51 protein-coding genes and 1 pseudogene (2 of these 52 running past the window's edge) are annotated in these 56,035 nt (G+C 75.1%); 26 read left to right on the top strand and 26 right to left on the bottom strand.

The genetic code is table 11. The features are described 5' to 3' along the window. On the top strand, positions 1-587 hold the 3' portion of the coding sequence (locus ABZ793_RS03920) for a phosphotransferase (protein WP_357451421.1). The gene continues 232 nt to the left of window position 1, outside the view; 587 of the gene's 819 nt are visible here — the last part of the coding sequence; its start codon lies beyond the left edge, outside the window; its stop codon occupies positions 585-587. A gap of 133 nt (positions 588-720) precedes the next feature. Here ABZ793_RS03920 and leuS read toward each other — a convergent pair whose 3' ends face one another. Further along, positions 721-3,558, bottom strand: coding sequence for a leucine--tRNA ligase (gene leuS / locus ABZ793_RS03915; RefSeq protein ID WP_357451418.1), 2,838 nt, complete (start codon positions 3,556-3,558; stop codon positions 721-723). A gap of 573 nt (positions 3,559-4,131) precedes the next feature. Here leuS and ABZ793_RS03910 point away from each other — a divergent pair. The 3 genes from ABZ793_RS03910 to ABZ793_RS03900 are packed head-to-tail and all read left to right on the top strand — an operon-like array spanning position 4,132 to position 8,972. Then, positions 4,132-5,187 (top strand): MoxR family ATPase, encoded by a 1,056-nt coding sequence (locus ABZ793_RS03910; RefSeq protein WP_357451415.1) that lies wholly within the window; start codon positions 4,132-4,134, stop codon positions 5,185-5,187. Between the two features lies 1 nt (position 5,188). After that, on the top strand, positions 5,189-6,487 hold the full coding sequence (locus tag ABZ793_RS03905; protein ID WP_357451412.1) for a DUF58 domain-containing protein: 1,299 nt from the start codon (positions 5,189-5,191) through the stop codon (positions 6,485-6,487). Between the two features lie 16 nt (positions 6,488-6,503). Then, positions 6,504-8,972: a transglutaminaseTgpA domain-containing protein gene (locus tag ABZ793_RS03900; RefSeq protein ID WP_357451409.1), complete on the top strand. Its 2,469-nt coding sequence runs from the start codon at positions 6,504-6,506 to the stop codon at positions 8,970-8,972. 181 nt (positions 8,973-9,153) lie between these two features. On the opposite strand, the gene ABZ793_RS03895 is transcribed toward ABZ793_RS03900, so the two are convergent. From ABZ793_RS03895 to ABZ793_RS03885, 3 genes are all read right to left on the bottom strand, one after another. After that, positions 9,154-9,549 (bottom strand): DUF3040 domain-containing protein, encoded by a 396-nt coding sequence (locus tag ABZ793_RS03895; RefSeq protein ID WP_350685819.1) that lies wholly within the window; start codon positions 9,547-9,549, stop codon positions 9,154-9,156. Positions 9,550-9,664: 115 nt separating this feature from the next. Further along, entirely contained in the window at positions 9,665-10,924 is a 1,260-nt protein-coding gene (locus ABZ793_RS03890) for a DNA polymerase IV (protein ID WP_357451406.1), read from the bottom strand. 86 nt (positions 10,925-11,010) lie between these two features. After that, positions 11,011-12,549, bottom strand: coding sequence for an MFS transporter (locus tag ABZ793_RS03885; RefSeq protein ID WP_357451403.1), 1,539 nt, complete (start codon positions 12,547-12,549; stop codon positions 11,011-11,013). Positions 12,550-12,632: 83 nt separating this feature from the next. Here ABZ793_RS03885 and ABZ793_RS03880 point away from each other — a divergent pair, with 83 nt between their 5' ends. Further along, positions 12,633-13,205 (top strand): TetR/AcrR family transcriptional regulator, encoded by a 573-nt coding sequence (locus ABZ793_RS03880; protein ID WP_357451400.1) that lies wholly within the window; start codon positions 12,633-12,635, stop codon positions 13,203-13,205. Positions 13,206-13,302: 97 nt separating this feature from the next. Here ABZ793_RS03880 and ABZ793_RS03875 read toward each other — a convergent pair whose 3' ends face one another. The 7 genes and pseudogenes from ABZ793_RS03875 to ABZ793_RS03845 all read right to left on the bottom strand — a co-directional run bounded on the left by ABZ793_RS03875 (position 13,303) and on the right by ABZ793_RS03845 (position 22,126). Continuing rightward, positions 13,303-14,454: a nucleotide pyrophosphatase/phosphodiesterase family protein gene (locus tag ABZ793_RS03875; RefSeq protein ID WP_357451397.1), complete on the bottom strand. Its 1,152-nt coding sequence runs from the start codon at positions 14,452-14,454 to the stop codon at positions 13,303-13,305. Beyond that, positions 14,451-15,215, bottom strand: a complete 765-nt coding sequence (locus ABZ793_RS03870; RefSeq protein ID WP_357451394.1) for a methyltransferase domain-containing protein — start codon at positions 15,213-15,215, stop codon at positions 14,451-14,453. The genes ABZ793_RS03875 and ABZ793_RS03870 overlap by 4 nt, the downstream gene beginning before the upstream one ends. Positions 15,216-15,252: 37 nt before the next feature. Further along, positions 15,253-15,429 (bottom strand): hypothetical protein, encoded by a 177-nt coding sequence (locus ABZ793_RS03865; RefSeq protein ID WP_357451391.1) that lies wholly within the window; start codon positions 15,427-15,429, stop codon positions 15,253-15,255. 97 nt (positions 15,430-15,526) lie between these two features. Next, a complete protein-coding gene (locus ABZ793_RS03860) occupies positions 15,527-18,907 on the bottom strand; it encodes an error-prone DNA polymerase (RefSeq protein WP_357451388.1) in 3,381 nt (1,126 codons plus the stop codon). An 87-nt stretch (positions 18,908-18,994) separates the two neighbouring features. Next, positions 18,995-20,674 (bottom strand): DNA polymerase Y family protein, encoded by a 1,680-nt coding sequence (locus ABZ793_RS03855; protein ID WP_357451385.1) that lies wholly within the window; start codon positions 20,672-20,674, stop codon positions 18,995-18,997. Positions 20,675-20,853: 179 nt separating this feature from the next. Continuing rightward, positions 20,854-21,585, bottom strand: a pseudogene (locus ABZ793_RS03850) (hypothetical protein); the annotation flags it as partial. A 91-nt stretch (positions 21,586-21,676) separates the two neighbouring features. Next, positions 21,677-22,126 (bottom strand): SAV_6107 family HEPN domain-containing protein, encoded by a 450-nt coding sequence (locus ABZ793_RS03845; protein WP_350712116.1) that lies wholly within the window; start codon positions 22,124-22,126, stop codon positions 21,677-21,679. 500 nt (positions 22,127-22,626) lie between these two features. On the opposite strand from ABZ793_RS03845, the gene ABZ793_RS03840 reads away from it, so the two are divergent. The 7 genes from ABZ793_RS03840 (at position 22,627) to crtI (ending at position 29,063) form a co-directional block, all read left to right on the top strand. Beyond that, the gene (locus ABZ793_RS03840; RefSeq protein WP_357451381.1) at positions 22,627-23,604 is read left to right on the top strand and encodes an EamA family transporter; all 978 of its coding nucleotides are present in this window, start codon (positions 22,627-22,629) and stop codon (positions 23,602-23,604) included. A 106-nt stretch (positions 23,605-23,710) separates the two neighbouring features. Then, positions 23,711-24,199, top strand: a complete 489-nt coding sequence (locus ABZ793_RS03835) for a YbaK/EbsC family protein (RefSeq protein WP_357451378.1) — start codon at positions 23,711-23,713, stop codon at positions 24,197-24,199. Between the two features lie 20 nt (positions 24,200-24,219). Next, entirely contained in the window at positions 24,220-24,984 is a 765-nt protein-coding gene (locus ABZ793_RS03830) for a monooxygenase (RefSeq protein WP_357451509.1), read from the top strand. Beyond that, complete coding sequence (locus ABZ793_RS03825) at positions 24,981-25,565, top strand: GNAT family N-acetyltransferase (RefSeq protein WP_357451375.1); 585 nt, start codon at positions 24,981-24,983, stop codon at positions 25,563-25,565. Before ABZ793_RS03830 ends, ABZ793_RS03825 begins: the two co-directional genes overlap by 4 nt. Then, positions 25,562-26,440 carry a carotenoid biosynthesis protein gene (locus tag ABZ793_RS03820; RefSeq protein WP_357451372.1) on the top strand — a complete coding sequence of 293 codons (879 nt, stop codon included), beginning with the start codon at positions 25,562-25,564 and terminating at the stop codon, positions 26,438-26,440. The genes ABZ793_RS03825 and ABZ793_RS03820 overlap by 4 nt, the downstream gene beginning before the upstream one ends. Beyond that, positions 26,437-27,564: a glycosyltransferase family 2 protein gene (locus ABZ793_RS03815; protein WP_357451369.1), complete on the top strand. Its 1,128-nt coding sequence runs from the start codon at positions 26,437-26,439 to the stop codon at positions 27,562-27,564. The genes ABZ793_RS03820 and ABZ793_RS03815 overlap by 4 nt, the downstream gene beginning before the upstream one ends. Before the next feature lie 11 nt (positions 27,565-27,575). Continuing rightward, complete coding sequence (crtI, locus tag ABZ793_RS03810; protein ID WP_357451366.1) at positions 27,576-29,063, top strand: phytoene desaturase family protein; 1,488 nt, start codon at positions 27,576-27,578, stop codon at positions 29,061-29,063. A gap of 70 nt (positions 29,064-29,133) precedes the next feature. Here the strand turns inward: crtI and ABZ793_RS03805 are convergent, their stop codons facing one another. Both ABZ793_RS03805 and metF read right to left on the bottom strand, forming a co-directional pair. Further along, positions 29,134-29,823, bottom strand: coding sequence for a CDP-alcohol phosphatidyltransferase family protein (locus tag ABZ793_RS03805; protein WP_357451363.1), 690 nt, complete (start codon positions 29,821-29,823; stop codon positions 29,134-29,136). A gap of 44 nt (positions 29,824-29,867) precedes the next feature. Further along, complete coding sequence (gene metF, locus ABZ793_RS03800; RefSeq protein WP_357451360.1) at positions 29,868-30,785, bottom strand: methylenetetrahydrofolate reductase [NAD(P)H]; 918 nt, start codon at positions 30,783-30,785, stop codon at positions 29,868-29,870. A gap of 285 nt (positions 30,786-31,070) precedes the next feature. On the opposite strand from metF, the gene ABZ793_RS03795 reads away from it, so the two are divergent. Together ABZ793_RS03795 and ABZ793_RS03790 are read left to right on the top strand one after the other, a co-directional pair. Next, the gene (locus ABZ793_RS03795) at positions 31,071-32,573 is read left to right on the top strand and encodes a helix-turn-helix transcriptional regulator (RefSeq protein ID WP_357451357.1); all 1,503 of its coding nucleotides are present in this window, start codon (positions 31,071-31,073) and stop codon (positions 32,571-32,573) included. A gap of 9 nt (positions 32,574-32,582) precedes the next feature. Continuing rightward, positions 32,583-33,665 (top strand): polyprenyl synthetase family protein, encoded by a 1,083-nt coding sequence (locus ABZ793_RS03790; protein ID WP_357451354.1) that lies wholly within the window; start codon positions 32,583-32,585, stop codon positions 33,663-33,665. 139 nt (positions 33,666-33,804) lie between these two features. Here ABZ793_RS03790 and ABZ793_RS03785 read toward each other — a convergent pair whose 3' ends face one another. Next, positions 33,805-34,167 carry an Rv2175c family DNA-binding protein gene (locus ABZ793_RS03785; protein ID WP_350712139.1) on the bottom strand — a complete coding sequence of 121 codons (363 nt, stop codon included), beginning with the start codon at positions 34,165-34,167 and terminating at the stop codon, positions 33,805-33,807. Between the two features lie 193 nt (positions 34,168-34,360). Between ABZ793_RS03785 and pknB the strand changes: the two genes are divergently transcribed. Next, on the top strand, positions 34,361-36,352 hold the full coding sequence (gene pknB / locus ABZ793_RS03780; protein ID WP_357451351.1) for a Stk1 family PASTA domain-containing Ser/Thr kinase: 1,992 nt from the start codon (positions 34,361-34,363) through the stop codon (positions 36,350-36,352). Positions 36,353-36,390: 38 nt separating this feature from the next. After that, positions 36,391-37,269 (top strand): deoxyribonuclease IV, encoded by an 879-nt coding sequence (locus ABZ793_RS03775; protein WP_357451506.1) that lies wholly within the window; start codon positions 36,391-36,393, stop codon positions 37,267-37,269. A 160-nt stretch (positions 37,270-37,429) separates the two neighbouring features. Here the strand turns inward: ABZ793_RS03775 and ABZ793_RS03770 are convergent, their stop codons facing one another. The 4 genes from ABZ793_RS03770 to ABZ793_RS03755 form a co-directional block, all read right to left on the bottom strand. Then, positions 37,430-38,461 (bottom strand): GntG family PLP-dependent aldolase, encoded by a 1,032-nt coding sequence (locus ABZ793_RS03770; protein ID WP_357451348.1) that lies wholly within the window; start codon positions 38,459-38,461, stop codon positions 37,430-37,432. Then, the gene (locus ABZ793_RS03765; RefSeq protein WP_350712129.1) at positions 38,454-39,860 is read right to left on the bottom strand and encodes a class II 3-deoxy-7-phosphoheptulonate synthase; all 1,407 of its coding nucleotides are present in this window, start codon (positions 39,858-39,860) and stop codon (positions 38,454-38,456) included. The genes ABZ793_RS03770 and ABZ793_RS03765 overlap by 8 nt, the downstream gene beginning before the upstream one ends. Positions 39,861-39,946: 86 nt before the next feature. Then, the gene (locus ABZ793_RS03760) at positions 39,947-40,429 is read right to left on the bottom strand and encodes a hypothetical protein (protein ID WP_357451345.1); all 483 of its coding nucleotides are present in this window, start codon (positions 40,427-40,429) and stop codon (positions 39,947-39,949) included. 236 nt (positions 40,430-40,665) lie between these two features. After that, positions 40,666-42,267 (bottom strand): glycosyl hydrolase family 18 protein, encoded by a 1,602-nt coding sequence (locus tag ABZ793_RS03755; RefSeq protein ID WP_357451342.1) that lies wholly within the window; start codon positions 42,265-42,267, stop codon positions 40,666-40,668. A 165-nt stretch (positions 42,268-42,432) separates the two neighbouring features. On the opposite strand from ABZ793_RS03755, the gene ABZ793_RS03750 reads away from it, so the two are divergent. Together ABZ793_RS03750 and ABZ793_RS03745 are read left to right on the top strand one after the other, a co-directional pair. Next, positions 42,433-42,927, top strand: coding sequence for a glutathione peroxidase (locus ABZ793_RS03750; RefSeq protein ID WP_357451339.1), 495 nt, complete (start codon positions 42,433-42,435; stop codon positions 42,925-42,927). Between the two features lie 205 nt (positions 42,928-43,132). Next, complete coding sequence (locus tag ABZ793_RS03745) at positions 43,133-43,807, top strand: NAD(P)-binding domain-containing protein (RefSeq protein ID WP_357451336.1); 675 nt, start codon at positions 43,133-43,135, stop codon at positions 43,805-43,807. Between the two features lie 46 nt (positions 43,808-43,853). Here ABZ793_RS03745 and ABZ793_RS03740 read toward each other — a convergent pair whose 3' ends face one another. After that, the gene (locus tag ABZ793_RS03740) at positions 43,854-44,444 is read right to left on the bottom strand and encodes a TetR/AcrR family transcriptional regulator (protein ID WP_357451333.1); all 591 of its coding nucleotides are present in this window, start codon (positions 44,442-44,444) and stop codon (positions 43,854-43,856) included. An 85-nt stretch (positions 44,445-44,529) separates the two neighbouring features. Between ABZ793_RS03740 and ABZ793_RS03735 the strand changes: the two genes are divergently transcribed. Both ABZ793_RS03735 and ABZ793_RS03730 read left to right on the top strand, forming a co-directional pair. Further along, the gene (locus tag ABZ793_RS03735) at positions 44,530-44,958 is read left to right on the top strand and encodes a nuclear transport factor 2 family protein (protein WP_357451330.1); all 429 of its coding nucleotides are present in this window, start codon (positions 44,530-44,532) and stop codon (positions 44,956-44,958) included. Continuing rightward, positions 44,955-45,173, top strand: coding sequence for a heavy-metal-associated domain-containing protein (locus ABZ793_RS03730; RefSeq protein WP_357451327.1), 219 nt, complete (start codon positions 44,955-44,957; stop codon positions 45,171-45,173). Before ABZ793_RS03735 ends, ABZ793_RS03730 begins: the two co-directional genes overlap by 4 nt. Before the next feature lie 93 nt (positions 45,174-45,266). Here ABZ793_RS03730 and ABZ793_RS03725 read toward each other — a convergent pair whose 3' ends face one another. Continuing rightward, a complete protein-coding gene (locus ABZ793_RS03725) occupies positions 45,267-45,617 on the bottom strand; it encodes a DUF2203 domain-containing protein (RefSeq protein ID WP_357451324.1) in 351 nt (116 codons plus the stop codon). A gap of 166 nt (positions 45,618-45,783) precedes the next feature. Between ABZ793_RS03725 and ABZ793_RS03720 the strand changes: the two genes are divergently transcribed. Then, the gene (locus ABZ793_RS03720) at positions 45,784-47,076 is read left to right on the top strand and encodes a DUF1343 domain-containing protein (protein ID WP_357451321.1); all 1,293 of its coding nucleotides are present in this window, start codon (positions 45,784-45,786) and stop codon (positions 47,074-47,076) included. A 244-nt stretch (positions 47,077-47,320) separates the two neighbouring features. Next, positions 47,321-47,917 (top strand): flavoprotein, encoded by a 597-nt coding sequence (locus ABZ793_RS03715; RefSeq protein ID WP_357451318.1) that lies wholly within the window; start codon positions 47,321-47,323, stop codon positions 47,915-47,917. 123 nt (positions 47,918-48,040) lie between these two features. On the opposite strand, the gene ABZ793_RS03710 is transcribed toward ABZ793_RS03715, so the two are convergent. Beyond that, positions 48,041-49,000: a YafY family protein gene (locus ABZ793_RS03710; protein ID WP_357451315.1), complete on the bottom strand. Its 960-nt coding sequence runs from the start codon at positions 48,998-49,000 to the stop codon at positions 48,041-48,043. 61 nt (positions 49,001-49,061) lie between these two features. Between ABZ793_RS03710 and ABZ793_RS03705 the strand changes: the two genes are divergently transcribed. Further along, positions 49,062-49,646 (top strand): DinB family protein, encoded by a 585-nt coding sequence (locus ABZ793_RS03705; protein WP_357451312.1) that lies wholly within the window; start codon positions 49,062-49,064, stop codon positions 49,644-49,646. A 1-nt stretch (position 49,647) separates the two neighbouring features. Continuing rightward, entirely contained in the window at positions 49,648-50,085 is a 438-nt protein-coding gene (locus ABZ793_RS03700; protein WP_357451309.1) for a VOC family protein, read from the top strand. Positions 50,086-50,212: 127 nt separating this feature from the next. Here the strand turns inward: ABZ793_RS03700 and proC are convergent, their stop codons facing one another. The 4 genes from proC to ABZ793_RS03680 all read right to left on the bottom strand — a co-directional run bounded on the left by proC (position 50,213) and on the right by ABZ793_RS03680 (position 53,114). Continuing rightward, complete coding sequence (gene proC / locus ABZ793_RS03695; protein ID WP_357451305.1) at positions 50,213-51,031, bottom strand: pyrroline-5-carboxylate reductase; 819 nt, start codon at positions 51,029-51,031, stop codon at positions 50,213-50,215. Between the two features lie 73 nt (positions 51,032-51,104). Continuing rightward, the gene (locus ABZ793_RS03690; RefSeq protein ID WP_350708044.1) at positions 51,105-52,133 is read right to left on the bottom strand and encodes a 6-phosphofructokinase; all 1,029 of its coding nucleotides are present in this window, start codon (positions 52,131-52,133) and stop codon (positions 51,105-51,107) included. A 177-nt stretch (positions 52,134-52,310) separates the two neighbouring features. Next, complete coding sequence (locus ABZ793_RS03685) at positions 52,311-52,556, bottom strand: pyridoxamine 5'-phosphate oxidase family protein (protein WP_357451302.1); 246 nt, start codon at positions 52,554-52,556, stop codon at positions 52,311-52,313. Between the two features lie 63 nt (positions 52,557-52,619). Continuing rightward, positions 52,620-53,114 carry a polyadenylate-specific 3'-exoribonuclease AS gene (locus ABZ793_RS03680; protein WP_357451502.1) on the bottom strand — a complete coding sequence of 165 codons (495 nt, stop codon included), beginning with the start codon at positions 53,112-53,114 and terminating at the stop codon, positions 52,620-52,622. Positions 53,115-53,479: 365 nt separating this feature from the next. On the opposite strand from ABZ793_RS03680, the gene ABZ793_RS03675 reads away from it, so the two are divergent. Next, a complete protein-coding gene (locus tag ABZ793_RS03675) occupies positions 53,480-54,172 on the top strand; it encodes a Crp/Fnr family transcriptional regulator (RefSeq protein WP_350707996.1) in 693 nt (230 codons plus the stop codon). 90 nt (positions 54,173-54,262) lie between these two features. Here ABZ793_RS03675 and ABZ793_RS03670 read toward each other — a convergent pair whose 3' ends face one another. Next, a complete protein-coding gene (locus tag ABZ793_RS03670) occupies positions 54,263-54,466 on the bottom strand; it encodes a hypothetical protein (RefSeq protein ID WP_357451298.1) in 204 nt (67 codons plus the stop codon). Positions 54,467-54,643: 177 nt separating this feature from the next. Between ABZ793_RS03670 and ABZ793_RS03665 the strand changes: the two genes are divergently transcribed. After that, positions 54,644-56,035: the start of an adenylate/guanylate cyclase domain-containing protein gene (locus ABZ793_RS03665; protein ID WP_357451295.1), read on the top strand. It continues 2,154 nt past the right edge of the window; 1,392 of the gene's 3,546 nt are visible here — the first part of the coding sequence; its start codon is at positions 54,644-54,646; its stop codon lies beyond the right edge, outside the window.

The raw sequence follows: 56,035 nt of genomic DNA, 5'->3' as shown, positions 1-56,035 counted from the left end.
GCCGGCAGGTGCTCAGCCACGTCGACGGCCGGGTGCCGTGGCGGGACCGGGAGGACCCGGCGTACTTCGCCGACCCGGCGTTGACCGGGCTGGCGGCGCTGGTCCGGCGGCTGCACGACGCGTGCGCCGGCAGCGCGCTCGCCGGGGACGCCGAGACGGTCTGCCACCGCGACCTGTCCCCGAAGAACACGGTGTACCGCGACTCTTCCGCCGGCCCGCTGCCGGTGACACTGCTCGACTGGGACCTGGCCGGTCCCGGCCGGCGGATCGAGGACGTGGCCTTCGCCGCCTGGCACTGGGCGGAGCTGGGGCCGGGCGGCGACCCGGCGGAGCTGGGCCGGCGGGCCCGGGTGCTCTGCGACGCCTACGAGGCGGCCGGCCCGCGGCCGGTCGCGCTGCCCCGCGCCGACCTCGTGGACGTGATGCTCGACCAGCTCGACGGGACCTGGCGCGGCATCGCGGCCGGCGCGGACCGGGGCGAGGAGGCCATGCGGCGGCTCCGTGCGGCGGGCGCCGCCGACGCGGTACGCGGCTGGCACGACTGGCTGGCCGACCACCGCGAAACGGTGACGGCCGCACTGCGCTGACCGTCGCACGGCCCGGCGCGGACGATCATGGAGTTGTGGTGACCGGTTCGTCCCGGCCCCGGGACTTCGTCCCCCACCACAACTCCATGATCGACGCGCCCCGACCCGGGCGGACCCGGGAGCCGGGCGCCGGTCAGACGACGACGGAGACCGTGCGGCCCTTGACCACGATGACCTTGCGGGGCTCCCTGCCGGCCAGGGACGACGCGACCGCCTCCAGGGCCGCCGCGCGGACGGTCTCCTCGGACGCGTCGGCGGGGACCTCGACCCGGCCCCGCACCTTGCCGTTGATCTGCACCGGGTAGGTCACCGTCTCGGCCACCAGCAGCGCCGGGTCGGCGGTCGGGAAGTCCGCGTACGTCAGGGAGGTGTCGTGCCCCAGCCGACGCCACAGCTCCTCGGCGATGTGCGGGGCGAACGGCGCCACCATCAGCACCAGCGGTTCGGCCACCTCGCGCGGGGTCTCCGCCAGTCGGGTCAGCCCGTTGGTCAGCTCGATCAGCTTGGCGATGGCGGTGTTGAACCGGATCGCCTCCATGTCGCCGCGGACCCCGTCGATCACCTTGTGCAGCAGCCGCCGGGTCGCGGAGTCGGCGGGCGCGTCGGTGACCCGCAGCGCACCGGTCTGCTCGTCGACGACCGCCCGCCAGACCCGCTGCAGGAAGCGGTACGAGCCGACCACCGCCCGGGTCTCCCACGGGCGGGACACCTCCAGCGGGCCCATCGACATCTCGTAGACCCGGAAGGTGTCCGCGCCGTACGCGGCACACATCTCGTCCGGGGTGACCACGTTCTTCAGGGACTTGCCCATCTTGCCGTACTCGCGCTTGACGGCCGTGTCGCCCAGGTAGAAGCCGCCGTCGCGCTCGGTCACGTCCTCGGCCGGCACGTAGGCGCCCCGGGCGTCGGTGTACGCGTACGCCTGGATGTAGCCCTGGTTGAACAGCTTGCGGAACGGCTCGAACGACGAGACGTGGCCCAGGTCGTACAGCACCTTGTGCCAGAACCGGGCGTACAGCAGGTGCAGCACGGCGTGCTCGGCGCCGCCGACGTACAGGTCGGTGCCCCCGCAGTCGCCCTCGCCGCGCGGCCCCATCCAGTACCGCTCGTTCTCCGCGTCGACGAACCGCTCCGAGTTGGTCGGGTCCAGGTAACGCAGCTCGTACCAGCAGGAGCCGGCCCACTGCGGCATCACGTTGGTCTCGCGGGTGTAGCGCTTCGGACCGTCGCCCAGGTCCAGCTCCACCTCGACCCAGTCGCGCCGGCGCGACAGCGGGGTCTCCGGGTTGCTGTCGGCGTCCTCCGGGTCGAACGTGCGCGGCGAGAAGTCGTCCACCTCGGGCAGCTCGACCGGCAGCATCTCCTCCGGCAGCGCGATGGCGGCCCCGGTCTCGTCGTACACGATCGGGAACGGCTCGCCCCAGTAGCGCTGCCGGGAGAACAGCCAGTCGCGCAGCCGGTAGGTCACCGCGCCGGCGCCGTGCCCGTTGGCCTCCAGCCACTCGATGATCCGGGCCTTGGCGTCGGCGACCCCCAGGCCGTCCAGGTCCAGGCCGCGGTCGGGCGCGGCGCTGTTGACCGCCGGGCCGTCCCCGGTGTACGCCTTGCCGTCGAAGCCCTCCGCCGGCTGCACGGTGCGCACGATCGGCAGCTCGAAGACCTCGGCGAACGCCCAGTCCCGCTCGTCCTGGGCGGGCACCGCCATGATCGCGCCGGTGCCGTAGCCGGCCAGCACGTAGTCCGCGATGAAGATCGGGATCTGCGCGCCGTTCGCCGGGTTGGTGGCGTACGCCCCGACGAAGACGCCGGTCTTCTCCTTCGTGTCGGCCTGCCGCTCGACGTCGGTCTTGGCGGCCGCCGCCTTCCGGTACGCCTCCACGGCCGCCCGCGGGTTGGCGTGCCCGCCGGTCCAGGCGTCCTTCGTCCCCTCCGGCCAGGCGGCCGGCACCAGCGCGTCGACCAGCCCGTGCTCGGGCGCCAGCACCATGTAGGTCGCGCCGAAGATCGTGTCCGGCCGGGTGGTGAACACCCGGATCGGCTCCAGCGTGGTGGGGAAGTCGATGTGCGCGCCGGTGGAGCGGCCGATCCAGTTGCGCTGCATCAGCTTGATCGGCTCGGGCCAGTCCAGCGTGTCCAGGTCGTCCAGCAGCCGGTCGCCGTACGCGGTGATCCGCATCATCCACTGCTTCAGGTTGCGCTTGAAGACCGGGAAGTTGCCCCGCTCGGAGCGGCCGTCGGCGGTGACCTCCTCGTTGGCCAGCACGGTGCCCAGCCCGGGGCACCAGTTGACCGGCGCCTGCGACACGTACGCCAGCCGGTGGTCGTCGACGACGGCGCGCCGCTCGGCGACGGACAGCTCCGCCCACGCCCGGCCGTCGGGCGTGGGCCGGTTGCCGCCCTCGAACTCGGCGATCAGCTCGGCGATCGGGCGCGCCCGCTTCGCCTCCGTGTCGTACCAGGAGTTGAAGACCTGCAGGAAGATCCACTGGGTCCAGCGGTAGAAGTCCACGTCGATGGTGGCCACCGAGCGGCGCTCGTCGTGGGCCAGGCCCAGCCGGCGCAGCTGCGCCTTGTAGCGCTCGATGTTGGCCACGGTGGTGGTCCGGGGGTGGGTGCCGGTCTGCACCGCGTACTGCTCGGCGGGCAGGCCGAACGCGTCGAAGCCCATCGCGTGCAGCACGTTGCGCCCCGCCATCCGCTGGTAGCGGGCGAAGCAGTCGGTGCCGATGTAGCCCAGCGGGTGCCCGACGTGCAGGCCGGCGCCCGACGGGTACGGGAACATGTCCAGCACGTACAGCTTCTCCGCCCCGGACCGGGGGTGGCCGGGGTCGGCCAGCGGGCCGGTCGGGTTCGGGGCGTGGAAGGTGCCCTCCCGCGCCCAGACGTCCTGCCAGCGGTGCTCGATCTCCTCGGCCAGGGCCGCGGTGTACCGGAACGGGGGAATGTCGCCCGCCGCTGCTGCCTCACTCATGGCGTCTCCTCGCTTCGCTCGTCGCCGCCGGCCACGCCACGGCCGGGCTGGATGCTGACCTCGCTCGGCGTGGTCATGTCGGTATGGATCGGGTCTGCTCCCCCGGCGCGCCGTGCCGTCGGGGCCGGCGCCGGGGCCGACCGCCGGGGCGCCCGGCGGAGGGCACAAAAAAGCCCCTCGCGCAGGAGGGGCCGCCGTGCTGTCGCGCGTCAGCGCATCAGCACGGCCCGGTAAGGAGCAGGAAGAATCCGGCCATGACCGGGAGTGTACCCGCCGTCCGGTCCCGCACGCCGCCCGCTACCACCGGTCGGGACGCGGGCCCCGTCCGGGACGCCCCCGGGCGCGCCCTTCGTGATCATGGACGGCACCCGGAGCGACGGGCGGATCCCCCGACCCGGCGAATATTCAGGGCGTAACCGACGGTCCACCTGCGGGGGTCGGCGACAGCGACAAACATGGTTAGCCTGAGAGACCAGTGAGATTCCTGCGGCAGACGAGGCTCGGCGCCGCGAACCCAACGGCGGGTCCAGCTGCTCTATACAGAGCTGCCGTCCGGCGACGAGGAGGAGGCCCGTGACACAACAGACCTGGGACGAGGTGGGCGGCCTGTTGCCGCACGACGAGTTCCGCGCCGCCAGCGAAGCCATCGTCTCGAACATCGAGCAGGTCATCGAGGGCAAGACCGCCACCGTGCGGCTCGCCCTGGCGGTGCTGCTCGCCGAGGGGCACCTGCTCATCGAGGACGTGCCGGGTGTCGGCAAGACGAAGCTCGCCAAGGCCATGGCCCGCTCGATCGACTGCTCGGTGCGCCGCATCCAGTTCACCCCGGACCTGCTGCCCAGCGACGTCACCGGCGTCAGCGTCTACAACCAGGAGACGCACGACTTCGAGTTCCGTCCCGGCGCGGTCTTCGCCAACCTGGTCGTCGGCGACGAGATCAACCGCGCCTCGCCGAAGACCCAGTCCGCGCTGCTGGAGTGCATGGAGGAGCGGCAGGTCACGGTCGACGGCGTCACCTACCAGCTCCAGACGCCGTTCATGGTCGTCGCCACCCAGAACCCGATCGAGATGGAGGGCACCTACCCCCTCCCCGAGGCGCAGCGCGACCGGTTCACCGCCCGCATCGCCATGGGCTACCCCGACCCCAACGCCGAGCTGGCCATGCTCGACGGTCACGGCGCCACCGACCCGCTGGACGAGCTGCAACCGGTCTCCGACGCCAACACGGTGCGGCAGCTCATCGCGCACGTCCGGCAGGTGCACGTCGCCGACGCCGTCAAGCAGTACGCGATCGACCTGGTCACCGCGACCCGGGAGGCCCCCGACCTGCGCCTCGGCGCCTCCCCGCGAGCCACCCTCCAGCTGCTGCGCACCGCCCGCGCGGTCGCCGCCCTAGAGGGGCGGGACTACGTCCTCCCCGACGACCTGCAGGCGCTGGCCGTGCCGGTGCTCGCGCACCGGATCATCCCGACCGCCGACGCCCAGCTGGCCCGGCGCACCACCGACGCGATCGTCTCCGAGCTGGTGCACCGGCTGCCGCTGCCGCACGACCGCAAGCGCTCCCCGTACGACACCCGACCCACGGGCGAGGGCAACGGCCGAGCCCCCTACGAGCCGCGGAGGCGGTGACGTGCGAGACGGGCTGCGAGGGCTGACGACCCGCGGCCGATCGTTCCTGGCGGCCGCGGTCGCGGCCGCGATCTCGGCCGGCATCCTCGGCGAGAAGGACCTGCTCCGGGTGGCCGTGCTGCTGGCCGTCCTGCCGCTGCTCGCCGCCGCCTACGTGGGGCGCAGCCGCTACAAGCTGGCCTGCAACCGGTCGCTGGACCCGCACCGCGCGCCCGTCGGGGCGAGTTCCCGGGTGGTGCTGCGGTTGCAGAACCTGTCCCGGCTGCCCACCGGCACCCTGCTGCTAGAGGACCGGCTGCCGTACGCGCTGGGCAGCCGGCCGCGGGTGGTGCTGGAGCGGCTCGGCGCCCACCAGGCCAGCTCGGTGGCGTACACGGTGCGGGCCGACGTGCGGGGTCGCTACGAGGTGGGCCCGCTGGTGGTCCGGATGACCGACCCGTTCGGGCTGTGCGAGCTCAGCCGCGCCTTCCCGAGCACGGACCACCTGACCGTCATCCCGCAGGTCACCCCGCTGCCCTCGGTACGCCTGCCCGGCGAGTACGCCGGCAGCGGCGACAGCCGGGCCCGCTCGGTCGCCGTGCACGGCGAGGACGACGCCGCCACCCGGGAGTACCGGATGGGCGACGACCTGCGCCGGGTGCACTGGAAGTCGACCGCCCGCACCGGCGAGCTGATGGTGCGCCGGGAGGAGCAGCCGTGGGAGAGCCGGGCGACCGTCGTGCTGGACACCCGTGCGTACGGCCACCGGGGCGACGGGCCGACGGCCTCCTTCGAGTGGGCGGTCTCCGCCGCCGCGAGCATCGCGGTGCACCTGCGGCAGGCCGGCTACAAGCTGCGCCTGGTCACCGGCTCGGGAGCCGACGTCGACGCCTCCGAGGCCGCCGGCGACGGGCTGCTCCTCGACCAGCTCGCCGAGGTCGGGCTCGACAAGAACGTCGAGCTCACCACGCTGGTGCAGCGGGTCCGGCAGCGGGCGGACGGCGGCCTGATCATCGGCCTGTTCGGCTCGCTGGGCACGGCCGAGGCCGAGCTGCTGGCCGGGCTGCGGGGCAACGGCGCGACCTGCGTCGGTTTCCTGCTCGACAGCTCCACCTGGCTCAACCTGCCCGCCAAGGCGCGGGCCGAGGCCGACCACGCGCACAGCGCCGCCGCCCTCGCCCTGCTGCAGAGCGGCTGGCGGGTGATCGGGGTCGACCACGGCGCCCGGTTGCCGGCGTTGTGGCCGCAGGCGGCCCGCGGTTCGCAGGGCTTCGCCCTGCGGGCGGCGATGGCCGAGACGGTGGCCGGCGGCGTGCGATGAACGGAAGGGGCCCCTCATGATCGCCCACCGGAACCTCGGCTTCGTGGCCGCCGCGGCGACGCTGCTCGCCGCGGCGCCGCTGTCGGCCATCTTCGAACGCTGGACGTGGCTGATCCAGGCCACCATCGCGGTGGCCGTGGTCGCGGCCGCGGCCGCGCTCGCCCGGTTGGCACGGGTGCCGCTCTGGGGGCAGGTGCTCGGCATGCTGGCCGGCCTGACGCTGGCCCTGACCTGGCTCTTCCCCGGCGGCACGGAGTTGCTCGCCTTCCTGCCCACGCCGGCGACCTTCGCGCACTTCGGCGACCTGTTCAGCGGGTCGCTGGAGGACATGCGCTCCTACGGCGTCGAGGTGCCCGACACCGATCCGCTGCTGTTCATCACCGTGCTGGGGATCGGCGGCGTGGCGGTGGTGGTCGACGTGCTCGCCGTCGGGCTGCGCCGGCCGGCGCTGGCCGGCCTTCCCATGCTGGCCATCTACTCCGTGCCCGTCGCGGTCTACGTCGACAGCATCCCGCCGGTGCCGTTCGTCGTCGGCGCCGCCGGCTACCTCTGGCTGCTGGTGACCGACAACGTCGACCGGGTCCGCCGGTTCGGCCGGCGGTTCACCGGCGACGGCCGCGACGTCGACGTCTGGGAGTCCTCGCCGCTGGCCGCCGCCGGCCGACGGCTCGCGGTGGTCGGCGTGGCGCTGGCCGTGGCGCTGCCGCTGGCCGTGCCGGGGATGACCGGCGGGCTGCTCGACACCCTGACCTCCGGCTCCGGCGCCGGCAACGGCAGCGGGCGCCCCGGGCAGGGCGGGGCCCCGGGCCGGATCGACCTGTTCGCGGCGCTGAGCGGGCAGCTCAACCAGTCCGAGGTGGCCGACCTGGTCAAGGTCACCACCAACGAACCCAGCCCGTTCTACCTGCGCTTCGGCGTCGCCGACGAGCTCAAGTCGAGCGGCTTCGACGTGGGCAACCCCCGGGGCCGCTCCGTCGAGAACCTGCCCACACCGTCCGGCGGGGGCGTCGAACAGCGGACGTACCGGGCCACCGTCGAGGTCACGAAGAACCTCACCATGCCGCTGCTGCCGGTCTACACCGACCCGGTGCGCACCGAGGACCTGAACGGCAACTGGTTGTACGACCCGAACCTGCAGGTGATCTTCTCCAACCGCGACAACTCCCGCGGCAAGCGCTACGCGTTCGACTACGTGCGCTCGACGTACACCCCCGAGGCGCTGCGGCGGGCGCGACCGCTGCCGTCGGACCACCCGGTGCGGCGCGCGCACCCGGCGCCACCGCCGATTTCCGAGGTGGAGGAGCTGGTCCGCACCCTGGTGGCGGACAAGGACACCGAGTACGACAAGGTCCGCGGGATCTACGACTACTTCTCCGCCGACAACGGCTTCACGTACTCGCTGAGCACCAAGGGCGGCATCAGCGGCCAGGAGATCGTCGACTTCCTCAACAACAAGGTCGGCTTCTGCCAGCAGTACGCCGCCTCGATGGCGTGGCTGGTCCGGGCCGCCGGGATCCCGGCCCGGGTGGCGTTCGGGTTCACCAATGGCAGCAACTCCAGCGGCGGCACCTACACGCTGACCAACCGGAACCTGCACGCCTGGACGGAGGTCTACTTCAACGGCGTCGGCTGGGTGCCGTTCGACGCGACCCCCGCGATCGGCGTGCCGGGCTCGACCCGGTCGGCCTGGGCCCCCGACATCGACGCCACCGAGGACGACGCGCCGGCCCCGGGCCCGTCGGCCCCTGTCGGCGAGAGCGACCCGTCGGCGGGCCCGGCGGGCCCCGAGGGCCCCGAGGAGGACCCCGACACCGGCCTGGCCATCGGCGCGGCGGCCCCGGCCGAGCAGGCCCCCGTCTGGCCCTGGTACGCGGCCGGCGCGGTGCTCCTCCTGCTGGCCCTGCTCGCCCTGCCGGCGCTGCGCCGGCTGGCCCTGCGGAGGCGGCGCAGCGGCCCGGCGACGCCGGCCCCGACCGCCGTACGGGCGAGGGAGGCCGGCGACGCGCCCACCGACGGGCAGCGCATGGTGGTCCTGGTGGACGCCGAGCGGGCCCGGGCGGACGCGCACGCCGCCTGGGACGAGCTGCTCGACACGCTGGTGGACTACCGGGTGCGGGTGGACCGGACGGAGACGCCGCGGGCCACGGCCGACCGGCTGTCCCGGGAGGCGCTGGCCGCCGACGCCGAGGCCACCACGGCGGTACGGCTGCTCGGCCGCGCCGAGGAGCGCGCCCGCTACGCGCGCGACCCGCTCACCGGCGAGCACCTCCCGCCGGCCCTGCGCACCATCCGTGGCGCGCTCGCCGCGCGGGCCGACCGGCGTACCCGCCTGGTGGCGGCGGTGCTGCCGCCCTCGGTGCTGCTGCGCTGGCGACTGGCCACGGCCGACGCGTCGTCCCGGCTGCTGGCGGCGGGCGCGCGCGCCCGCTCCCGACTGCTGCGCTGGAGCCCGCGCCGCCTGCTGGCCGACCGCATGGCCCGCTGACCCGCACGGCCCCACTCGGACGGGCCGGCAGCGGCGACCTCGCCGCTCCCGGCCCGTTCCCGAACGTCGGAGGGTGCCCGGGCGGGCCCAGGGGCGCGCGGAAACGCCTCAGGTCGCCGGGCGCGCCGGCGACGCGGTTCGTCGTCGCGGTGGGGTGACCCGCCTCAGCGGCGGGCCGGGCTCAGCGGTGCCCCTCCGGGCGCTGCCGCCACCGGTCCTCCATCCGGTCGAGGATCGAGGGCCGCCGACCCGTACGACCGCGGGGGCGGCGACGACTCGTCGTGCCTCCCACGACGTGCAGGTCAGGTGACTGCGCCCGACGATGCGACTGCACCGCGAACGCGGCCGAGGCCAGCATGACGACAAAACCCGCCACTGCCAGCGGCGGAGTCTTGATCACCGCGCCATAGACCAACAGGGCCAGCCCAGCGATGATCACGCCGGCAGCGACGAGCAGGCGACGCCGCGCGTGGAAACGCGGATCGCTGGCGCGCACGGCCGAGGCGAATTTGGGGTCCTCGGCAAGCGACCGCTCGATCTGCTCGAACAGCCGCTGCTCGTGCTCCGAGAGCGGCACGGCACTCCTCCCCGGTCACGTGGGTCGGCCCGGTCGGGCCGACAGACCGTGGCAGCCAACCGGCTGCTTACCCGCAAGTCTACGAGGGCCCTCGCGCGTCGGAAAGCGGGACGACCTACGGCCGGGGTGGATTTTCATTTCGTCGCCCGTCCCGGACCCCGAGCAGACTGGCCGGACCTATGACGGACCGCCCGAAACGGGCAGCCGCGGCGTCGGCGGCAGCTTCCGCCTCCCGCCAGCCCCGTTCGGGCGCGCCGAGGGCGAGCTGCCGCGGGGTCTCCTGCGCCGGGGCGAGGCCCTCGACCCGGACGCCGACCAGGCGGATGCGCTCGCCCGGGTCGAGGGCGGCGTAGAGCGCCCAGACCGTGTCGAAGATCTCCCGGGCGACGTCGGTCGGCACACCCGACGTGCGCGACCGGTTGACGGTGCGGAAGTCGGCCAGCCGCACCTTCAGCGAGACCGTCCGCCCGACCTGCCCGGCCCGGCGCAGCCGGGCGCCCACCTTCTCGGCGAGGGCGAGCAGCGCCCGGCGGATCTCCAGGGGATCGGCCACGTCGGCGTCGAAGGTCACCTCCGCGCCGATCGACTTCTCGACCTGCTCGGGGCTGACCCGGCGCGGGTCCCGCCCCCAGGCCAGCTCGTGCAGGTGCGTCGCGGACGCCTCGCCGAGCGCCTTGCGCAGCATGCCGACCGGCGCCTCGGCGAGGTCGCCGATGGTGGCCAGGCCGAGCCGACGCAGCGTCTCGGCGGACCGTTCCCCCACCCCCCACAGCGCCGACACCGGCAGCGGGTGCAGGAAGTCGAGCACCCGGGCGGCCGGGACGACGAGCAGCCCGTCGGGCTTGGCGCGGGTCGAGCCGAGCTTGGCCACGAACTTGCTCGGCGCGACCCCTACCGAACAGGTCAGCCCCTGCTCCCCGGCGACGCGCTCGCGGATCCGCCGGGCGATGGCGGCCGGGGAGCCGAAGAGCCGCCGGGCCCCGGCCACGTCGAGGAACGCCTCGTCGAGCGAGAGCGGCTCCACCAGCGGGGTGACGTCCCGGAAGATCTGCATGACCGCCCGGGAGGCCGCCGAGTACTGCGCGAAGTCCGGCGGGAGGTAGACCGCGTGCGGGCAGAGCGCGCGGGCCCGCGCGGTGGGCATGGCGCTGCGGACGCCGTAGCGCCGGGCCTCGTAGCTGGCGGAGCTGACCACCCCGCGCGGGCCGACCCCGCCGACCACGACGGCCCGGCCGCGCAGTTCCGGCCGGCGGCGGACCTCGACCGAGGCGAAGAACGCGTCCATGTCGACGTGCAGGATCGGGCAGCCGGAGTCGTCGGCGTCCGGCCCGAACCGGGGATCGCCGCCCCGGGGCAACGACTGGCTGCGACCCATCCCCGCAGGTTAGCGGGCACCTCCGACATGCCGTCCGGACGGCCGGCGGCGCGGTGCGTCGCCGGCCGTCCGGGCGGCCCGTGCCGTCAGCCCCGGTCGGCGGACGGGGTTCCCGGGGGTACGCGCCGCAGGGCGACGGCGCTGACGAGCGCCCCGACGAGCAGGATCGCCGCGCCGACGACCGCGGTGGCCGTGAACCCGTCGGTGAAGGCGGCGAAGGCCCGGTCGCGCAGCACCCCGGCCACCTCGGCCGGGACCTGGCCGGCCACGGCGAGGGCGCCGCCGACCGTGTCGGTCGCGGTGTGGACCAGGTCGTCGCCGAGCCCGGCCGGCACCTCGGTGTCCATCCGGGCCCGGTAGATGCCGGCGGAGATGCTGCCCAGCACGGCGATGCCGAGCGCGCCACCGAACTCCGTGCTCGTCTCGGAGATCGCCGAGGCGGCCCCCGCCCGCTCGGGCGGCGCCGTGGTGAGGACGAGCGAGGTCGCCAGGGTGCTGGTCATCCCGACGCCGAGGGTGAGCAGCCCGTAGCTCGCGATCAGCCACCAGACCGGCGCGTCGACCCGCATGGTGCTGACGAGCAGGAAGCCGCCGGCGGCGACGACGAGCCCCGCGGCGACGAGGATCGCGGGCCGGGTCCTCGGGGCGAGCGCGGACGCGAGGGCGACGCCGACGACGCTGCCCACGATGGTCGGGAGCATCCAGAGCGCGGCGTCGAACGGGCTGAGGCCGAGCACCGTCTGGAGGAACGTGACCGCGAGCAGGCCCATGCCCGCGCTCGCGAAGGCGATCGCCGTGTTCGCGCCGATGGCGGCGGAGAAGGAGCTGGCGGCGAAGAGCCGCACGTCGATCATCGGGTGCTCGCTGCGGCGCTGCCGACGGACGAAGAGGGCGCCCACGGCGAGACCGACGAGGAGGGTCACCAGCGACAGCGGATCGGGGCCCTCCTCGGCGACACGCTTGACGGCGTAGATGACCGGCAGCACCGCCCCCAGGGAGAGCAGGGAGCTGAGCGGGTCGAACCGGCCCGGGTGCGGGTCCTTCGACTCGCGCAGCAGGAACGGCCCGACGGCGAGCAGCAGGAGCATGACGGGGACGTTGATGACGAACACGGAGCCCCACCAGAACCGCTCCAGCAGGAAGCCGCCGACGATCGGGCCGATCGCGATGCCGCCGGTGAAGCCGGCCGTCCAGACCCCGACCGCGGTACGCCGCTGGTCCTCGTCGGCGAACATGCCGCGGATGAGGGAGAGCGTCGACGGCGCGAGGGTGGCCCCGCCCAGGCCGAGCAGGGCCCGGGCGGCGATGAGCAACTCCGGGGTGGTGGCGAACGCGGCCAGGAGGGACGCCGCGCCGAACGCGGCGGCGCCGACGAGCAGGAGCCGGCGGCGCCCGACGCGGTCGCCGAGGCTGCCCATGGTCACCAGCAGACCGGCCATCACGAAGCCGTAGATGTCCATGATCCACAGGTACTGGCCGGTACTCGGTTCGAGTTCGGCGCTGATCCAGGGTGCGGCCATGAACAGGACGGAGAGGTCCATGGAGGCGAGGAGGGCGGGGATCACGAGGGCGACGAGGCCGAGCCACTCGCGACCACGGGCACGGGAAGGAACAGGGGTGGTCACGCAGCGAACCGTACAGGCGTACAAGACATTTGTACAAGACGCTTGTACAAGACGGACGTTCAAGAGGCCACTACACTGCCGGCATGGGACAGCGAGAGGAACTGCTGGCGGGGGCGAAGCGGTGCCTGGTGGAGAAGGGCTACGCCCACACCACGGCCCGCGACATCGTGGCGGTGACCGGTGCCCACCTCGGCTCCATCGGCTACCACTTCGGCAGCAAGGACGCCCTGCTGAACGCCGCCATCCTGGAGACGTTCGACGCCTGGGGGGACGCGATCGCCGCGGCCGTCGTGGCCGAACCCGGCGGCGCACCGCTGGAGCGCCTCCGCCGGTTCCTCCACGGGGTGTTCGAGATGGCGCGCGAGCAGCGGGAGGTCCTGGTGGCGAGCGTGCAGGCGTACGCCCAGGCGGAGTTCGCACCCGAGGTGCGTGACCAGCTCGCGGCCGGCTACGCCGCCAGCCGGCAGGAGCTCGCCGCGCTGACGCTCGACGTGGCGCCGGCGGAGATCTCGCCGGAGCAGGCGCGCCGCTACGGTTCGCTCGCCCTGGCGCTCATCAACGGCGCCATGCTCCAGTGGCTGCTCGATCCCGCGTCGGCGCCCACCGCCGACGACCTCGTGCGGGCGATCGAGGGGCTCTCCGGGCGCGGGCGGTGACGGCGGCAGGCCCCGTCCGCGCCTGACCGCGCCGTCCCGGCGGGCGTTCCGCTCCGCGAGACGCCGCCCACCGGCGGGACGGCCGGCCGCCCGGCCGTCAGCCGCGTACGACCAGCAGCGGGATGGTCATCTCGGCCGCGGTGTCCGCCCCGTGGTACGCGACCAGCCGCGACACCATCGGCGGCTCGGACCGGGAGGCCGTCACCGCGTACGTGGCGTTGCAGACGACCACCACGTCGCCGATGCGGAGCAGGTGCTCCTCCGGCACCGGGCCGAACCAGCCGGAGGCCACCACCTCCTCGCGGGTGCGGACCCGGGCCGCGGGGCCGAGCACCGCCGTCCAGGCGGCCACGACGTCGTCCCGGGCCCCGGGCGTGACGTGCAGGTAGCGGACCCGGGGCTCGCCGGCGACCACCGCCACCCCGGCGCGCAGCCGGGGATCGGTGTCCAGGTCGACGCGGTGCCCGGCCGGCACGTCGAGCTGGCCGTGGTCGGCGGTGACCAGCAGCGCGGCGTCGGGCGGCAACCCGTCGACGAGCCGGGTGAGCAGCCGGTCCACCTCCGCCGCGGCGATCCGCCAGGGCGCCGAGTCGACGCCGCTGAGGTGGCCGTGCCGGTCCAGGTCCGGGTGGTAGCCGGAGACCAGGGTGGGCCCCGGCCCGGCGGCCAGGGCGGTGAGCATCCGCGCGGCGAGCGCGTCGACGCCGGCCGCGCCGCGGTAGTCGCCGCCCCGGTTGGCGGCCACCGTCAGCCCGCTGCCGCCGAACTCCGGCCGGCTCACCACCGTCACCGCGACGCCGGCCGCCCGGGCCCGTTCGAGCTGGGTGCGGACGGGCTGCCAGCGCCGCGGCTCCGGGTCGGCCGCCCACTCGATGTGGTTGAGCACCCGGTCGGTGCCCGGCACCCGCAGGGTGAAGCCGAGCACGCCGTGCGCCCCGGGCGCGGCACCGGTGCCCAGCGTCACCAGGCTGGTCGGCGTGGTGGACGGGAAGCCGGAGGTCAGCGGCCGGCCCACGGTCGCGGCGAGCCCGGCCAGGGCCGGCGCGTACGGCGCGGCGGTCGGGATCTGGTGCCAGCCGAGGCCGTCCACCAGCAGCACCGCCACCCGGCGCACCCCGGCCAGCGCGACGCCCAGCCCGAGCGGGTCGGTGGCGCCGGGCACGCCGAGCACGGCGAGCGCGCTGGGCAGCACGTCGGCGAGGCTGCCGCCGCCGTAGCGCGGCCCGACGATCTCCAGCGGGTCGGTCACGGGCGCCGGGCGAACAGGTGCAACTGTGCGGCGAGGTCCCGCCAGGGGGCCCGCGCGGCGAGCGCCCGCTCCAGCTCCACCAGGGCGGCCGGCTGACCGTCCGCGACGGCGGCCGGGAGGAGGTCGGCGAGCACGCGTACGCCGTGGATCTCCTCGACCACGAGCCCGGCGGCGCCGAGCAGCGCGGCGGCGGTCTCGGCGTCGTAGCGCCGGCGCAGCGTGTCCCGGGCGCCCGCGGTGCCGGCCGGGTCGGCGGCCAGCGCGGCGGCGACGTCCAGGTGCCCGTTCATCGCCCGGCCGAGCACCGCGGCGGCCCGGCCGGCGACCAGCACGCTCGCGGCGCCGCCCGGGCGCAGCACGGCGGCCAGCGCGGCCACCACCGGCGCCGGATCGTCGACCACCTCCAGGACCGCGTGGCAGAGCACCAGGTCGGCGCTGCCCGGCTCGACCAGCCCGGCGAGCGCGTCGCCGTCGCCCTGCACGGCGCGGACCCGCTCGGCGACGCCGGCCTCGGCGGCCCGGCGGGTCAGCGCGGCGAGCGCGTCGGGACTGGCGTCGACCACGGTCACCCGGTGCCCGGCCTGGGCGAGCGGGACGGCGAAGCCGCCGGTGCCGCCGCCGACGTCGAGCACGGTCAGCGCGGCGTCGCCACGGCGCTCCAGCTCGGCGCGCAGCACCGACCAGATCACGGCGGTACGGGGGGTCAGTGGCGGCCCGGCGAGCCGGCCTGGGGTCTGCTCCACCCGGTCGAGCCTAGTCACCCGGTCCAGCCCCGACGGGGACCGCCCGGGGCGGCGGTCAGGACTCGCCGGTGGCGCCGTCCTCCTCGGCCCGCGACCGCAGGGCGTTGGCCACCGGGCCCTCGGTGATCTCGTACTCGCGCGGTTCGGTGTGGTGCGCCGGGGTCCAGCCGGCGTTGAGCCGGGTCCGCCGGGAGTTGGCCACTCCGCCGTTGTATCCGTGATTCCCCGTCATCGGTTCATTCCCCCTCGTGCCACGCGGGCCGCTCTGCCCGCGCGAGCAGGAGTCTCCCGCCATCGGCGGCGAAAAACCGTAATGTGGATCACTGTCGTCAACGGAAATCGCGCGATGCCGGGCTGACCGGCGGCTCGATGGGGTCCAGCCGGTCGGCGGTGAGGTTGGTGACTCCCTCGTGCCGCTGCAACCGGCCGCGCACCACCAGCGCCGCGCTGGTGCGGGCGACTCGACGGTAACGCTGCCAGAGCCCCGGGGAGCAAGTGACATTGAGCATCCCCGTCTCGTCCTCCAGGTTGAGGAAGGTGACCCCGCCGGCGGTCGCGGGGCGCTGCCGGTGGGTGACGATCCCGCCGACCCGGATCCGCCGACCCGGCTCCACCCGGCCGAGCCGGGCGATCGGCACCGCGCCGAGGGCGTCGAGCTGCGGGCGGATGAAGCGGGCCGGGTGGCTCTCCGGCGACAGCCCGGTCGCCCACACGTCGGCGACCAGCCGGTCCACCGCCTCCATGCCGGGCAGGGTGGGCGCGGCCGCGCCGGTCACCGTGCCGGGCAGGCGGCCCGGCCGGTCCTGGGCCGCCGCGCCGGCCGCCCAGAGGGCCTGCCGCCGGGACAGCCCGAAACAGGCGAAGGCGTCCGCGGTGGCCAGCGCCTCCAGCTGCGCGGCGGTGAGACCCACGCGCCGGGCCAGGTCCGCCATGTCGCGGTACGGCCCGTGCGCCGTCCGCTCCGTCTCGATCCGCTCGGCCACCTCGTCGCCGAGGGTACGCACGGCGGAGAGCCCGAGCCGGACGGCCGGGCCGCCCAGCCCCCAGGCGTGCGGCGGCTCCCCCGGCGCGCTGCCCCAGCGGGTCTGCGGGGTGGACTCCAGCACCGCCCTGGCGCCGCTGGCGTTGACGTCCGGCCGGCGGACCTCGACGCCGTGCCGGCGGGCGTCGTCGACCAGGGTCTGCGGGGAGTAGAAGCCCATCGGCTGGGCGTTGAGCAGCGCGGCCAGGAACGGGCCCGGGTGGTAGCGCTTGAGCCAGGAGCTGGCGTAGACCAGGTAGGCGAAGCTCATCGCGTGGCTCTCCGGGAAGCCGTAGCTGGCGAACGCGGTGAGCTTGCGGTAGACGTCGTCGGCCAGCTCGCCGGTGATGCCCCGCTCGGCCATCCCGGCGTAGAGCCGGTCGGCGATCTGCGCCATCCGCTCCACCGAGCGCTTGGACCCCATCGCCCGGCGCAGCTGGTCGGCCCCGGCCGCGTCGAAGCCGGCCAGGTCGATCGCGAGCTGCATGAGCTGCTCCTGGAACAGCGGCACGCCGAGGGTCTTCTCCAGCGCGTTGCGCATCAGCGGGTGCGGGAAGGTCACCGGCTCCTGACCGTTCTTGCGCCGGATGTACGGGTGCACCGAGCCACCCTGGATCGGGCCGGGCCGGATCAGCGCCACCTCGACCACCAGGTCGTAGAACTCGCGGGGCTTCAGCCGGGGCAGGGTGGCCATCTGGGCGCGGCTCTCCACCTGGAACACCCCGACGGAGTCGGCCCGGCAGAGCATGTCGTAGACCTCCGGGTCGTCCAGCGTCATGTCGCCCAGGTCGAGGGTCATCCCGATCATGTCGTAGCCGTAGTGCAGCGCGGAGAGCATGCCGAGCCCGAGCAGGTCGAACTTCACCAGGCCGACGGCGGCGCAGTCGTCCTTGTCCCACTGGAGCACGCTGCGGCCCGGCATCCGCCCCCACTCCACCGGGCAGACCTCGATCACCGGCCGGTCGCAGATCACCATGCCGCCGGAGTGGATGCCCAGGTGCCGGGGGAAGGTCTGGAGCTCGTTCGCGTACGCGACCACCTGCTCGGGGATGTCCTCGACGTCCACCGACGCGACCGCGCCCCACCGGTCGCTCTGCTTGCTCCAGGCGTCCTGCTGGCCGGGCGAGAAGCCGAACGCCTTGGCCACGTCCCGCACCGCCGAGCGGGGCCGGTAGGAGATGACGTTGGCGACCTGGGCGGTGTGCTCCCGGCCGTACCGGGCGTAGACGTGCTGGATGACCTCCTCCCGGCGGTCGGACTCGATGTCCACGTCGATGTCGGGCGGGCCGTCGCGCTCCGGGGCGAGGAACCGCTCGAAGAGCAGCCGGTGCCGGACCGCGTCCACGTTGGTGATCCGCAACGCGTAGCAGACCGCCGAGTTGGCCGCCGAGCCCCGGCCCTGGCAGTAGATGTCCTGCTCGCGGCAGAACGCGACGATGTCGTAGACCACCAGGAAGTAACCGGGGAAACCCAGCTCCTCGATCATGTTCAGCTCGTGGTCGAGCTGCGCGTACGCCCTCGGGTGCGCCTCCCGGGGGCCGTAGCGCTCCCGCGCCCCCCGCTCGGTCAGGTGGCGCAGCCAGCTCATCTCGGTGTGCCCCGGCGGCACCGGGTACGCCGGCAGCCGTGGCGCGACGAGCTGGAGGTCGAAGGCGAGCTCGGCCCCGAACTCGGCGGCCCGGGCCACCGACCCCGGGTACGCGGCGAACCGGGCCGCCATCTCCGCACCGCTGCGCAGGTGGGCGGTGCCGGCCGCGGGCAGCCACCCGTCGATCTCGTCCAGGCTGCGCCGGGCCCGTACGGCGGCGACGGTGGTGGCCAGCCGGCGGCGGCCCGGGGTGGCGTAGTGCACGTTGTTGGTGGCCACCGTGGGCAGGCCGGCCGCCGCCGCCAGCTCGGCGAGCGCGTCGTTGCGGTCGGCGTCGACCGGGTGCCCGTGGTCGGTCAGCTCCACCGCCACCGTCTCCGCGCCGAAGAGGGTGGTCAGCCGGTCCAGCTCGCGGGCCGCCGCGTCCACCCCCTCGGTGAGCAGCGCCGCCGGCACGTGCCCCTTGCGGCAGCCGGTGAGCACCAGCACGTGGTCGCGCAGCTCCGCGGCGACCTCCTCCAGCTCGCCGTAGACCGGGCGGCCCTTCTCGCCGCCGCGCAGCTGGGCGCGGGCGATGGTCGAGGCGAGCCGGGCGTACCCCTCGTGGCCGTGGGCCAGGAGCAGCAGGTGCCGCCCGAGCGGGTCGGGCTCGCCGTTCTGTGGGCCGGGCAGGTCCAGGGAGAGCTCGGCGCCGAAGATCGTCGGCAGGTGCAGCGCGCGGGCCGCCTCGGCGAAGCGCACCACCCCGTAGAAGCCGTCGTGGTCGGTGACGGCGAGCGCGGTGAGCCCCAGCCGGGCGGCCTCCTCGGCCAGCTCCTCGGGGTGGCTGGCGCCGTCGAGGAAGCTGAAGTTGGTGTGGGCGTGCAGTTCGGCGTACGGCACCACGCCGTCGGGGCGGGTCAGCTCCGGCGGCTGGTAGTGCTCCCGCTTGCGGCTCCAGACGGGAGAGTCGCCGCCGTCGGCGTCCACGGCCAGCGGGTCGACCACGTGCAGGTGCCGCTCGTCACGCGACCGGCCGCCCTGCCCGCCGGCCCGGGGTTTCCGGCCGGAGAGCACGCGTTCCAGCTCCGACCAGGGCAGCTTCGGGTTGTGGAAGCTCATCGGGGCCCCGCCGGGTCGACGTCGCGTCGCCGCCGCTCGGCGGCGACGCCCGAAGTCGGCCGGGCGCCCGCAGTCGGCCGGGCGCCCTCAGTCATAGATCGCCTCCACCAGCCAGTGCCCGGCCTCCACCGCGAGCAGCAGGGCCGTGCCGTCGGCCAGGCAGACCTGGAACCGGGCCCGGCGGCGGGCCTCGGCCGGCGCCCACCAGCGCTCGTCGACCGGCCACGGGCCGGCCCAGCCGACGATCTCGGCCGGCCGCGCGGTGCCCACGGTCAGCCGGGCCGGCGCGGCGCTGACCTGGAGCCGCGCGCTGACCACGACCGGCTCGCCGGCGGCGTCGTGCACGGCCGCGGCGAGCGGGTCGGGCAGCACCACCGCCGGCGCGGGCGGCGGCAGCCGGCCCGGCCACGGCGGTTCGCCCGACCGCGCCGACGGGCGGCCCGACAGCGGCGACCGGTCCGGCGGCGGCGACAGCCGGTCCGGCAGGGGCGACTGACCCGGCCGGTCCGACGGCCCGGCCGGCAGGGGCGGTGGGCCGGGGCGGGCCGGCAGGCGTTCGTCCCCCCACGGCACCAGGCGCACCTGGTCGGCGGGCGAACGGCCGCCGCCGAGCACCGCGGTGACCACGGCCTCGGGGCCGAGGATGCCCTGCACCCTGCTCAGGGCCCGGTGCGCCCGCTCCCGCTCCTCGCCGGCCTCCCCCCACAGGCCGGGTTGCAGGCCGGCCTGGGCGATCACCCCGTCGGGGACCAACCGCAGCCGGATGATGCCCGCCGTCGGCCGGGCCGGGCGGGCGGCGCCCCGGCCGACGCCACCGGACAGCCAGCCGTCGAGCTGCCAGCGCACCCGGTCCGCGATGGCGGCCGAGCTGAGCAGCCCGTCGTGCCGCCAGACCCGGTGCAGCTCCTGGCCGTGCGCGGTGACTGCCTCGATGCCGAGGCGGGTGCAGGCCAGCCCGTGCGCGGCGAGCCGGTCGTGCAGCCGCTCGGCCAGCGCCCGGGCGGCGAAGGCCGCCGTGTCGACCCGGTCGAGCGGCTCGTCGTGGTCGGCGGTGACCGCGAGGTCGGCCGGGGGCTGCCGGACGGCGAGCGGACGGTGGTCCCGCCCGGCGGCCAGCCGGTGGGCGAGCGCGCCGTCGAAGCCGAACCGGGCCAGCACGTCGCCGGCGGGCAGCGCGGCGAAGTCACCCAGGGTGCGTACGCCGAGCCGGCGCAGCAGGTCGGTCAGGGCCGGCCGGCCGAGCGCCTCGACCGGCAGGTCGGCGAGGAACCGCGGTGTCGCGCCGGGCGGGACGACCTGCCCGGCGCGGGCGGCCAGCCCGGCGGCGAAGACCCCGTCGGCGATGCCGACCTGGCTCTCCACCGCGCACGCCTGGGCGACGTGCTCGACGATCCGCTCGGCGGCCGCCTCCTCTCCCCCCAGGTAGCGGCTCGGCCCCCGGGCCGCCACCGCACACGCGCCGGGACGCACCACCTCGACGCCCGCGACCAGCTCCTCGACCGCGGCGACCACCGGCTCGAACGCCCGGGCGTCCCGCCCCGGGTCGTACTCGACGACGGTGAGCTGCGGGCAGCGCCCCTGCGCCTCCCGTTTGCGCAGCCCCCGGCGCACCCCCTCGGCGCGCGCCCGCTCCGAGCAGGCGACCACCCGGTTGGCGTGCAGCACGGCGACCGGGCCGGTGGCGGGCACCCCGTCGACGATCTCGGCGGCGAGCACCGGCCAGTCCGGGCACCAGAGCAGCAGGGTCCGCACCGGCGCACCGGTCATGCCGGACCGACCAGGGTGAGCGGGCCGCGCCGGGAGGTGTCGGCGGACGCGGCGGCCGGCGGGGCCGACGCGGTGGCCGACGTGGCGGACACGGTGGCCGACGAGGCGGACACGGCCGACGAGGCGGACACGGCCGACGAGGCGGACACGGCCGACGTGGCGGGCACGGTGGACGCGGCGACCGGGCGGAGCCGGCCGGCGGCCGACCGGCCGGTGACGGACCCGGCGGCAGGGCCGGGGGCGGAGCGGGGAATGACCCGGGTGAGCCCGTCCCCGGGCAGCCACATCTTGATCTCCTTGGGGCGGGCGGCGGCCCCGCGCCCACGCGCCGAGACGGTGACCTCGCGGCGGCGCAGCCGGCCCCGGCCCGTCCCGAGCCCCTCCCATGCTCCCCGGACCACCTGGAGGGTCACGTCCGCGCCGTCCCACCGCCCGTACGGGACGAGGACGCTGCCCCGTTGCCGGGCCCGGGCGGCCAGCCGGTTGGCGACCGAGGCGGAGACCGTCGCCGGCACGGCGGTGACCACGACGTCCACCCCGTCGATCAGCGCGGCGATGACGGTGGCCCACTCCGGGCCCGGGTGGGGCACCAGGGCGAGCCGGTCCAGGGCGATGCCGAGCTCGGCGGCCGCGCCCGCCCCGAACGTCGGCACCCCCACCACGGCGCACCACGAACCGGCCCGGGACGCCTCGGCGAGCAGCGCCAGGACCAGCGAGGCGCCGCCGCTGCGCCGGGGTTGGCCGGTGGCGACCGCGATCGTGCTGCCGCGCCGCAGCCCCCGGTTGGGCAGCAGCCCGGTCAGCTCCGGGGCCACCGGCAGCACCCGGTGACCGCCCGCCGGATCCGGCGCGCTCGCCGGACGTACCAGAGCGGCCAGTGCGGCGGAACCGACCACCATCCGGCCCGCCATCGGACCTACCCCCCGTCGTGCTGTCGATCGGATGTACGCGTGGCGCCCGGGCCGCCCGGCTCCCCCCGCCGGACGGCCCGGGCGCCACGGATCAGGCGGCGAGGCCGTCGAGCGCCGGTTGGTGGGCCACGCCGAGCGCGGCCTCCACCACCGCGACGAACTGTTCGGCGGCGCGCAGCAGGTCGTCGGCCTCCCGGGCGGTCACGACCCGCGGGATGCCGGCCTCGGCGGCGGCGCGCTTGCCGGCGCCGAGGGCGAAGAACCGGGCCCACTCGTCGAGCTCGGGGGCGACACCGGAGAGCAGGACCCAGACGCTGGTGATCCGGTTGCGCCGGGCCGGGGCGGGACGCGCCCGGGCGGCGAGCAGGGCCGCCGCCGCGCGCAGCGCGGCTAGGTGGGCGGCCGCGTAGCGGAGGCCGTCGGGGCGGGTCTGGGCGGCCTCGGCCAGCCCGTGGCGGGCCACCGCGAGAAGCTGGGCGGGGGTGCGGTGCGGCAGCACGTGCGCCGGCACCGTCGGTGCCTGAGCCGGGTTGGTCGGCATGGACTGTCTCCTCCACGTGGCCGAGCCGCCCCTGAGGGCGGAGCTGGTCCGCCGGCGGGACGCCGGGTCGAGTGGTGCGGAGGAAGACGCACCGGATGGGGGCCGGCCGGGTGTGGACGCTTCCCCACACCACACCCGGCCGGCACAACCGGCGGGTTCGTCGCCCGCCGCCCGGGGGTCGTGGGCGGCGGGCGACGCTCCTGCCTGACGGGCCGGGCTCGCGACTGCCCGGGACCCAGGTGCGGCCCGCGGAGCCGCACCGCCCGGGACCGGCGCCGCGAAACACCGCCCCGGGCTGTTTGGAACGGGCGTTCGAGGCAATCGAACACTCGTTCTAACTGCTGCTGACAGTACACCCTCCCCCCGACGAAAATGCAACGTGGCGGGGCAACCGAGGATCCGGGGCACGCCGGCCCGAGCGGCGCACCGGCGGGCGGTGCGACCGACGTAACGACCGGTGGTCCTTACGGCCCTGACGAGGGCGGCGGTAGCCTCCGCTCGTGACAACCCCCCGCCCCGCCCTCGGGGTCGCCATGGTGCTCGGCTCGGGAGCGCTGTTCGCCGTCAACGGCACGGTCTCCAAGCTGGTGCTCCGCGCCGGCCTGGACGCACCGCAGCTCACCCTGCTGCGCGCCGTCGGCGCCGTCACCGGGCTGCTGGCCCTGAGCCTGCTGCTGCGCCCGGGGGCGCGCCGGCTCCGGGTCAGCCCCCGCCAACTGCCGCTGCTGATCGGGTACGGGCTGACCGGCTTCTTCGCCGTGCCGATGCTCTACTTCGTCGCCATCTCCCGGCTGCCGGTCGGGATCGGGCTGCTGTTCGAGTACACCGCCCCGCTGCTGGTCGCCCTCTGGGCCCGGTTCGGCCAGCGCCACCGCGTACGCCCGCGGCTCTGGGCCGGCCTGGCGCTGAGCCTGCTCGGCCTCGGTTGTGTGGCCGAGGTGTGGGGCGAGCTGAAGCTGGACGGCCTCGGCGTGCTCGCCGGTCTCGGCGCCGCGGTCTTCCTCGCCGGCTACTACGTGCTCGGCTCGCACGGCGTGGCGCGACGGGACACGCTGTCGCTGTGCACCTGGGCCTTCGGCGCCTCCGCCGTGGCGGGCCTGCTCACCCGCGCCGTCACCGTGGGCGCCGGCGGCTGGGAGCCGCTGACCGCCGACACCGACCGGGGCGTGCCGGTGGCGCTGCTCTGCGGGTACGTGGTGGTGCTCGGCTCGATCGTGCCGTACCTGCTGGTCGCCGGGGCGATGCGGCACCTCCCGGCGACCAGCGTCGGGATCGTCGGCATGGTCGAGCCGGTGATCGCCTCGGCGGTCGCCTGGGTCGTCCTCGGCGCCGGCGAGGCGCTCAACACCGCCCAGCTCGCCGGCGGGCTCCTGGTGCTGGTCGGCGTCGCGCTGGCCGAGACGGCCCGGGTCGCCGCGCCCCGGGCCACCGCACCGCCCACACCGTCCGCGCCGCACGCCGTCGCAGTCCCCCACTGAGCCGACCGGAGCGGCCGGCCCGCGACGCCGTGCCGGCCGCGCCCCCGCGAAGGGAGTCGGCGTGGCCGGGTGAGCCGGCGGCGGGCGTACCGGGAAGAATGGCGGCATGCAGCCACACCCGAACGTACGGGCGGTTCAGGACGTGCTCGACGCCGCTGGCGCGCGGGACGGGTCCGGCGCGCCGAGCGCCGTCCGCCTGCTGCCCGACGCGGTCCACACCGCCGCGGCCGCCGCCGAGTCGCTCGGCGTCGGGGTCGGCCAGATCGCCAACTCGCTCGTCTTCGAGGCGGACGGCGCGCCGCTGCTGGTGCTCACCTCCGGCGCGCACCGGGTGGACACCGCCGGCCTGGCCGCGTCCGTCGGGATCACCCGGCTGCGCCGGGCCACCCCGGACTTCGTCCGCGCGCACACCGGGCAGGTGATCGGCGGGGTCGCCCCGGTCGGCCACCCGCGCCCACTGCGCACCCTGGTCGACACCGCCCTCGAGCGGTACGACGAGGTCTGGGCGGCCGGCGGCGTCCCGCAGGCGGTCTTCCCCACCACGTACCGGGAACTGCTGCGGGTCACCGGCGGCACGCCGGCCGAGGTGGCGTGAGCGAGCGGAGCGAGCGAACCATCGGGCTCAGCAGCGGTGCCGACGGCGTGGACGGCGCCCCGGGGCTGGTCACCCTGCACGTGTGGCGCATCTCCCGCGCCGCGCTGCCCCGGGCGCTGACCCGGATGGCGGTCGACCCCCGCCGGCTACGCGCGCTGCCCGGCGTGCGGTTCGGCAAGCTGCTCGGCACCGGGACCGGCACCGGCTTCGGGCCCGGCGACGCCGACCTGACCCGGTGGGCGGCGCTGACCGTGTGGGACTCCCCCGCCGCGTCCGCCCGCTTCGACGACTCGCCGGTGGGGCGCGCCTGGGCGCGGCTCTCCCGCGCGGCCGTCCGGGTCGACCTGCGCCCGCTGAGCAGCCGGGGCGAGTGGTCGGGCCGCCGGCCGTTCGGCGAGCCGCCCGGCGGCCGGGTCACCGGCCCGGTGCTGGCCCTGACCCGGGCCCGGCTGCGCCCCCGGCGGGCGGTCACCTTCTGGCGGGCGATCCCCCCGGTGGCCGCCGCGTTGCACGCCGCGCCCGGCCTGCTGGCCCGGTTCGGCGTCGGCGAGGCCCCGCTGGGCTGGCAGGGCACGGTGAGCGTGTGGCGTGACCCGGCGGACCTCGTGGCGTTCGCGTACCGTCACCCGGAGCACCGCGCCGCGATCATGCGGACCCCCACCGAGGGGTGGTACGCGGAGGAGCTCTTCGCACGGTTCGAGGTGCGCGACGTGGTCGGTGACCGGGCGGTGCTGGGGTGGGTCGCGGACGGCGGCCCGGGAGCGGTGGAGGGTGCAGGGTCATGAGGTTGGTGCGGTGGACACCGGACGATCTCGTCCGACGGCTGGACGACGTGGTGGCCGTCTACGGCGAGGCCATGGGGTACCGCACCGACCTGCTGGAGGCGCGGCGCGGCTACATCGCCACCCACGTACGCCGGCCCGGCTTCCGCGCCGTCGCCAGTCTGACCAGCGAGGGTCACCTGGCCGGCTTCGGCTACGGCTACCTCGGCGCCCCCGGGCAGTGGTGGCACGACCAGGTGTGGCGGGCGCTGCACACCCCGGCCCGGCAGCGCTGGCTGACCGACTGCTTCGAGGTGGTGGAGCTGCACGTCCGGCCGCCCGCGCAGGGGCACGGCCTGGGCGCGGGGCAGCTGCGGGCCCTGCTCACCCTGGCGGAGGGGACGACCACCCTGCTCTCCACGCCCGAGGCCGACGAGCAGCGGTCCCGGGCCTGGCGGCTGTACCGCCGGTTCGGCTTCGTCGACGTCCTGCGCCACTTCCGCTTCCCCGGCGACGAGCGCCCGTTCGGCGTGCTCGGCCGGGACCTGCCGCTGGAGCCGCCGGCGCCCGATCGGCCCGGCCGAGCCGGTCGGGCCGCGCCGTGACCCGGCGGCTGCCCTGGACGCTGCTGGCCGTACTGGTGCTGGCGCAGATCTGCTACCCGCTGACCACCGGGGAGACCCGGGCCCGGCTGACCGTCGCCACCGTCGTGCTCGGCTACCTGCTCTCGGTCGGCCACGCGCTGCTCAGCCGGGGCCCGCGTACGGCGGCGGCGCTGGTCGCGGTGGCCACCGTCGGTGGATTCGCCATCGAGGCGCTCGGCGTGGCCACCGGCTTCCCGTTCGGCAGCTACGACTACTCCGGCGAGCTGGGGCCGAAGCTGGCCGGAGTGCCGCTGATCATCCCGCTGGCCTGGACGTGGATGGCCTGGCCGGCCTGGCTGGCCGCCACCCGGCTGACCGGCGGCGACGCCGGAGGCCTGCCAGGGCGCCGGGGTGACGCCGGGGGCCGACCGGGACGCCGGGGCGGCCGGTTCCCCGTCCGGCGGATCGCGCTGGCCGCCGTCGGGCTGGCCGCCTGGGACCTCTTCCTCGACCCGCAGATGGTGGCCGAGGGCTACTGGGTCTGGCGGGACGCCACCCCCGCGCTGCCCGGCCTGCCCGGCATCCCGGTGAGCAACTACCTGGGCTGGCTGCTCTTCGCCGTGCTGATGATGGGCGCGCTGCGCCCGCTGGCCGGGCCCGCCGTCGCCGGCACCGACGGGCGGGACCACCCGATGTTCGCGCTCTGGCTGTGGACGTACTTCTCCAGCGTGCTGGCCCACGCGGTCTTCCTCGACCTGCCCGCCTCGGCGCTGTGGGGCGCGGCCGGCATGTCGGTGGCCGCCGTGCCGCTGGCGGTGACGCTGGTCCGCTCCCGCCGCGACGACCGGATTCAGCCCCGCCAGCCGCAGCGCCCCGGCGTCGACGCGACGGCATGACCGCCGTCCTCGCGCTGCTGCTCGGCGTCGCCGCGTTGACCGCACACACCCTGGTCAACGCCGGCCGCTGGCTGCGCCGCCCGACCGACCGGCCGGCGCCGGTCACCGAGCCCGTGGCGGTGCTGCTGCCGCTGCGCGACGAGGCCGGGCGGGTCGCCCCCTGCCTGCGCGCGCTGCTCGCCCAGCGGGGCGTGCCGGCGCTGCGCGTCGTGGCGCTCGACGACGGGTCGACCGACGGCACGGCGGAGGTGGTCCGCGCGGTGGCCGGCGACGATCCCCGGGTCACCCTGCTCGACGGGGCCGCCCCGCCGCCGGGCTGGCTGGGCAAGCCGCACGCCTGCTGGCAGTTGGCCGCCCGCGCCGATCCCACGGCGACCGTCCTGGTCTTCGTCGACGCCGACGTGGTGCTCGCCCCGGACGCGGTCGCGGCGGCGGTCACCGAGCTGCGCGCCGCGCGGGTGACGCTGCTGTCTCCGTACCCCCGGATCCTGGTGGCGACGGCGGCCGACCGGCTGGTCCAGCCGCTGCTGCAGTGGCTGTGGCTGACCTTCCTGCCGCTGCGGGCGATGGAGCGCTCGCCGCGGCCGTCGCTGGCCGCCGCAGGCGGGCAGTTCCTGGTGGTGGACCGGGCGGGCTACGACGCGGCCGGAGGGCACGCCGCCGTCGCGGACAGGATCCTGGAGGACATCGAGCTGGCACGCGCGGTCAAGCGGGCCGGCGGCCGGATCGCCCTCGCCGACGGTTCCCGGCTGGCCGCCTGCCGCATGTACGAGGACTGGCCGCAGCTGCGCGACGGCTACACGAAGTCGCTCTGGGCGACCTTCGGCCACCCGGGGGCCGCCGCCGCGGTGGTGACCCTGCTGCTCCTGCTCTACACCGCTCCCCCGCTGCTGGCGGCGGGCGCCCTGGCCGCCGGCACGCCGGCGGTGGCCGCCGCGGCGCTGGTCGCCTACCTGCTCGGGGTGGCCGGACGGGTGGTCAGCGCCCGGGCGACCGGCGGGCGGTGGTGGCCCGACGCGCTGGCACACCCCGTGTCGGTCGTGGTCCTCGGCTGGCTGACCCTGCGGTCGTACCATCTGCGGAAGCGGCGACGCCTGTCCTGGCGCGGCCGCCCCGTCACCTAGGGAGGCGCGGCATGGCGCGGATCGTGGTCGTCGGCGCCGGGGTGGGCGGGCTGGCCACCGCCGCCCGGCTGGCCGCCACCGGGCACGAGGTCACCGTGCTCGAACGCGCGGACACGGTGGGCGGCAAGCTCGGCCGGTACGTCCACGACACCCCGGCCGGCCCGTTCCACTTCGACACCGGGCCGAGCCTGCTCACCCTGCCCGACGTCTTCCACGACCTGTTCGGGGCGACCGGCGCGAAGCTCGACGAGTACCTGGACCTGGTGCCGGTGGACCCGATCGTGCGGCACGTCTTCCCCGGCGGCGGCCCGGCCCTCGACTCGTGCGCCGACCCGGCCGAGTTCGCCGCCCGGATCGGCGCGGCCTTCGGCGACCGGGCCGCGGCGGACTGGCAGCGGCTGTGGCGCCGGGCCGCGCGGGTCTGGCAGGCGTCGCACCAGGACGTCCTGCGCCGCCCGATCGGCTCCCCGCTGGACCTGGCCGCGCTGGCCTGGCGGCTGGGCGACCTGGCCGCCATCGGGCCCGGCCGGACGCTGCGCGGGCTGGGCCGGCGGCACCTGTCCGACCCCCGGCTGCGGATGCTGCTCGACCGGTACGCCACCTACACAGGCGCCGACCCGCGCCGCGCGCCGGCCGCGCTGGTCGCCGTGCCGTACGCCGAACTGGCCTTCGGCGGCTGGTACCTGCGCGGCGGGCTGGGCACGCTCGCCGACGCGCTGCTGACCCGCTGCCTGGACCTCGGCGTGGTCGTGCAGACCGGTGCCACGGTCACCCGGATCGACGCCGCGGGCGGCCGGGTGCACGGCGTACGCCTGCGCGGCGTCACCGCGCCGGTCCCCGCCGACGTGGTGGTGGCCAACGTCGACGCGCTGACCCTCTACCGGGACCTGCTGCCCAGCCCGCGCCGGCTGGCCGGGCTGACCGACCGCAGCCTGGCCGGCTTCGTGCTGCTGCTCGGCGTCGCCGGGGGCTCGGGGCTGGCCCACCACACCGTGTTCTTCCCGCGCGACTACGACGCCGAGTTCGACGCGGTCTTCGGCCAGCCGGGGCGCGGCGTACGCGCCCGACCGGCGGCGGACCCCACCGTCTTCGTCACCGTGGCCGACGACCCGATGGTCCGTCCGGCCGGCCACGAGGCGTGGTTCGTGCTGGTCAACGCGCCCCGGCACGGCACCGCCGCCGGCGCGGTCGACTGGCGCCGGCCCGGCCTCGCCGAGGCGTACGCCGACCGGGTCCTCGACGTGCTGGCCGAGCGCGGCGTCGACGTGCGGGACCGGCTGGTGTTCCGGGAGGTCCGCACCCCGGCCGACCTGGCCGACGCGACGGGCGCCCCGGGTGGGTCGATCTACGGCACCGCCGGCGGCCTGCTCCGCCCGGCCAACCGGGGCCCGGCGCACGGGCTGTGGCTGGTCGGCGGCTCCAGCCACCCCGGGGGCGGCCTGCCGATGGTGACGCTCTCCGCCCAGATCGTCGCCGACGAGATCGGCCCCGCCTGGTAGGGCCGGTGCGCGGGAGGGCACCTGCCCAACATCCCGGTGGCGGTCAGCACTGCGCGCGGGCGGCGCACGGTCAGCCGGCGTCGATCAGGGCGCGGCGGACGGCGGAGAGGAGCTGGCCCAGCCCGAAGCCGGCCAGCAGCACCCAGACGGCGGTCGCCATGGTGATGGTGCCGGCCGCCAGGTCCGGCTCGATCAGCCCGGTCAGCCCGGCCAGCAGCAGCCCGACCAGGGCGACCGAGACCCGGGTGGGGCGCTCCCCCACGGTCACCGCGCCGATCTCCCGCATGCCGGCGGAGACCGCGCGGGCACGCACGTACTCGTGCAGCCAGGAGAGCGCGCCGGCGGTCGCGACGAGCGCCCCGGGCGCCCCGATCAGCCAGAACGCGGCCAGCCAGGCGACCTCGCCGAGCCGGTCGGCCAGCGAGTCGTAGACGTAGCCGAGCCGGGTGGTGCGGTTCGTGGCCACCGCCACCGCGCCGTCGACGCTGTCCGCCACCGCGGCGAGCAGCACGAACAGCGCCCCGAGGAAGGGGCCGTCCTGCGGCCGTACGGCGAACAGCGGCACGCAGGCGCAGAGCAGCACGCCGACCACGGTGACCGGCGTCGGGCCGACCCGGAGCCGGCCCAGCACGAACCCGACGTGGTAGGCGAACCGCAGCCAGGCGCGGACGACCGGGGCCGCCGCCCGCGGGTCGAAGCCCCCGTGCAGCCGGGCCCAGGCCGTGGCGTAGTCGTCCCAGTTCAGCTGTGTGCCCACCACGGATCAACCGTCGCGGCGGCGCTCAGGTGTCGCGGCATGTGCGGTCACACCCGCGCGCCGACCTGGAGGTTGTGCCAGACCTCGCGGGTCGCGGTGGAGCGGTTGAGGGTGATGAAGTGGATCCCCGGCACGCCCTCGTCGAGCAGCCGCCGGCACATCTCGCTGGCCTGCTCGATGCCGAGCCGGCGCACCGCCTCCGGGTCGTCGGCGATCGCCGAGAACCGCTCGGCCAGGGCCGGCGGGAAGGGCGCCCCGGAGAGCTGCACGGAACGCTCGATCGTGCCGATCTGGGTCACCGGCATCACGCCGGCCAGGATCGGGGTGTCGCAGCCGGCCGCGGCGACCCGGTCGCGCAGCCGCAGGTAGTCGTCGGCGTCGAAGAACATCTGGGTGATCGCGAACTCGGCGCCGGCCCGGCACTTGCGGACGAAGTGCTCCGTGTCGCTGGCCACGTCGGGCGAGCGCGGGTGCTTGTACGGGAACGCCGCCACCCCCACGCTGAAGTCGCCGGCGTCGCGTACCAGGCGGACCAGGTCCTCGGCGTAGAGCACGCCCTCGGGGTGGCGGACCCACTCGCCGCCCGGATTGCCCGGCGGGTCCCCCCGCACGGCGAGCACGTTGCGCACCCCGACGCCGGCGAGCCGGCCGATGACGTGGCGCAGCTCGGCGACGGAGTGGTCGACCGCCGTCAGGTGGGCCATCGGCAGCAGGGTGGTCTCGGTGGCGATCCGCTCGGTGACCGCGACCGTGGTGTCGCGGGTCGACCCGCCCGCGCCGTAGGTGATCGAGACGAACGAGGGACGCAGCGACTCCAGCTCGCGGATCGCCTGCCACAGCAGCCGCTCGCCCTGCTCGGTCTTGGGCGGGAAGAACTCGAACGAGAAGGTCGGCTGGTGGTCACGGATCAGCTCCCCGATCGCCGGCTGCGGATTGGGGAGGACCGAGGGAAGACCGAGCGCCACCCCACGACTCTAGCGGGCGGGGCACGCCGCGCCGGAGACCTTCCCACAGCGGGGGACGCCGGCCGCGCCCGGGTCGACGCGCGCCGGCGCGGGACGGACCCGGAGTCCACCCGGCCGGGGCCGGAAAGCGTCGTACCCCCGGAGTAGTCATGGTGCAGCGCGGGGCGGGCCGGCCGGAGGTCGACCTGCCGGGGGCACGCGCGGGGGTCAGCCTTCCACCGGTGACGCACGGGTCCCGTCCGGGCCTGCGCCGCCGCCCGCGCCGACGCCCCGCCCGGAGGACCGATGACGCCGCCCCCACCCGCTCCGCAGCTGCTCGGGCCGCTGCTCGCCCAGCTCCGGCTGGCCCGGGGCTGGAGCCAGTTGCGGCTCGCGGCCGAGCTCTGTGCCGCCTCCGGGGTGCCGACGCTCAGCCGGCACGAGGTCTCCCGGTGGGAACGGCAGCTGCGCGTCCCCGGCGAGTTCTGGCTCGGCTGGCTCGCCGTCGTCCTCGCGGTGCCGCTCGACCTGCTGGCCGACGCCGCGGCCCGCACCCGGCGCCTCGGTCCGCCGCCGTCCTTCGGCGGGTCCCGGTCCCGGGCGGCGCTGCTCGCCCTGGCCCAGCGCTGGCTGGTCGACCCGCGCGCCGCGCTGCTGCCCGGCGCGCCCGCCCGACCGGCCGACGACCCGGGCGACGCCGAGACCTGCCCGGCCGGGTCCGGGCAACCGGCCGACGACCGGGACCGCCCGGTCGGGTCCGGCGCGCCGCCTCGGGTCCCGGCCCGGCCGGCGGCTCCGATGGTGGCCGACCGCCCCGGGCCCCACCCGGCCCGGCCGCGTGCCCGGCCGGTGCGGCTGGCGGAGCTGCGCCGGCTCGACGACCTCGCCGGCGGGGCCGACCTGGCCGGGCTCGGGGCGTACCGGCTGGGGCGGGCGGTGCGGGCGTTGGCGGGGTCCGGGCCGGCCGCGCGCCGCCGGCTGCTGCCCGAGCTGGCCGGGTCGGCCCAGCTCGCCGGCTGGCTCGCCGCCGATGCCGGGGACGCGGCCGGCGCGCTGGACGCCTACCGGTTGGCGTTACGCGCCGCCGCGACCGCCGGTGACCCGGCGTTCGCCGGGCACGTGCTCGGCTCGGCCAGCCATCTGCTCGCCGGCGTGGGCGACCCGGAGGGCGCGCTGGTGCTGGCCCGCACGGCGTACGCCGGGGCGCGGCCGTGGGCCACCCCCGGCCTGCGCGCCCTGCTGCTGCACCGGGTGGCGCTGGCCGCGGCGACCGGGGGTCGGGCCGGGGCGGCGCGGCAGGCGCTCGAGGCGGCCCGCCGCGTGACCGACACGCCGGAGCCGGGCCGTGAGCCGCCGTGGCTCTACTGGCTCGACGGCCTGGAGCTGGCGGCGATGACCGGGCGCACGCTGGTCGCGCTGGGCCGGCCGCGCCCGGCCGAGGCGCCGCTGCACGCCGTCCGGCAGCCCGGTCGCCCGCGCACCTCGGCGATCTACGGCGGCTGGCTGGCCCGCGGCTATCTCCAGCTCGGCGAGGTGGAGCGGGCCTGCGCCGTGGCCGGCGAGGCGCTGCTCGACGCGGTCCGCGCCGGGTCGCCCCGGGCGCTGGGCCACCTGGCCGAGGTGCGGCGGCGGCTGGCCGGGCACGGCGGCGAGCCGGCCGTCCGGCGCTACCGGGCGCTGGTCGCGGCGGCCGGCCCGTACCTGCCCCGCCCTGGGTCGCCGCCCGGACGGGGCGGCCGGCGGGGTCCGGCGACGCGCGCGGCGCGTCGGCCCCCCGGCGGTGCGACGGGGGCGAGCCCGACCGGCTAGCGTCGTGGGGTGACCCATGCTGCTCCCGTTTCCCCGGTCGACCGTGCCGGGCTGCGTCAACGCATCGACAAGGCGCTGGCCGAGTTCCTGGCCGGCCAGCGCACCTGGATGACCGGCGTCGACGACGCGCTGATGCCGGTCGCCGAGGCGATCGAGGCGTTCGTGCTGGGCGGCGGCAAGCGGCTGCGGCCGGCGTTCGCCTACTGGGGCTACCGGGGCGCCGGCGGGGTGGACTCCGACCAGGTCGTCACCGCTCTCGCGGCGCTGGAGTTGGTGCAGGCCAGCGCGCTGATCCACGACGACCTGATGGACCGCTCCGACACCCGGCGCGGGAAGCCGGCGGTGCACCGCCGGTTCGCGGCCCGGCACCAGGCGGCCGGCTGGGGCGGCGACGCGAACGGCTTCGGCGACGCCGCGGCCATCCTGCTGGGCGATCTCTGCCTGGTCTGGTCGGACGGGCTGCTGCACTCCTCCGGGCTGGACCCGCGCACGGTCGCCCGCGCCCGGCCCGTCTTCGACGAGATGCGCACGGAGGTCACCGTCGGCCAGTACCTCGACGTGCTGACCCAGGCCACGGGCGACACCTCGCTGGAGCGGGCCGGCATGGTCGCCCGCTACAAGTCGGCGAAGTACACGGTCGAGCGGCCGGTGCTGCTCGGCGCCGCGCTGGCCGACGCGCCGGCCGAGGTCCTGGCGGCGTACTCCGGGTACGGGCTGCCGTTGGGCGAGGCGTTCCAGCTCCGCGACGACGTGCTGGGGGTGTTCGGCGACCCGGCCCAGACCGGCAAACCCGCCGGCGACGACCTGCGCGAGGGCAAGCGGACCTATCTGGTGGCGGCGGCCCTGGAGACAACGGACGAGGCGGGGCGCGAGCTGCTGCTCGGTGGGCTCGGCGATCCCGCGCTGGACGAGACCGGGGTCGCCCGGCTGCGGGAGATGATCAGCGACAGCGGCGCGTTGGCGCGTACCGAGCAGCGGATCGCCGTGCTGACCGACGCCGCGCTGGCCGCGCTGGCCACGGTCGACCTGGAGACCGAGGCCCGGCAGTCCCTGGTCGACCTGGCCATCGCCGCCACCCGCCGCACGGACTGACCGCTCCCCACCCACCCCCGCCCGCCCACCCCGCGCGATCTTGCACGTTCGGCCCCGCATTTTGTCCCGTATGGCCGGGAATGCCGGGGCACAAATGCACGATCGCGGGGATGGAGGGGCGGGGCGGGGAGGGGAAGGGTTAGAAGCCGAGGGCTTGGGCGCGGCGCTTGATCTCGCGGGCCTGGTCGCCGGCGAGCGCCTTCGCGGGGGTGGCGCCGGGGAGGGTCTCGTCCGGCTCGTAGAGCCAGCGCAGCGCGGCCTCGTCGTCGTAGCCGGCGTCGGCCAGCAGGTTGAGCACGCCGGGCAGGTGCTTGAGCACGGTCTTGTTGGCCACCAGGTCGGTCGGGATCCGGCGGACGCCGTCGCGGCGCACCGCGATCAGCTCGCGGTCCCGGATCATCTGATGGACCTTGCTGATCGACACGTCGAGGCGCTCGGCCACGTCCGGCAGGGTCAGCCAGTCGGCGGCGTCGGCGGGGCCGGCGGTCTCGGGGGCGGGCACGGCCCGGTCGGCGGGTACGGAGTCGGTCACCCGACCACCCTGCCATGCCCGGCCGGCCGGGACCAACGGCACCCCGACGAGGCGACTGAGCAGGTCGGACAGGCGGCGCGAGCGCGACGGGAAGGTTTCCGTCGTAGCCCGGCTGTACCATCCTGTTCAACCTTCACCCTCCGGGCACATAGACTCCCTGCCGATGGACACACAGGTCGCCGACACGTTGCTGGGCTCGCTGATCGACGGGCGCTACCGCATCCGCGGTCGCGTGGCTCGTGGCGGCATGGCGACCGTGTACACCGCCACCGACGAGCGCCTCGAGCGCACCGTGGCGGTCAAGATCATTCATCCGTCCCAGGCGCCCGAGACCCAGGCCCGGGCGGCGGGCTTCGTGGAGCGGTTCACCGACGAGGCGAAGACGATCGCCCGGCTGACCCACCCGAACGTGGTCGCGGTCTACGACCAGGGCACCCACGCCGGCCTGCCCTACCTGGTGATGGAGTACGTCCGCGGCCGCACCCTGCGCGACGTGCTCGCCGAGCGGCGCCGGCTCGACCCCGACGAGGCGCTGGCCATCGCCGAGCAGATGCTCGCCGCGATCGCCGCCGCACACCGGGCCGGGCTGGTGCACCGCGACGTGAAGCCGGAGAACGTGCTGGTCGCCGAGGCACCCACCGGCGGCACGGGCAACCTCGTCGACAGCGTGGTCAAGGTCGCCGACTTCGGGCTGGCCCGGGCCGTCGAGGCGAGCGCCGACGACGAGAACGGCAACCAGCTGATGGCCACGGTCGCGTACGTCGCCCCGGAACTGGTCACCGAGGGGCACGCCGACCCCCGCACCGACGTCTACTCCGCCGGCATCGTGCTGTTCGAGATGCTCACCGGCCGGGTGCCCTACGACGGGGACCGGCCGATCGACGTCGCCTGGCAGCACGTCGACCGGGACGTCCCGGCGCCGTCGACGCTGGTGCCCGGCCTGCCCAAGGTGCTGGACGACCTGGTCGCCCGGGCCACCCGACGTGATCCGGGCGCCCGGCCGACCGACGCGGGCGCGCTGCTGGCCGAGGTGCAGGTGGCCCGGGACGACCTGGGCAACGCGAACACGCGTACCGCCGTGTTGCGCCGGGTGACCGACGAGCCGGCGGTGGCCCAGCCGACGATGGTGGTCGCGGCGGTCCAGCCGGCCGAGCGGCCGGCCTGGGCCCGGCTGCCCGAGGGCGGCGCTCCACGGGCGGGCCGTCGCCGGGCCGCGACCGAGGAGGACGAGAGCCGGTGGTCGCGGCTGTCCGCGCTGCGCGCCCGGGTGATGGGCGACCCGCGGGGCCGGATGGCGGTCATCGCCGCCGTGGTGGTGCTGGGCCTCGTGGCCGCCGGGGGCGGCTGGTGGTTCGGGGTCGGCCGCTACACGGTGGCGCCGCAGCTGGTGACCCTGAGCAAGGCCGACGCGGAGGCGCAGGCCGCCCGTGCCGGCTTCACCGTCGCCTACGCCGAGCCGCGCTACGACGAGAAGGTCCCGAAGGACGCCGTCCTGGCGCAGGATCCGGTCTCCGCCACCCGCATCGTCAAGGGCGGCACGATCACGCTGACCCTCTCGCTGGGGCCGGAGCGTTTCCCGGTGCCCGACGTGGTCGGCAAGGAGTTCGAGCTGGCCGAGGCGGACCTGCTCGACGCGAAGCTGGTGGTGGCGAAGGGCACCGCCCGCTACGACGACAACCTGCCCGCGGGCGTCGTGGTGGACACCAACCCGAAGGTGGGCACCGAGGTCAAGCCGGGCGACAAGGTCACCGTGATCCTGAGCAAGGGCAAGGCCCCGATCTCGGTGCCGAACCTGGTCGGCAAGAGCCTGGCCGAGGCCCGGACGATCCTCGCCCAGCTGGGCCTGGTGCTGGTCGAGCCGCCCACCTACAAGGACTCCGACAAGCCCAGGGACGAGGTCCTCGGGCAGAGCCCGGCGGACGGCACCGGGGTGGAGGCGGGCGCCAAGGTCAAGCTGGAGATCAGCAAGGGCCCGCCGCTGGTCCCCGTGCCCCGGGTCATCGACCTGCCGTGCCAGCAGGCCAAGCAGGTGCTGGAGAGCCAGCAGTTCCCGGTGGTGATCCAGTTCAACCCGAACGGCATCACCCGCTTCCAGAACCCGCCGGAGAACACGCAGGTGCCGCCGGGCACCCAGGTCACCATCGGGTGCCTGTGACGATGCCGGAAAACCACGAGATGACGGCGCAGGACAAGATGACGGCGCAGGACGGGACGGCGCAGCACCGGCCGGTCGGCTCGCACACGCCCACCTCCGGCGGCCTGGCGAAGGCGGCCCTGCCGTACGCCGACGCGGCCGGCTCGCAGGTCGTGCAGGTCTACGTCTCCAACTCGCGGGGCTGGGCGTTGCCGGCCGGCGACCCCGCCCAGGACACGCTGTTCCGCGACGGCTGCGGCGAGCGGGGCCTGCCGGTCTTCATCCACGCGTCGCTGCTGGTCAACATCGGCTCCCCCACGGCCAACACGGTCGAGCGCTCGGCGGAGACGCTGGCCCACGCGCTGCGCCGGGGCCGGGCGATCGGCGCCGAGGGCGTGGTCTTCCACGCCGGCAGCGCGGTCGACGAGAGTCACGCCGACGCGGCGATGCGGCAGGTCCGCGAGACGCTGCTGCCGCTGCTCGACGAGGCGGAGGCGGCGGGCCGCCCGCGGCTGCTGGTCGAGCCGAGCGCGGGCGGCGGCCGGTCGCTGGCCTCCCGGGTGGAACAGCTCGGGCCCTACCTCGACGCGGTGGACGGGCATCCCTGGCTCGGGGTCTGCTTCGACACCTGCCACGCCTGGGCCGCGGGGCACGACCTGGCCGCCGAGGGCGGCATGACCGCGACGCTGGACACGTTGGTGGCGACGGTCGGGGCCGGGCGGCTGCGGCTGGTGCACGCGAACGACTCGAAGGACCTGTGCGGCTCGACCCGGGACCGGCACGAGAACATCGGCAAGGGCACCATCGGCGAGCCGGCGTTCGCCGAGCTGATGGCGCACCCGGCCACCGCCGGCGTCCCGGTCGTGGTGGAGACCCCGACGGAGAAGCACGTCGGCCACGCCGTCGACATCGCCACCCTCAAACGCCTGCACCCCTGAGACGTCGCCCGGCTCCGCCCCCCGGTCCGTCGGGCCGGAGCTGGGCGGAGTCCGGCCTGCGGCGGCCCGGCCCACGCGCCGCGGGGATCCCCAGCCGCCCGGGATCCCGGACGCGCCGTGGCCTCCGTAACGGCTCGGTCCCGCGTGCCCGCGCCGGGCGTCAGCCCCGGAGGATGCGGGTGACGACCTCGACGGCCCGGTCGATGCCGGCGTCGTCGACGTCCATGTGGGTGACCAGGCGGGCGACGCGGGGGCCGAGGACCGACACCAGGACGCCCTCGGCGCGGGCGGCGGCGGCCAGGGCGTGCGCGTCCAGCGGCGCCTTCGTCAGGTCCAGCGGCACCAGGTTGGTGCGGACCGTGCCGGCCAGCACCCCGAACGGGGCGATCGCCTCGGCGAGCCGGGCCGCCTTCGCGTGGTCGGCGGCGAGCCGGTCGACGTGGTGGGCCAGCGCGTACCGGCCGGCGGCGGCGAGGATGCCGGCCTGCCGCATCCCACCGCCCATCCGCTTACGGATGAACCGGGCCCGCTCGATCTGCTCGGCGCTGCCGACGACCAGCGAGCCGACCGGCGCGCCGAGCCCCTTGGAGAGGCAGACCGACAGGGTGTCGAAGAGGGCGCCGTACTCGGCCAGCGGCACGCCGTCGGCGATGTGCGCGTGCCAGATCCGGGCGCCGTCGCAGTGCAGCGCCACCTGCGCGTCGTCGGCGACCCGGCGCAGCTCGCGCAGGGTGGCCAGCGGGATCACCCCGCCACCGCCCCGGTTGTGGGTCTGCTCCACCGCGATCGCGCGGGTGGGCACCGCCCAGTAGCCGTCCGGGCGGATCATGGCGGCGACCGCGTCCGGGTCGATGTCCGCGCCGACCGCCGGCCACGTCCGCGAGGAGATGCCCCCGTACGCGGCGGCGGCCCCGATCTCGTACGTCACCACGTGGGCGTCGGCGTCGCAGAGCAGTTCGTTGCCGGGCGGCACCAGCAGTTGCAGGGCGATCTGGTTGGCCATCGACCCGGTCGGGGCGAACAGCGCCGCCTCGTGCCCGAAGAGCGCGGCGACCTCGGCCTCCAGCGCGTTGACCGCCGGGTCCTCGCCGTAGACGTCGTCGCCGACCTCGGCGGTGGCCATCGCCTCCCGCATCCCCGGCGTGGGCCGGGTCACGGTGTCCGAACGGAGGTCGACGATCTCGTCAGCCACGCAGCATCTCCGCCACCAGGAAAGCCAGCTCCAGCGACTGCTGGGTGTTCAGTCGCGGGTCGCAGGCGGTCTCGTACCGGTCGGGCAGGTCGAGGTCCTCGATGCCCTGGGCGCCGCCGAGGCACTCGGTGACGTCCTCGCCGGTCAGCTCGACGTGCAGGCCGCCGGGGTGGGTCTCCAGGCCCCGGTGCACCTCGAAGTAGCCGAGCACCTCGTCGACGATGCGGTCGAAGTGCCGCGTCTTGTAGCCGTTGGACGACTCGTGCGTGTTGCCGTGCATCGGGTCGCACTGCCAGACCACCTTGGCGCCGGCGGCGGTCACCTTGGCGACGATCGGCGGCAGGGCGTCGCGGACCTTGTGGTTGCCCATCCGGCTGATCAGGGTGAGCCGGCCGGGGATGTTGTCCGGGTTGAGCTTCTCGCAGAGCTCGATCGCCTCGTCCGGCGTGGTGGTGGGGCCGAGCTTGACCCCGATCGGGTTGGCGATGCGGGAGATGAAGTCGATGTGCGCGCCGTCGATCTGCCGGGTGCGCTCGCCGATCCACAGGAAGTGCCCCGACAGGCCGTACGCCCGGCGGTCGGAGACCCGGGTGAGCGCCCGGTCGTACTCCAGGGCGAGGGCCTCGTGGGAGCAGTAGAGGGTGACGGTGCGCAGGGCCTCGTCGTCGGTCATCCCGCAGGCGCGGATGAACGCCAGCGCCCGGTCGATCTCCCGGGCGATCGCCTCGTAGCGCTCGCCGGCCGGCGAGTTCTTCACGAAGCCCTTGTTCCAGTCGTGCACCGCGTGCAGGTCGGCCAGCCCGCCGGCCAGGTACGCGCGGAGCATGTTCATCGCGGCGGCCGAGTTCGCGTACGCCCGGATCATGCGCTGCGGGTCGGCGGCCCGCGCCTCCGGCGTGGCCTCCAGCGAGTTGATCATGTCGCCGCGGTAGGCCGGCAGCCCGCGCGCGTCGGTCGGCAGCGACCGGGGCTTGGTGTACTGCCCGGCGACCCGGGCGACCTTGACCACGGGCAGCGAGGCGCCGTAGGTGAGCACGATCGCCATCTGGAGCAGGGTGCGGGCGTTGGCCAGCAGGTGGCTCTCGGTGTTGTCGGCGAAGGTCTCCGCGCAGTCACCGCCCTGGAGCAGGAACGCCTTGCCCTCGCAGACCAGCGCGAGCCGCTGGCGGAGCTGGTCGACCTCGTAGGGCGCCACCACCGAGGGCACGGTGTCGAGCACCTTGCAGACCTCGGCGACCCCGGCCGGGTCCGGCCACGGCGGGGTCTGTGCGCGGGGCAGCTCCCGCCAGCGGTCCAGGCCGAGGGCCGCGTCCTCGGCGGAGTCGATGGTCGGGCGGCTGGTCTGCAGCCCCGGGCTGCCCACCGCGGGATGGCTCAGCTGATGCCACTCATGGCGCATGACAGAAGCGTACGGCGACCGACCGGGCGGCCGACGGGCGGAGGGCAGGGTTCCGGCAGGTGAGAGATGACTCACCGGAGCGCAGGTCAGGGCGTCGCGGCCGGAGCCGGGGAGTGGCCGCCCGGCGCCTCGGCGGCGATGCACCAGTCGGCGCCGTCGCGGGTGACCGTGAACAGCAGCGGCCGGGCGACCGTGCGGGAGCCGGCCTTGACCGAGACCGTGGTGCTGACCTCCTGGCCCTGGGGGCCCGGGCGGATGTCGGTGATCTCGGCCTGGGAGACGGTGAAGTGGTCGGCGAAGTCGCCGTTCGGGCCGGTCGCGGCGGCGTCGAAGCCCTCCTGGAGGACGGCGCAGAGCTGGCTGCGGCCGGCCGCGACGTCCTTGGCGGTCATCGCGTCGAGGTACGCCTGCACCCGCTCCCGCGACTTGGCGGCGGCCTCCTCGGCCGGGGCCCGCCCGGGCTTGGTCGCCGGGTCCTCCTCCTTGCCGACGCCGCAGCCGAGCAGGGCGAAGGGCAGGGTTCCGAGCAGCACAGCGCCCGCCGCCAGCCTCCCGTGCGTCGCGCGCATCGCCACCTCCGTCGCCGTGGACATCGAGCCCGTTGAGCGGCGAGTCTGTCACATCGACCGACGTGCCTGGCGGTCCGCCGCGCCCGAACCGGTCCGGAGCCGCCGGTCCCCGTCCGGCGGCGGCGCCGGTCGCCGGCGCCCGCGGGCGCGGGGCGGGCGTCAGGGGGCACGGCCGGGCGGGGAGGGACCGGTGCGTGGTCCCTCCCCGCCGGGTGGGTGGTGCGTCGGCCTGCGGCCTAGCCGAGACCGCCCTTGATGGCGCCGATCAGCTCGCCGTTGCCGGTGTCACCGGAGAGCTCCCAGAAGAACGCGCCACCGAGGCCCTGGTTCTTCGCGTACGTCATCTTGCCGTTGATGGTCGACGGGGTGTCGTAGCTCCACCAGTTGCTGCCGCACTTGGCGTACGCGGTGCCGCCGACGGTGCCCGTCGCCGGGCAGCTGTTCCTGAGCACCTTGTAGTCCTCGATGCCCTGCTCGTAGGTGCCCGGGGCGGGCCCGGTGGCGCTGCCGCCCGGAGCCGCCTGGGTCACCCCGGTCCACCCCCGGCCGTAGAAGCCGATGCCGAGCAGCAGCTTGTTGGACGGGATGCCCTTGCTCTTGAGCTTCTGGATCGCCGCGTCGGACCAGAAGCCCTGCTGCGGGATGCCGGGGTAGGAGTAGAGCGGGGAGTGCGGGGCCGTGGGCCCCTGGGCCGCCCACGCGCCGAAGAAGTCGTACGTCATCGGCATGATCCAGTTCAGGTGCGGTGCGGCGCCGGCGTAGTCGGTGGCGTCGATCTTGCCGCCGTCGCTGCCGTCCGCCGTGATCGCGGCGGTGACCAGCGCCGACGAGCCGAACTTCGTACGCACTGCGCTGATCACGTTCTTGAAGGCGTTCGGGCCGCTGCTGTCACAGGTGAGACCGCAGGCGTTCGGGTACTCCCAGTCGATGTCGATGCCGTCGAAGACGTCCGCCCAGCGCGGGTCCTCGACCAGGTTGTAGCAGGACTCCGCGAAGGCGGCCGGGTTCTGCGCGGCCTGGGTGAAGCCGCCGGACCAGGTCCAGCCGCCGAAGGACCAGATCACCTTGAGGTTCGGGTACATCTTCTTGAGCTTGCGCAGCTGGTTGAAGCTGCCGCGCAGCGGCTGGTCCCAGGTGTCGGCGACGCCGTCGACGCTGTCCGCCGCGGTGTACGCCTTCTCGTAGTCGGCGTAGCTGTCGCCGATCGCGCAGCGGCCGCCGGTGGTGTTGCCGAAGGCGTACAGGATGTGGGTCAGCTTGGCGGCCGAGCCGCTGGTGTGGATGTTCTTGACGTGGTAGTTGCGGGCGTAGACGCCCCACTGCGCGAAGTAGCCGACGACCTTCTTGCCGCCCGGGTCCGGCGGCGGAGTGGTGGGTGGCGGGGTGGTCGGCGGCGGCGTGGTGGTCGGCGGCACGGTGGTGGGCGGCGGAGTGCTGCCGCCACCGCACGCCACGCCGTTGATCGTGCAGTTCAACGGCGCCTTGTACGCGCCGGTGCCGTTGTAGCCCCAGCTGAAGGTGGCACCCGGCGCGAGCGGGCCGGCCCAGCTCTTCTTGACCGCGACGTAGTGGTCACCGGTGCGCGTGACGTCGGCGTCCCAGGAGCTGCTGATGCTGGTGCCCGACGGCAGGTCGAACTCGATGCGCCAGGTGCTGACCGAGGCGCTCGACCCGTTGGTGATGGTCACCCGCGTCTCGTGACCGGTCCCCCAGTCCTGCGCCTTGGCGAACGCGGCGGTCACGCTGCCGTCGCCGAACGCGCTGGCCATCGGGACCGTGGCGGCTGTCACCGCCATGACGGTGCCGACCCAGAGGGCCCGGCGGAGCGATCTCTTCATGTGGCGTCTCCCTAAACAGTTAGGAAACTTTCCAAAATGATGCTGCGACGCTACTCACGTCGTCATCACTTCGTCAAGATGTACATGTATCGATTTCCACTGGGAGCGCGGTCGGCTCCGCCCGGCCCCCGCGGCGCGCCCGGCGGCGGCGCGTAACCTCGGCCCATGACCGTCTTCGACACCCACATCGACGCCCTGACCGGCGGCCCGGCGAACCTCGCGCAGCACCGCGGACGCGCGCTGCTGGTGGTCAACGTCGCCTCCCGCTGCGGCCTCACCCCGCAGTACGCCGGCCTCCAGGCGCTGCACGACGAGTACGCCGACCGCGGCCTGGTGGTGCTCGGCGTGCCCTGCAACCAGTTCGCCGGCCAGGAGCCGGGCACGGCCGAGGAGATCAACGACTTCTGCCAGGTCAACTACGGGGTGACCTTCCCGCTGACCGAGAAGGTCGACGTCAACGGCCCCGACCGCCACCCCCTCTACGCCGCGCTGGTGGGCACCCCCGACGCCGAGGGGCACACGGGCGACGTGCGGTGGAACTTCGAGAAGTTCCTGGTCGCGCCGGACGGCACGGTCGCGGCCCGGTTCGCGCCGACCGTCCAGCCCGACGCGGCCGAGCTGCGCGCCGCGATCGAGGAGGTGCTGCCCCCGGCGGCCTGACCACCACCCGGCGCCGGCTCGGCTCCCCCGTGGACGGAACGGTGCCGCTACGCGTCCCCCGGACTACGGTCGGCGGTACGTTGGACGTACGGGCCACCCATCGCCGCCGCCGGCCGCGCCCCCCTGCCGCCAGCGCGGCGACGGCGGGAATTGTCGACCACGCCGATAGGGAATACGGCCGCAACGAGCGGAGTTGGGGACCGACATGACAACTGTGGGACTGATCGGCAGTGGACACATCGGCGGGACGCTGGCGCGGCTGGCGGTGGCCGCCGGCTACGACGTGGTGCTGAGCAACTCGCGCGGCCCGGAGACCCTCAAGGACCTCGTCGACGAGCTGGGCGCCCGCGCCCGGGCGGCCACCCCGGCGGAGGCGGCGGAGGCCGGCGACCTGGTGGTCGTCACCATCCCGCTCAAGGCGTACCGGGACGTGCCGGTCGAGCCGCTGGCCGGCAAGGTCGTGCTGGACACCAACAACTACTACCCGGAGCGGGACGGCACCTTCCCCGAGCTCGACGCCGGCTCGGTAACCAGCAGCGAGCTGCTGCAGCGGCACCTGCCGCGGTCGCGGGTGGTCAAGGTCTTCAACAACATCTTCTTCAAGCACCTGCACGCGCTGGCCCGGCCCGCCGGCGCCGCCGACCGCAGCGCGTTGCCCGTCGGCGGCGACGACGCGGGCGCGAAGGCCGACGCCACCGCCTTCCTCGACCGGATCGGCTACGACGCCGTCGACGCCGGGACGCTCGCCGAGAGTTGGCGCTACCAGCCGGACACGCCGGCGTACGGGACCATCTACTCGGCCGACCCAACGAACTGGGAGCGCGAGGCGCCGGCCGACGCCGCCACGGTGCGCGCCGCCCTGGCCGCCGCCACCCGCTGAGTCGGCGCCGCCGTCATCCCCGGACGGCCACCGCCGGAAGTGCCGCTCACCCGGGCGGGGTGGGCGCGCCGAGCACGCGGAGCAGGCTGGTGCGGAGCGCCGCCGTCGCGTCCGCCTCGGACATCCGGCCGGCGTCGGCCTCCTCGCTCGCGGCGTGGCCGAGCTTGACGACCACCGCGACGAACCAGTCGGCCGGGAGCCGGTCGTCGAACTCTCCGGCCTCCTGCCCGCGCCGCACCACCCGCCTGAGCCGGTCCACGACCGGCGCGTGACGCTCCTGGTCGGCCTGCGGGCTCACCGGCACGGCGCTGATCGCCTGGAGCAGGCCGCGGTACTTCCCGGCCTCGCGGGCGCTGACGTCGAGCATGCGCAGCAACGCGTCGGCGGCCGGCCCGGTGTCGGTGTCGGCGGCGTCCATCGCGGCGACGACCTCCTCGGTGACCCGGTCGAGGACCGCCGCCAGCAACTGCTGCCGGGACGAGAAGTGGGCGTAGACGGTCTGCCGGGTCACCCCCGCGGCCGAGGCGACGGCCTCGACGCTCGCGTCGGGATGGGCGCTGAGGAGTCGCACGGCCGCGTCCAGGACGGCGGCCCTGCTGCGCAGGGCGTCGGCGCGGCGCTTCGGAGACGAGGTCATCTCTTACATCTTGCCAAAGTTGTCGGGCGTCCATATCTTACAAGCTGTAAGAGTTGTGCCGATGCTATCGCGAGACGGGAGCGCCATGCGTCCACGCCATGACACCGACCCCGAGGGGTTCATCGCCGACTTCTTCACCTCCTTCACCGCCGACCTGTTGGGCAGCGACGAGGACGCCGGGCTGATCGTCGACCGCTACCACACGCCCGACATCGTCCAGATCGCCGACGGGCACCGGATGGACCGGGACAAGCTGGTGGCGCACACCCGCCCGGTGCGCAGGAAGGTGCACGAGGCACTGGCGCACGGGGACCGCGTCGCCGCGCGGTACACGCTGCACGTGGACAACCCGAAGCGGCCCCTCGCCATGGAGGTGCACTTCTTCGGACAGTTCACCCCCGACGGTCGGATGCGCCGGTCGCACATGCTCACCCGCGCCGTGCCCGCCGATCCCGGACCCGCTCCGGGCCAGCCGGCACCGCGGGCGCGCGACCTGCCGACGGAGTCGGCATGACCACCGCCTCCTGGGCCGTGAGCGGCATGGCCTGCGGGCACTGCGCGGCCTTCGTCACCGAGGAGATCGAGCGCCTGCGGGGCGTCACCGCCGTCGCGGTGGACGTCGAGGCCGGCACGGTCACGGTGACCAGCGACAGGATTCTCGCCGTCGCCGAGGTGCGCGCCGCCGTCGAGGAGGCGGGCTACGAGCTCACCGACCCACTTCCGGGGTAGCTCGCCCGGCGATCCCCGCGGGCAGGCGGCCGTCGCGCCGCGCCCCGCGTCGGCCCGAAGGCCGCCGACCGGGTGGTGGACCTGGCCGCCGGGTCAGACCGGGCGGCGGCCGGCGAAGCCGCTCTCGACGCGGTGGTACCAGCGCACGTCGGTGTCGCCCTCCAGCCAGCACCAGAGCACCGGCCGGCCGGCCCGCTCGCCGGGGAAGTCGAGCAGCACCGGCGCGATGCCCTTGACCTGGATGTCGTGGGAGTGCAGCTCCTCGACGAGGGCGTGCAGCCGGGCCTCCAGCCCCTTGACCTCGGCCCGTCCGCCGAGCGGGCTGGCGCCCCGGTCGGCCAGGTCGGCGCGCAGTTCGGCCAGGTCGGCCCGCAGCCGGATCAGCTCGTCGACGCGCGGGCGCAGCGTGGCGATCAGGTGGCGGGCCTGGGCGAGGGTGAACACCGGGCCAGTATGGAGCACCACGTCCGGTATGGAGCACCACGTCCGGGCGGCCGGCCGGGACGCCGCGGGACCGCGCGGTCCCCACCGCCTCCCTCCATGTAGCTAACCTTCCTTGACGGGGCATCAATGCGTAGCTAAGTTTCGACGCAACCGACGGGAGGTCGACATGGAGCGCAGGAAGTTCCTGGCCGGTGCGGGTGCGGTGACCGCGGGCGCGGTCGCGGCGGCGGCCCCTGGCACGCCCGGCAACGCGGTGCCCGGCATCCGCCGCGTGGAGACCGGCCTCGACGTCCTCGTCGGGTCCGACTTCGCGGACTTCGCCGGCCAGCGGGTCGGCGTGGTCTCCAACCCCACCGGGGTGGACGCGTCCTACCGCCACCTGGTCGACCTGATGCACGCCTCGGACGCGGTGCGGCTGGCCGCGGCGTTCGGCCCCGAGCACGGCTTCCGCGGCTCGGCGCAGGCCGGCGGCAGCGAGGGCACCGGCGTCGACGCCCGCACCGGGATCACCGTCTACGACGCGTACGGGGCCTCCCAGGCCAAGTGGGAGACCATGTTCACCGAGGCCGGCGTCGACACCGTCGTCTTCGACATCCAGGACGTGGGCGTCCGCTTCTACACGTACATCTGGACGATGTACACCTCGATGGTGGCCGCCGCCCGCGTCGGCAAGCGGTACGTCGTGCTGGACCGGCCGAACCCGGTCGGCGGCCGGGCCTACGGGCCGATGATGACGCCCGCCTACACCTCCGGCGTGGGTCTGAAGGAGATCGTCCAGCAGCACGGGATGACCGTGGGCGAGCTGGCCGGGTTCTTCAACGCGGAGTTCCTGCCCGCCGCGGCGGGGCGGCCCGTCGACCTGCACGTGGTCCGGTGCCGGCACTGGAAGCGCGACAAGCTGGCCGCCGACACCGACCTGCCCTGGGTGATGCCCAGCCCGAACATGCCCACCCCGGACACCGCGCTGGTCTATCCCGGCACCGGCCTGTTCGAGGGCGTCGCCTCGCTCACCGAGGGCCGGGGCACCTGCAGGCCGTTCGAGCTGATCGGCGGCCTGGCCGGCGACTTCGACTACCACTGGTCCGACCGGCTCAACGCGCGCGACCTGCCCGGCGTCGAGTTCCGCGAGGCGTACTTCACGCCGACGGCGGCGGGACAGAAGCCGGCACTGCTCAACAAGCTCTGCGCCGGGGTGGAGGTGAAGGTCGTCGACCGGGCGACGTACGACCCGATCCGGACGGCGGTCGCGATGCTGGTGGAGGCGCGCAAGTACCCGGCGTTCGCGTGGCGGAGCGACTCGTGGGACGCCGCGCGACCGTACTGGGTGGACAAGCTGACCGGATCGCCGCGGCTGCGCACGATGATCGACGCGGGCGCCGACGTGGCGGACGTGGTCGACGCCTGGGCCGACGAGCTGGCCCAGTTCGACCGGCGGCGGGCGCCCCACCTTCTCTACTAGGGACGTCCGGCTGACCCGGCGCTCAGCTATTCGGGGGCCCGCCGCCGCCGGTCCGGCCGGTTCACCGGAAACGGGCTCACGTCGGTGACCGGCTCGATACTCTCGGCTCTCGGGATCCCCCACGGACATCCGGAGCCACTCGATCGGCGAGATCGCCGGTGACGCAGGCGATCGACGTCCCGCCGCACGACCGGCGGCATCTCGCCACGACTGGCGCGGGACACGTCACGCCGATAGGAGCGTCATGCCCGGGAAGTCACGATCGCCTGTCCTGCACCTCGTGGTCTGTGGCGCCGAGCCCGCCGCCGGACTCGCCCCGTTCGTCGCGGCCTGCCAGGAGCTGAGCTGGGAGGTCCACGTCATCGCCGCCCCGGACGCGACGGCCGCGATCGACCGGGCCACGCTCGCCGACCTCACCCGCCACCCGGTCCACGAGGAGGAGCAGCCGGAGACGCTGTACCCGCTGCCGCCGGCCGACGCCTACGCGGTCGCGCCGGCCAGCTTCGACCTGGTCAACAAGTGGGCGTACGGCCTCAACGACAACCTGGCCCTGCGGCTGCTCAACGAGGCGACCGCCGTCGGCCTGCCGGTCCTCGTCGTGCCCGCCCCGGAGCCGGCGCTCGCCCGGCACCCCGCCTTCCTGGAGAGCCTGACGCGGCTGCGGCACTGGGGCGTGACGGTCACCGGACCCGCCGAGGCGGCGGACGAGGTCGGCGAGCCCTTCCCGTGGCACACCGCCGAGCAGGTGGTCTCCGCCTGGACGCGGTTCGCCCGGGTCCCCGCGCAGGCCGGCGCGGGCCGGGCGCACCGCGCCGACGACCTGGCGCTGCGGTCCGGCTGATCCACCACGCGGTGGAACGGCATGCTCCCGGGCACCCTCACCGACGGCCCGGCCGGGTTCGCCACGGAACCTTGAGGTGGGTGCCGACGCCCTCCGCCGACAGCAAGGCCGTCAAGCCCGGCGTCAGCCGGTCCCGGCCATCGCGGTGAGGCGGCGGGCGAGCAGGGCGACGGCCTCCCGCAGCTCCGGAGGCTCCAGCACCTCCGCCTCGAAGCCCAGCCGGGCCACGTGCACAGCGAGCCAGTCCAGGTTCTCCCCGCCGACGACGAGCACGCACCACCCGTCGCGGTCGTCCTCGACCCGCCCCACCTGGGGCGGCACCAGCTGCCGCACCCGGTCGGGCCGGGCGTGCACCCGCACCCGGGCGACATACCGGTACGGCGCCTCGGTCACGGACCGCTGCACGTGGGCGACCGGGTCCGGATGCTCCCTCGGCCGGAAGCGCCAGGTCGTCGCCACCACCTCGCGCATCCGGTCCAGCCGGAAGGTGCGCCAGTCGTCGCGGTCGACGTCCAGGGCCATCAGGTACCAGCGGCGGCCGGTGGTGACCATCCGCACCGGCTCGACCGTGCGCTCGCGCTCCCCGCCGTCGCGGCCGGCGTAGCGGAACCGCACCCGTACGGCGTCGCGGCAGGCCCGCGCGAGCGTCAGCAGCAGCTCCGCGTCGATCTCGACCCCGGGGCCGACCAGGGTCTCGGTGGCGCCGTGCACCGCCCGCACCTCGGCGCGCAGCCGGGGCGGCATCACCTGGTCGAGCTTCGCGAGCGCCCGCAGCGCCGCCTCGCCCGCCCCGGCGACCGTGCCCCCCGAGGCCAGCCGCAGGGACACCGCCGTCGCGATCGCCTCCTCGTCGTCGAGGAGCAGCGGCGGCAGCCGGGTGCCCGCGCCGAGCTGGTAGCCGCCGCCGACGCCCGCCGTCGCGTGCACGGGGTAGCCGAGCGCGCGCAGCCGCTCCACGTCGCGGCGCACCGAGCGGTCGGTGACCCCCAGCTCGGCGGCGAGCTCGGCGGCGGTCCAGGACGGCCGGCGCTGCAGCAACGCCAGCAACCGCAGCACCCGCTCGGTCGTCGTTTCGACGGTCACGCGTTCATCGTTCCACAGATCGCGGAACGATCCTGTCCGCTATCTACGGGAGGCTGGAACCATGACCGACCAGACCTGGAATCTCCTGCTCCGAGATCAGCTCACCTGGCACTGGACCCGCCAGCTACGCGGTCGTCTCGACGGACTCACCGATGACGAGTACTTCTGGGAGCCGTCGCCCGGCTGCTGGAGCGTGCGCCCGCGCGGCACCGGCACCGCACCGGTGCGAGCCGGGTCCGGCGCGATGACCATCGACTTCGCGGTGCCGGTGCCCGACCCGCCACCGGTCACGACGATCGCCTGGCGACTCGGGCACGTGATCGTCGGCGTGCTCGCGGCGCGCAACGCCGCGCACTTCGGTCACGCGCCCACCGACTACCAGTCGTTCGAGTACGCCGCGACCGCGACCGCGGCGCTGGCCCAGCTCGACGCGGAGTACGCCACGTGGCTCGCCGGGGTCGAGTCCCTCGGCGAAACCGGCCTCGCCCGCCCGTGCGGGGCGGCCGAGGGGCCGTACGCCGAGCGTCCCCTGGCAGCGCTGGTGCTGCACATCAACCGCGAGCTGATCCACCATCTGGCCGAGGTGTGCCTGCTCCGCGACCTCTACCTGCACAATGACCGGCAGACCCGACGGGAGGCGAGCTGAGATGGCCCGCGACGTTCAGATCACTTTCGACTGCGCCGACCCGGCCGGGTTGGCGGCGTTCTGGGCCGAGGCCCTCGGCTACCAGTTGCAGGCCCCGCCCGGGGGCTTCGAGTCGTGGGAGCAGGCACTGGAGGCGATGGGCGTGCCGCCCGAGAACCGCAACGACGCCTCCGGGCTGGTCGACCCCGAGGGCTCCCGGCCGCGGCTGTTCTTCCAACGGGTGCCGGAGGGGAAGCAGGCCAAGAACCGCGTGCACCTCGACGTGCGCGCCGCCCCCGGGCTCCACGGCGACGCGCGGATGACGGCCCTGGAGGCGGAGGCCGAGCGGCTCGTCTCCCACGGCGCCACCCGGCTCAGGCGCCACGAGCCCGATCCCCCGCTCGGCGCCGGTCACATCGTGATGGCCGACCCCGAGGGCAACGAGTTCTGCCTCGACTGACCAGCCGCGCGGCGGTGCCGGCGAATCGACGCGGTCCGGACCGCGTCGATCCGTCCGCGCCGGTCGTACCGACCATCGGCCGACAGACGTGTCGGAGTCCCGACCCGCGAGGTCGGACTCCGACGGGTCAGTCGGCCTGGGCGGCCAGTTCCCGGGCGCGGTCCCGGGCGGCCTCCAGCGCGGCGAGCAGCGCCGCGCGTACGCCGTGCTTCTCCAGCTCGCGCACGGCGGAGATGGTGGTGCCGGCCGGCGAGGTGACCGCCTCGCGCAGCTTCACCGGGTGCTCGCCGGAGTCGCGCAGCATCACCGCGGAGCCGATCGCGGTCTGCACGATCAGCTCGTGCGCGACCTGGCGGGGCAGGCCGAGCAGGATGCCCGCGTCGATCATCGCCTCGACCAGGAGGTAGAAGTACGCCGGCCCGGAGCCGGACAGCGCGGTCACCGCGTCCTGCTGCGACTCGGGCACCCGGATGGTCGAGCCGAGCGGCTTGAACATCTCCTCGGCCAGCGCGAGGTGCGCCCCGGTGGCGTGCGCGCCGGCGGAGATCGCGGTCATCGCCTGGTCGACCAGGGCGGGGGTGTTGGTCATCACCCGCACCACGGGGGTGCCGTCGGGCAGCCGCCGGTTGAAGAAGCTGGTGGGCAGGCCGGCGCAGAGCGAGATCACGAGCTTGTCGGCGGGCACCTTCGGCCCGATCTCCTCCAGCAGCGCCGCCGCGTCCTGCGGCTTGACCGAGACGGCGAGCACCTCGGCCTCGTCCACCGCGACCAGGTTGTCGACGACCCGTACGCCGTAGCGGGCGGTCAGCTCCTCCGCGCGGGCGGGCCGGCGGGCGGTGGCCAGCAGCCGGTCCACCGGCCATCCGGAACGCAGCAGCCCGGAGAGCATCAGCTCACCGATCTTGCCCGCCCCGATCACCGCGACCGTGTGCACCCCGGACGACATCGCGGGCGTACCCCCTCCTGTCGTGGTCGACGGCGCGGCGGCCCTGCGGCCCGCCGCGCCGTCGACACCTCGATCAGCTGCCGAAGAAGACCTCGGCCTCGGCGTACCGCTCCAGCGGCACGGTCTTCAGCTCGCGGGTGGCCTCGGCGAGCGGAACGCGGACGATGTCCGTGCTCTGCATGGCGACCATCTTGCCCCAGTCGCCCTCGTGCGCGGCGTCGATGGCGTGCAGGCCGAGCCGGGTGGCGAGCACCCGGTCGAAGGCGGTCGGGGTGCCGCCGCGCTGGATGTGCCCGAGCACGACCGTGCGGGCCTCCTTGCCGGTCTTGGCCTCCAGCTGCTCGGCGAGCCACTGGCCGATGCCGCCGAGGCGGACGTGACCGAACGCGTCGAGCTCCTGGTTGTGCAGCACCATCTGGCCCTCCAGCGGGTGCGCGCCCTCGGCGACCACCACGATCGGGGCGTACTGGTGCTGGAAGCGCTTCTCGACGTAACCGGCGACCTGGTCGACGTCGAACTGCCGCTCGGGCAGCAGGATCACGTTGGCGCCGCCGGCCAGGCCGGCGTGCAGGGCGATCCAGCCGGCGTGCCGGCCCATCACCTCGACCACGAGGGTGCGGTGGTGGCTCTCGGCGGTGGTGTGCAGCCGGTCGATGGCCTCCATCGCGATGTTGACCGCGGTGTCGAAGCCGAAGGTGTAGTCGGTGGCGCCGAGGTCGTTGTCGATCGTCTTCGGCACGCCGATCACGTGCACGCCGAGCTCGTGCAGCTTCGTGGCCACGCCGAGGGTGTCCTCGCCGCCGATCGCGATGAGCGCGTCGACGCCCTGCGCGGCGAGGTTGTCCTTGATCCGCTCGACACCGTTCTCGATCTTGAACGGGTTCGTCCGGGACGAACCGAGGATGGTGCCGCCGCGCGGCAGGATGCCGCGGACCTCCGCGATGCCCAGCGGGCGGGACAGGCCCTCCAGGGGGCCCTTCCAGCCGTCCCGGAAACCCACGAACTCGTGGCCGTAGCTGGCGACGCCCTTGCGGACCACCGCCCGGATGACCGCGTTGAGACCTGGGCAGTCGCCGCCGCCGGTGAGCACGCCGATACGCATGATCTGCTCATCCTCCTGGAGCATCAGGTGAAGCCCGATTTGCCCCAGGATATGTGTCGGATCAGACCATCGGCGCCGTTGCCGGCCCGGGGCGGGCCGTCAGTGCGCACTGTAGTCGGCGCGGGTGTACGCCGGCACCGCGCCCCGGGCCGTCCCACCCGCCGGTCGGCCTACCGCTCAGTAGCTGACCTCGCGGTTCGGTCGTAGCCCTCCCGCGCGGTGCTGGAGATCGAGACCCAGGCGTCGCGCTTCGGGTCGGAGAACGCGACGGTCCCCGTCGAACTCCGCCTCCTGCAGGCCCATCGGCCGGCTCACCAGGCGGCCGTCCACGGCGATCGTCGTCAGCATGCAGATCCGGGCCTCCCGGACCAGCTCGGTGACCCGTCGCCGGGCGTCGGCGGCGCTGCTCGGTTCGTTGCTCACGGGACCGCTCCCTCGCATCGGCTCGACGTCGCACCGGTGCCCGGGACAGAACCGACAAACCTACTAACCGGTCATCGCGCGCCAGCGCGCCAGGTTGTGCCGGGCGTCGACCAGCGCGTCGTGCCGGGCCGACGCGGCGTCCGGCAGCGGCGGCCGGCCCCGGTCGTCCCAGAGCTGGCGCAGCTCCTTGGTGAACCGGGGGATCTCCCGGGGCAGCGCCGGCATCGCCCCCCACAACTGCGCGAGGACCACGTGGTCGTACGCGGCGTACCAGGCCCAGAGCTCCAGGTGCTCGCCCGGCCGGTCCCTGACCGGCTCGACGAGGAAGTCGTACAGCTCGTCGCGGATGCGCTCCCGCGACCGCCAGGCGCGGTCCGCCGGGGACGGCAGCTTGTCGAGCACGTTGCGGCGCACCCAGGGCACGGCCCGCGAGTCGTCGAACTCGGTCGACACGGCGTAGAACTCGCGGCCGTACTCGTCGACGACGCCGATCGACACCAGGTCGACGATGCGGCCGTCCTCGATGAACTCGCAGTCGTAGAAGTAGCGGTAGACCATCACCGCCATCCTCGCCCACGCCGGCCCCGTGCCGGCGACCGGGGTTGCCGCGCCCGGCCGCCGGCCGGCGGGCGCGAGGGTGGTCCCGCCCCCCGCGTCCGCCGACCGTGGTCACCGGTGCGACCGGATCCGCCCCCGCCCCCCGGCGGTCCGCCCGGGAACCGGATCCGGCTCCCACGATGCCGGTCGTCGCAGCTCGGGAGTGTCACGGAAGTGATTTGAGGGGTGTACAGCAAGCGACAGGACAGTCATGATCTGATGTGTACCGCTACCGGACGCCGAACCGGTGTCAGTTCACCTCGTCGAGGGCCTTCAGGTTCACCCGGTGAGCGAGTTGTGGTCCTGGACCGGGGAGGGGTTGGGCCGTGGAAATGCGCCTGCCGGAGCCGGGTGACGCGCTCACGGGTGTGGAGATGTTCGCCGGGCTCGAGCCGGAGGTCCGGCAACGGGTCATCGCGGCGGCGGTCCCCCGGACGTACCGCAAGGGTCAGTTGCTGTTCGTGGAGAACGACCCCGGCGAGTCGCTGATCGTGCTGCGCCGGGGCGCGGTGGCGGTCTTCCGCACCGCGCCGACCGGCGAGCGCGCGGTGCTGTCGGTCATCCGCCCGCCCGACGTGCTGGGTGAGGTCTCCCTGCTCGACGCGTCCACCCGCTCGGCCTCGGCCGAGGCGATCGAGGACTGCGCGGCGCTCGCGCTGTCCCGGGGCGCGTTCATGGAGCTGGTGCACTCCAACCCGCGCATCCTCGACGCGGTGATGCGCTCGCTGGGCGGGCTGATCCGCCGGCTCACCGAGCAGAACGCCGACCACGTCTTCCTGGACCTGCCCGGCCGGGTGGCCAAGACGCTGGTGCGGCTGGCCGGCGAGAGCCAGGCCCCGATGATCACGATCGAGCTCAACCAGAGCCAGCTCGCCGAGATGGCCGGCGGCTCCCGGCAGAGCGTCAACCAGGCGATCGGGTCGTTCGCCAACCGCGGCTGGCTGCGCACCGAGGGCCGCCGGATCGTGGTCACCGACGTCGCGGCGCTGCGCCGCCGCGCCGGCATGAACGACCGCTGAGGCGTACCCGCCCAGCTCGCCGCACCGCCCCGTCGACCACGCGGAAAGGGGCCGGAGCGGTTGCTCCGGCCCCTTTCGTCGGTGCGGGCGTCAGGGCGTGGCGCTGCCCGGCCCGACCCAGTTGGTCGTGCTGCCCGGCCCGACCCACTCCGTGCCGTCCTTGCTGCCGCCGCCGGACTGCTCGCTGACGATCCCCTGCGCCTGGAGCGTCGCCAGCGTGGCGGCGTCCACGTCGACGGAGTCCCCGGCGAGGTGGCTCACCCCGTTGCTGTCGGTCCAGTCGCTCTGCAGCATCACGTACACCATCGGGCGTCCCCCTGTGGTCGTTGTTCGACAAATCAGCCGCCTGACTGTAGCCGCACGACCGGCCGGTGGACTGTCCACAAGCCAACAGCCCGGTACCCGACAGCTGGGGCCTGTGGTGATACTGGCACCGGATCGGTGCCGACCCCGGCGCCGGCGGGACCGCCAGTGGAGGGTGTCATCGCCACGCAGTGTGACCGCTGTGGACGCACGGCCGCCGCCGGCGACCGCTTCTGCGGCGGCTGCGGCAACGAGCTCGGCGCGGTGTGTCCGCACTGCCTCCGCCCGCTCGCCCGGGACGTGGCGTTCTGCACCTCCTGCGGCGCGCCCCGGCCCGGTGCCGACCGGCGGGCGGCAGCCACGCAGGAGGACCGCCGCCGGGTCAGCGTGCTCTTCGTCGACCTGATCGACTTCACCCCGTACGTCGAGCGGGCCGACCCGGAGCTGGTCCGCGGCATGCAGACGGGGTTCTTCTCGGCCGCCCGCCGGGTCGTCGGCCAGTACGGCGGCGTGGTGGAGAAGTACATCGGCGACGCGGTGATGGCCCTGTTCGGGGCGCCGGTGGCGACCGAGACCGACGCGCTGCGCTGCGTCCGGGCCGGTCTGGAGCTGCAACGGGTGCTGACCCGCTTCACCCCCACCGGTGCGGACGCGCTGCGCTTCCGGGTCGGCGTGGCCACCGGCGAGGCGCTGGTGGACGTGGCCGCCGCCCGCGACGGCGGTCAGGCGATCGTCGCCGGTGACGTGGTCAACACGGCCTCCCGGATGCAGTCCGTCGCGCCGCCCGGCGGGGTGCTGGTCTGCGGCACCACCTACGCGCTCACCCGGGACACCATCCGCTACTCCGAGCAGCCGCCGGTCATGCTGCGCGGGCGGTCGACGACGACCGAGGTGTGGCTGGCCCTCTCCCCCGTGCGCCGGCAGCCGACCGACCGGCAGCCGGACACGACGCCGCTCATCGACCGCGAACACGAGCTGGGGATGCTGGTCAACGCCCTGCACCGGTCGCTGCGCGACCGGCGCCCCCAGGTGGTGACCGTCTTCGGCCGGGCCGGGCTCGGCAAGAGCCGGCTGGTGCGCGAGCTGTACCGGCACGTGGACCGGCTGGTCGACGAGCCGCTGACCTGGCGTACCGGGCGGTGCCCGCCGTTCGGCGAGAACGTGACGTTCGCGGCGCTGGCCGACATCGTCAAGGCCGAGGCCGGCATCCTGGACACCGACCCCGCGTCCACCGCCGCCCAGCGGCTCGCCTCGGCCGTCGGCGAGCTGGTCGGCCCGGGTGAGCGGGAACGCCTCGTGGACGCGCTGCGGCCGCTGGTCGGCCTGCCGGGGACCCCGCTGCCGGCCGAGGAGACCGAGTCGGCGTGGCGGCGCTTCCTGCTGGCGCTGGCCGCGCGCCGGCCGACCGTGCTGGTCTTCGAGGACCTGCACTGGGCCGACGACGCCATGCTGCGCTTCGTGGAGCTGCTCGGCGCCGCCGCCCGGGACGTGCCGCTGCTGCTGCTCTGCACCGCCCGGCCGGAGCTGGTCGACCGGGACCCGAGCTGGGCGGGCACGATC

The organism is Micromonospora sp. NPDC047465 (genome assembly GCF_040643125.1).
In the GTDB taxonomy this organism is placed as follows: domain Bacteria; phylum Actinomycetota; class Actinomycetes; order Mycobacteriales; family Micromonosporaceae; genus Micromonospora.
Note: the sequence above shows the minus strand (reverse complement) of the source record. Positions and strands in the feature narration are given on the sequence as shown.

What these genes read in the sequence shown, in the direction of transcription:
- leuS (WP_357451418.1), bottom strand. Translation starts at nt 3,558, where the DNA reads ATGAGTGAGGCAGCAGCGGCGGGCGACATTCCCCCGTTCCGGTACACC.
- ABZ793_RS03900 (WP_357451409.1), top strand. Translation starts at nt 6,504, where the DNA reads ATGATCGCCCACCGGAACCTCGGCTTCGTGGCCGCCGCGGCGACGCTG.
- ABZ793_RS03890 (WP_357451406.1), bottom strand. Translation starts at nt 10,924, where the DNA reads ATGGGTCGCAGCCAGTCGTTGCCCCGGGGCGGCGATCCCCGGTTCGGG.
- ABZ793_RS03880 (WP_357451400.1), top strand. Translation starts at nt 12,633, where the DNA reads ATGGGACAGCGAGAGGAACTGCTGGCGGGGGCGAAGCGGTGCCTGGTG.
- ABZ793_RS03865 (WP_357451391.1), bottom strand. Translation starts at nt 15,429, where the DNA reads ATGACGGGGAATCACGGATACAACGGCGGAGTGGCCAACTCCCGGCGG.
- ABZ793_RS03860 (WP_357451388.1), bottom strand. Translation starts at nt 18,907, where the DNA reads ATGAGCTTCCACAACCCGAAGCTGCCCTGGTCGGAGCTGGAACGCGTG.
- ABZ793_RS03855 (WP_357451385.1), bottom strand. Translation starts at nt 20,674, where the DNA reads ATGACCGGTGCGCCGGTGCGGACCCTGCTGCTCTGGTGCCCGGACTGG.
- ABZ793_RS03845 (WP_350712116.1), bottom strand. Translation starts at nt 22,126, where the DNA reads ATGCCGACCAACCCGGCTCAGGCACCGACGGTGCCGGCGCACGTGCTG.
- ABZ793_RS03835 (WP_357451378.1), top strand. Translation starts at nt 23,711, where the DNA reads ATGCAGCCACACCCGAACGTACGGGCGGTTCAGGACGTGCTCGACGCC.
- ABZ793_RS03825 (WP_357451375.1), top strand. Translation starts at nt 24,981, where the DNA reads ATGAGGTTGGTGCGGTGGACACCGGACGATCTCGTCCGACGGCTGGAC.
- ABZ793_RS03815 (WP_357451369.1), top strand. Translation starts at nt 26,437, where the DNA reads ATGACCGCCGTCCTCGCGCTGCTGCTCGGCGTCGCCGCGTTGACCGCA.
- crtI (WP_357451366.1), top strand. Translation starts at nt 27,576, where the DNA reads ATGGCGCGGATCGTGGTCGTCGGCGCCGGGGTGGGCGGGCTGGCCACC.
- ABZ793_RS03795 (WP_357451357.1), top strand. Translation starts at nt 31,071, where the DNA reads ATGACGCCGCCCCCACCCGCTCCGCAGCTGCTCGGGCCGCTGCTCGCC.
- pknB (WP_357451351.1), top strand. Translation starts at nt 34,361, where the DNA reads ATGGACACACAGGTCGCCGACACGTTGCTGGGCTCGCTGATCGACGGG.
- ABZ793_RS03775 (WP_357451506.1), top strand. Translation starts at nt 36,391, where the DNA reads ATGACGGCGCAGGACGGGACGGCGCAGCACCGGCCGGTCGGCTCGCAC.
- ABZ793_RS03765 (WP_350712129.1), bottom strand. Translation starts at nt 39,860, where the DNA reads ATGCGCCATGAGTGGCATCAGCTGAGCCATCCCGCGGTGGGCAGCCCG.
- ABZ793_RS03760 (WP_357451345.1), bottom strand. Translation starts at nt 40,429, where the DNA reads ATGCGCGCGACGCACGGGAGGCTGGCGGCGGGCGCTGTGCTGCTCGGA.
- ABZ793_RS03755 (WP_357451342.1), bottom strand. Translation starts at nt 42,267, where the DNA reads ATGAAGAGATCGCTCCGCCGGGCCCTCTGGGTCGGCACCGTCATGGCG.
- ABZ793_RS03750 (WP_357451339.1), top strand. Translation starts at nt 42,433, where the DNA reads ATGACCGTCTTCGACACCCACATCGACGCCCTGACCGGCGGCCCGGCG.
- ABZ793_RS03745 (WP_357451336.1), top strand. Translation starts at nt 43,133, where the DNA reads ATGACAACTGTGGGACTGATCGGCAGTGGACACATCGGCGGGACGCTG.
- ABZ793_RS03740 (WP_357451333.1), bottom strand. Translation starts at nt 44,444, where the DNA reads ATGACCTCGTCTCCGAAGCGCCGCGCCGACGCCCTGCGCAGCAGGGCC.
- ABZ793_RS03735 (WP_357451330.1), top strand. Translation starts at nt 44,530, where the DNA reads ATGCGTCCACGCCATGACACCGACCCCGAGGGGTTCATCGCCGACTTC.
- ABZ793_RS03730 (WP_357451327.1), top strand. Translation starts at nt 44,955, where the DNA reads ATGACCACCGCCTCCTGGGCCGTGAGCGGCATGGCCTGCGGGCACTGC.
- ABZ793_RS03720 (WP_357451321.1), top strand. Translation starts at nt 45,784, where the DNA reads ATGGAGCGCAGGAAGTTCCTGGCCGGTGCGGGTGCGGTGACCGCGGGC.
- ABZ793_RS03715 (WP_357451318.1), top strand. Translation starts at nt 47,321, where the DNA reads ATGCCCGGGAAGTCACGATCGCCTGTCCTGCACCTCGTGGTCTGTGGC.
- ABZ793_RS03705 (WP_357451312.1), top strand. Translation starts at nt 49,062, where the DNA reads ATGACCGACCAGACCTGGAATCTCCTGCTCCGAGATCAGCTCACCTGG.
- ABZ793_RS03700 (WP_357451309.1), top strand. Translation starts at nt 49,648, where the DNA reads ATGGCCCGCGACGTTCAGATCACTTTCGACTGCGCCGACCCGGCCGGG.
- proC (WP_357451305.1), bottom strand. Translation starts at nt 51,031, where the DNA reads ATGTCGTCCGGGGTGCACACGGTCGCGGTGATCGGGGCGGGCAAGATC.
- ABZ793_RS03690 (WP_350708044.1), bottom strand. Translation starts at nt 52,133, where the DNA reads ATGCGTATCGGCGTGCTCACCGGCGGCGGCGACTGCCCAGGTCTCAAC.
- ABZ793_RS03680 (WP_357451502.1), bottom strand. Translation starts at nt 53,114, where the DNA reads ATGGTCTACCGCTACTTCTACGACTGCGAGTTCATCGAGGACGGCCGC.
- ABZ793_RS03670 (WP_357451298.1), bottom strand. Translation starts at nt 54,466, where the DNA reads ATGCTGCAGAGCGACTGGACCGACAGCAACGGGGTGAGCCACCTCGCC.